The 57,038-nt window shown below is 63.3% G+C and carries 49 protein-coding genes and 3 pseudogenes (1 of these 52 only partly in view); 40 read left to right on the forward strand and 12 right to left on the reverse strand.

Annotated elements, in window-relative coordinates; translation table 11 throughout:
* From QMK17_RS19495 to aroB, 12 genes are all read left to right on the forward strand, one after another.
* Nucleotides 1–2,369, forward strand: the 3' portion of a protein-coding gene (locus tag QMK17_RS19495; protein ID WP_283510941.1) for a circularly permuted type 2 ATP-grasp protein. 373 nt of this gene lie to the left of the window's left edge; the window shows 2,369 of its 2,742 coding nt (coding positions 374–2,742); its start codon lies beyond the left edge, outside the window; its stop codon occupies nucleotides 2,367–2,369.
* Nucleotides 2,366–3,262 carry a transglutaminase family protein gene (locus tag QMK17_RS19500; RefSeq protein ID WP_283510942.1) on the forward strand — a complete coding sequence of 299 codons (897 nt, stop codon included), beginning with the start codon at nucleotides 2,366–2,368 and terminating at the stop codon, nucleotides 3,260–3,262. Before QMK17_RS19495 ends, QMK17_RS19500 begins: the two co-directional genes overlap by 4 nt.
* Nucleotides 3,263–3,437: 175 nt before the next feature.
* A complete protein-coding gene (locus QMK17_RS19505; RefSeq protein WP_283510943.1) occupies nucleotides 3,438–4,595 on the forward strand; it encodes a kinase in 1,158 nt (385 codons plus the stop codon).
* 35 nt (nucleotides 4,596–4,630) lie between these two features.
* Nucleotides 4,631–6,013, forward strand: coding sequence for a replication-associated recombination protein A (locus QMK17_RS19510; protein WP_283510944.1), 1,383 nt, complete (start codon nucleotides 4,631–4,633; stop codon nucleotides 6,011–6,013).
* Nucleotides 6,014–6,088: 75 nt separating this feature from the next.
* Nucleotides 6,089–8,758 carry an alanine--tRNA ligase gene (gene alaS, locus QMK17_RS19515; RefSeq protein WP_283510945.1) on the forward strand — a complete coding sequence of 890 codons (2,670 nt, stop codon included), beginning with the start codon at nucleotides 6,089–6,091 and terminating at the stop codon, nucleotides 8,756–8,758.
* A gap of 1 nt (nucleotide 8,759) precedes the next feature.
* Complete coding sequence (gene ruvX / locus QMK17_RS19520) at nucleotides 8,760–9,338, forward strand: Holliday junction resolvase RuvX (protein WP_283510946.1); 579 nt, start codon at nucleotides 8,760–8,762, stop codon at nucleotides 9,336–9,338.
* Nucleotides 9,335–10,675 carry an endolytic transglycosylase MltG gene (locus QMK17_RS19525; RefSeq protein ID WP_283510947.1) on the forward strand — a complete coding sequence of 447 codons (1,341 nt, stop codon included), beginning with the start codon at nucleotides 9,335–9,337 and terminating at the stop codon, nucleotides 10,673–10,675. The genes ruvX and QMK17_RS19525 overlap by 4 nt, the downstream gene beginning before the upstream one ends.
* Nucleotides 10,676–10,677: 2 nt before the next feature.
* Complete coding sequence (locus tag QMK17_RS19530) at nucleotides 10,678–11,481, forward strand: shikimate dehydrogenase (protein ID WP_283510948.1); 804 nt, start codon at nucleotides 10,678–10,680, stop codon at nucleotides 11,479–11,481.
* Between the two features lie 138 nt (nucleotides 11,482–11,619).
* Nucleotides 11,620–12,201 carry an A24 family peptidase gene (locus QMK17_RS19535; RefSeq protein WP_283510949.1) on the forward strand — a complete coding sequence of 194 codons (582 nt, stop codon included), beginning with the start codon at nucleotides 11,620–11,622 and terminating at the stop codon, nucleotides 12,199–12,201.
* A gap of 12 nt (nucleotides 12,202–12,213) precedes the next feature.
* Nucleotides 12,214–13,401 (forward strand): chorismate synthase, encoded by a 1,188-nt coding sequence (gene aroC, locus QMK17_RS19540; protein WP_283510950.1) that lies wholly within the window; start codon nucleotides 12,214–12,216, stop codon nucleotides 13,399–13,401.
* A complete protein-coding gene (locus tag QMK17_RS19545; protein ID WP_283510951.1) occupies nucleotides 13,398–13,985 on the forward strand; it encodes a shikimate kinase in 588 nt (195 codons plus the stop codon). Before aroC ends, QMK17_RS19545 begins: the two co-directional genes overlap by 4 nt.
* Nucleotides 13,986–13,994: 9 nt before the next feature.
* The gene (gene aroB / locus QMK17_RS19550; RefSeq protein WP_283510952.1) at nucleotides 13,995–15,107 is read left to right on the forward strand and encodes a 3-dehydroquinate synthase; all 1,113 of its coding nucleotides are present in this window, start codon (nucleotides 13,995–13,997) and stop codon (nucleotides 15,105–15,107) included.
* Nucleotides 15,108–15,204: 97 nt separating this feature from the next.
* Here the strand turns inward: aroB and QMK17_RS19555 are convergent, their stop codons facing one another.
* Complete coding sequence (locus QMK17_RS19555; RefSeq protein ID WP_283510953.1) at nucleotides 15,205–15,846, reverse strand: B-4DMT family transporter; 642 nt, start codon at nucleotides 15,844–15,846, stop codon at nucleotides 15,205–15,207.
* A gap of 105 nt (nucleotides 15,847–15,951) precedes the next feature.
* Between QMK17_RS19555 and QMK17_RS19560 the strand changes: the two genes are divergently transcribed.
* From QMK17_RS19560 to QMK17_RS19640, 17 genes are all read left to right on the forward strand, one after another.
* The gene (locus tag QMK17_RS19560; protein WP_283510954.1) at nucleotides 15,952–17,055 is read left to right on the forward strand and encodes a M24 family metallopeptidase; all 1,104 of its coding nucleotides are present in this window, start codon (nucleotides 15,952–15,954) and stop codon (nucleotides 17,053–17,055) included.
* A gap of 122 nt (nucleotides 17,056–17,177) precedes the next feature.
* Entirely contained in the window at nucleotides 17,178–17,741 is a 564-nt protein-coding gene (gene efp / locus QMK17_RS19565) for an elongation factor P (RefSeq protein WP_283510955.1), read from the forward strand.
* Between the two features lies 1 nt (nucleotide 17,742).
* Complete coding sequence (gene nusB / locus QMK17_RS19570) at nucleotides 17,743–18,303, forward strand: transcription antitermination factor NusB (RefSeq protein WP_283510956.1); 561 nt, start codon at nucleotides 17,743–17,745, stop codon at nucleotides 18,301–18,303.
* Nucleotides 18,304–18,419: 116 nt separating this feature from the next.
* Entirely contained in the window at nucleotides 18,420–19,043 is a 624-nt protein-coding gene (pyrR, locus tag QMK17_RS19575) for a bifunctional pyr operon transcriptional regulator/uracil phosphoribosyltransferase PyrR (protein ID WP_442972800.1), read from the forward strand.
* Nucleotides 19,040–19,987, forward strand: coding sequence for an aspartate carbamoyltransferase catalytic subunit (locus tag QMK17_RS19580; protein WP_283510957.1), 948 nt, complete (start codon nucleotides 19,040–19,042; stop codon nucleotides 19,985–19,987). The genes pyrR and QMK17_RS19580 overlap by 4 nt, the downstream gene beginning before the upstream one ends.
* Nucleotides 19,984–21,285, forward strand: coding sequence for a dihydroorotase (locus QMK17_RS19585; RefSeq protein WP_283510958.1), 1,302 nt, complete (start codon nucleotides 19,984–19,986; stop codon nucleotides 21,283–21,285). The genes QMK17_RS19580 and QMK17_RS19585 overlap by 4 nt, the downstream gene beginning before the upstream one ends.
* 4 nt (nucleotides 21,286–21,289) lie before the next feature.
* Nucleotides 21,290–21,802 carry a PH-like domain-containing protein gene (locus tag QMK17_RS19590; RefSeq protein ID WP_283510959.1) on the forward strand — a complete coding sequence of 171 codons (513 nt, stop codon included), beginning with the start codon at nucleotides 21,290–21,292 and terminating at the stop codon, nucleotides 21,800–21,802.
* Complete coding sequence (carA, locus tag QMK17_RS19595) at nucleotides 21,799–22,932, forward strand: glutamine-hydrolyzing carbamoyl-phosphate synthase small subunit (RefSeq protein ID WP_283510960.1); 1,134 nt, start codon at nucleotides 21,799–21,801, stop codon at nucleotides 22,930–22,932. The genes QMK17_RS19590 and carA overlap by 4 nt, the downstream gene beginning before the upstream one ends.
* Nucleotides 22,932–26,273 carry a carbamoyl-phosphate synthase large subunit gene (carB, locus tag QMK17_RS19600; RefSeq protein WP_283510961.1) on the forward strand — a complete coding sequence of 1,114 codons (3,342 nt, stop codon included), beginning with the start codon at nucleotides 22,932–22,934 and terminating at the stop codon, nucleotides 26,271–26,273. The genes carA and carB overlap by 1 nt, the downstream gene beginning before the upstream one ends.
* Nucleotides 26,270–27,112, forward strand: a complete 843-nt coding sequence (pyrF, locus tag QMK17_RS19605; RefSeq protein ID WP_283510962.1) for an orotidine-5'-phosphate decarboxylase — start codon at nucleotides 26,270–26,272, stop codon at nucleotides 27,110–27,112. Before carB ends, pyrF begins: the two co-directional genes overlap by 4 nt.
* Before the next feature lie 173 nt (nucleotides 27,113–27,285).
* Complete coding sequence (mihF, locus tag QMK17_RS19610; protein ID WP_283510963.1) at nucleotides 27,286–27,606, forward strand: integration host factor, actinobacterial type; 321 nt, start codon at nucleotides 27,286–27,288, stop codon at nucleotides 27,604–27,606.
* 30 nt (nucleotides 27,607–27,636) lie between these two features.
* Complete coding sequence (gmk, locus tag QMK17_RS19615; protein ID WP_283510964.1) at nucleotides 27,637–28,233, forward strand: guanylate kinase; 597 nt, start codon at nucleotides 27,637–27,639, stop codon at nucleotides 28,231–28,233.
* A 79-nt stretch (nucleotides 28,234–28,312) separates the two neighbouring features.
* Nucleotides 28,313–28,618 (forward strand): DNA-directed RNA polymerase subunit omega, encoded by a 306-nt coding sequence (gene rpoZ / locus QMK17_RS19620; protein WP_283510965.1) that lies wholly within the window; start codon nucleotides 28,313–28,315, stop codon nucleotides 28,616–28,618.
* Nucleotides 28,619–28,639: 21 nt separating this feature from the next.
* Complete coding sequence (gene coaBC / locus QMK17_RS19625) at nucleotides 28,640–29,875, forward strand: bifunctional phosphopantothenoylcysteine decarboxylase/phosphopantothenate--cysteine ligase CoaBC (protein ID WP_283510966.1); 1,236 nt, start codon at nucleotides 28,640–28,642, stop codon at nucleotides 29,873–29,875.
* 254 nt (nucleotides 29,876–30,129) lie between these two features.
* Nucleotides 30,130–31,344, forward strand: coding sequence for a methionine adenosyltransferase (gene metK / locus QMK17_RS19630; protein ID WP_283510967.1), 1,215 nt, complete (start codon nucleotides 30,130–30,132; stop codon nucleotides 31,342–31,344).
* Between the two features lie 45 nt (nucleotides 31,345–31,389).
* The gene (locus QMK17_RS19635; protein WP_283510993.1) at nucleotides 31,390–33,429 is read left to right on the forward strand and encodes a primosomal protein N'; all 2,040 of its coding nucleotides are present in this window, start codon (nucleotides 31,390–31,392) and stop codon (nucleotides 33,427–33,429) included.
* 82 nt (nucleotides 33,430–33,511) lie between these two features.
* The gene (locus tag QMK17_RS19640; protein ID WP_283510968.1) at nucleotides 33,512–34,363 is read left to right on the forward strand and encodes a cyclase family protein; all 852 of its coding nucleotides are present in this window, start codon (nucleotides 33,512–33,514) and stop codon (nucleotides 34,361–34,363) included.
* On the opposite strand, the gene QMK17_RS19645 is transcribed toward QMK17_RS19640, so the two are convergent.
* On the reverse strand, nucleotides 34,279–36,009 hold the full coding sequence (locus QMK17_RS19645) for a GGDEF domain-containing protein (protein ID WP_283510969.1): 1,731 nt from the start codon (nucleotides 36,007–36,009) through the stop codon (nucleotides 34,279–34,281). The genes QMK17_RS19640 and QMK17_RS19645 overlap by 85 nt on opposite strands.
* 369 nt (nucleotides 36,010–36,378) lie before the next feature.
* Between QMK17_RS19645 and QMK17_RS19650 the strand changes: the two genes are divergently transcribed.
* The 3 genes from QMK17_RS19650 (at nucleotide 36,379) to QMK17_RS19660 (ending at nucleotide 39,619) form a co-directional block, all read left to right on the forward strand.
* The gene (locus QMK17_RS19650) at nucleotides 36,379–37,110 is read left to right on the forward strand and encodes a PadR family transcriptional regulator (RefSeq protein WP_442972802.1); all 732 of its coding nucleotides are present in this window, start codon (nucleotides 36,379–36,381) and stop codon (nucleotides 37,108–37,110) included.
* Between the two features lie 89 nt (nucleotides 37,111–37,199).
* A complete protein-coding gene (gene fmt, locus QMK17_RS19655; RefSeq protein ID WP_283510971.1) occupies nucleotides 37,200–38,123 on the forward strand; it encodes a methionyl-tRNA formyltransferase in 924 nt (307 codons plus the stop codon).
* Nucleotides 38,120–39,619 carry an RsmB/NOP family class I SAM-dependent RNA methyltransferase gene (locus QMK17_RS19660; RefSeq protein WP_283510972.1) on the forward strand — a complete coding sequence of 500 codons (1,500 nt, stop codon included), beginning with the start codon at nucleotides 38,120–38,122 and terminating at the stop codon, nucleotides 39,617–39,619. The genes fmt and QMK17_RS19660 overlap by 4 nt, the downstream gene beginning before the upstream one ends.
* Nucleotides 39,620–39,631: 12 nt before the next feature.
* Here the strand turns inward: QMK17_RS19660 and QMK17_RS19665 are convergent, their stop codons facing one another.
* Both QMK17_RS19665 and QMK17_RS19670 read right to left on the reverse strand, forming a co-directional pair.
* A complete protein-coding gene (locus tag QMK17_RS19665; RefSeq protein ID WP_283510973.1) occupies nucleotides 39,632–40,081 on the reverse strand; it encodes a MarR family winged helix-turn-helix transcriptional regulator in 450 nt (149 codons plus the stop codon).
* Nucleotides 40,082–40,252: 171 nt separating this feature from the next.
* Nucleotides 40,253–41,317 carry an aldo/keto reductase gene (locus QMK17_RS19670; protein ID WP_283510974.1) on the reverse strand — a complete coding sequence of 355 codons (1,065 nt, stop codon included), beginning with the start codon at nucleotides 41,315–41,317 and terminating at the stop codon, nucleotides 40,253–40,255.
* A 128-nt stretch (nucleotides 41,318–41,445) separates the two neighbouring features.
* Here QMK17_RS19670 and QMK17_RS19675 point away from each other — a divergent pair, with 128 nt between their 5' ends.
* Together QMK17_RS19675 and QMK17_RS19680 are read left to right on the forward strand one after the other, a co-directional pair.
* On the forward strand, nucleotides 41,446–42,306 hold the full coding sequence (locus tag QMK17_RS19675; protein WP_283510975.1) for a helix-turn-helix transcriptional regulator: 861 nt from the start codon (nucleotides 41,446–41,448) through the stop codon (nucleotides 42,304–42,306).
* 55 nt (nucleotides 42,307–42,361) lie between these two features.
* Nucleotides 42,362–42,709: an MmcQ/YjbR family DNA-binding protein gene (locus tag QMK17_RS19680; protein WP_283510976.1), complete on the forward strand. Its 348-nt coding sequence runs from the start codon at nucleotides 42,362–42,364 to the stop codon at nucleotides 42,707–42,709.
* A gap of 5 nt (nucleotides 42,710–42,714) precedes the next feature.
* Here QMK17_RS19680 and QMK17_RS19685 read toward each other — a convergent pair.
* Both QMK17_RS19685 and QMK17_RS19690 read right to left on the reverse strand, forming a co-directional pair.
* A pseudogene (locus QMK17_RS19685) lies at nucleotides 42,715–43,722 on the reverse strand (IS1380 family transposase); the annotation flags it as partial.
* A 164-nt stretch (nucleotides 43,723–43,886) separates the two neighbouring features.
* Nucleotides 43,887–44,096, reverse strand: coding sequence for a hypothetical protein (locus tag QMK17_RS19690; protein WP_283510977.1), 210 nt, complete (start codon nucleotides 44,094–44,096; stop codon nucleotides 43,887–43,889).
* A 64-nt stretch (nucleotides 44,097–44,160) separates the two neighbouring features.
* Between QMK17_RS19690 and QMK17_RS19695 the strand changes: the two genes are divergently transcribed.
* The 4 genes from QMK17_RS19695 (at nucleotide 44,161) to QMK17_RS19710 (ending at nucleotide 48,201) form a co-directional block, all read left to right on the forward strand.
* The gene (locus QMK17_RS19695; protein WP_283510978.1) at nucleotides 44,161–45,642 is read left to right on the forward strand and encodes a molybdopterin-dependent oxidoreductase; all 1,482 of its coding nucleotides are present in this window, start codon (nucleotides 44,161–44,163) and stop codon (nucleotides 45,640–45,642) included.
* A gap of 1 nt (nucleotide 45,643) precedes the next feature.
* Nucleotides 45,644–46,219, forward strand: a complete 576-nt coding sequence (locus tag QMK17_RS19700) for a hypothetical protein (RefSeq protein ID WP_283510979.1) — start codon at nucleotides 45,644–45,646, stop codon at nucleotides 46,217–46,219.
* The gene (locus QMK17_RS19705) at nucleotides 46,216–46,968 is read left to right on the forward strand and encodes a methionine biosynthesis protein MetW (protein ID WP_336620170.1); all 753 of its coding nucleotides are present in this window, start codon (nucleotides 46,216–46,218) and stop codon (nucleotides 46,966–46,968) included. Before QMK17_RS19700 ends, QMK17_RS19705 begins: the two co-directional genes overlap by 4 nt.
* 276 nt (nucleotides 46,969–47,244) lie before the next feature.
* Nucleotides 47,245–48,201: a hypothetical protein gene (locus QMK17_RS19710; protein WP_283510980.1), complete on the forward strand. Its 957-nt coding sequence runs from the start codon at nucleotides 47,245–47,247 to the stop codon at nucleotides 48,199–48,201.
* A gap of 147 nt (nucleotides 48,202–48,348) precedes the next feature.
* On the opposite strand, the gene QMK17_RS19715 is transcribed toward QMK17_RS19710, so the two are convergent.
* Nucleotides 48,349–49,785 (reverse strand): IS1380 family transposase, encoded by a 1,437-nt coding sequence (locus tag QMK17_RS19715; protein ID WP_283510981.1) that lies wholly within the window; start codon nucleotides 49,783–49,785, stop codon nucleotides 48,349–48,351.
* Nucleotides 49,786–49,907: 122 nt separating this feature from the next.
* Nucleotides 49,908–50,516, reverse strand: a pseudogene (locus QMK17_RS19720) (acyl-CoA dehydrogenase family protein); the annotation flags it as partial.
* On the opposite strand from QMK17_RS19720, the gene QMK17_RS19725 reads away from it, so the two are divergent.
* Nucleotides 50,515–51,776 (forward strand): IS3 family transposase gene (locus QMK17_RS19725; protein ID WP_283510982.1). Its coding sequence is split into 2 segments (ribosomal slippage): nucleotides 50,515–50,788 and nucleotides 50,788–51,776, totalling 1,263 coding nucleotides; the frame shifts between segments, so codons are not numbered across the junction. The pseudogene QMK17_RS19720 and the gene QMK17_RS19725 sit on opposite strands and share 2 nt — an antisense overlap.
* Before the next feature lie 251 nt (nucleotides 51,777–52,027).
* Here QMK17_RS19725 and QMK17_RS19730 read toward each other — a convergent pair.
* On the reverse strand, nucleotides 52,028–53,386 hold the full coding sequence (locus tag QMK17_RS19730; RefSeq protein WP_283510983.1) for a cytochrome P450: 1,359 nt from the start codon (nucleotides 53,384–53,386) through the stop codon (nucleotides 52,028–52,030).
* A 93-nt stretch (nucleotides 53,387–53,479) separates the two neighbouring features.
* Here QMK17_RS19730 and QMK17_RS19735 point away from each other — a divergent pair, with 93 nt between their 5' ends.
* Nucleotides 53,480–54,100 carry a TetR/AcrR family transcriptional regulator gene (locus QMK17_RS19735; RefSeq protein ID WP_283510984.1) on the forward strand — a complete coding sequence of 207 codons (621 nt, stop codon included), beginning with the start codon at nucleotides 53,480–53,482 and terminating at the stop codon, nucleotides 54,098–54,100.
* A 445-nt stretch (nucleotides 54,101–54,545) separates the two neighbouring features.
* Here QMK17_RS19735 and QMK17_RS26520 read toward each other — a convergent pair.
* The 3 genes and pseudogenes from QMK17_RS26520 to QMK17_RS19750 form a co-directional block, all read right to left on the reverse strand.
* A pseudogene (locus QMK17_RS26520) lies at nucleotides 54,546–54,761 on the reverse strand (IS3 family transposase); the annotation flags it as partial.
* A 46-nt stretch (nucleotides 54,762–54,807) separates the two neighbouring features.
* The gene (locus tag QMK17_RS19745) at nucleotides 54,808–55,101 is read right to left on the reverse strand and encodes a hypothetical protein (RefSeq protein WP_283510985.1); all 294 of its coding nucleotides are present in this window, start codon (nucleotides 55,099–55,101) and stop codon (nucleotides 54,808–54,810) included.
* Nucleotides 55,098–57,011 carry a tyrosine-type recombinase/integrase gene (locus QMK17_RS19750; protein WP_283510996.1) on the reverse strand — a complete coding sequence of 638 codons (1,914 nt, stop codon included), beginning with the start codon at nucleotides 57,009–57,011 and terminating at the stop codon, nucleotides 55,098–55,100. Before QMK17_RS19750 ends, QMK17_RS19745 begins: the two co-directional genes overlap by 4 nt.
* Nucleotides 57,012–57,038: the final 27 nt, after the last annotated feature.

The raw sequence follows: 57,038 nt of genomic DNA on the forward strand, positions 1-57,038 counted from the left end.
ACGGGATTCCGTTGGTGCTCGCCGCCGACGACTGGGACCGACTCGAAGCCGGACTCGTTCAGCGCTCCGGTTTGCTCGACGCCCTTCTGACCGACATCTACGGTCCGATGCAGACCGTCAGGAAGGGTCTCGTCCCGCCTGAATTGATATTTGCCGACCCCGGCTACGTTCGAGCGGCGCACGGCATCACCATTCCCGGGCCGCGCCAACTCTTCATCCATGCGGCTGACGTCGGCCGCGGCTCCGACGGGCAATTCCGGGTAGTGGCCGATCGCACCCAAGCACCGTCGGGAATCGGCTATGCACTTGCTGATCGCCGCGTGATGTCGCGTGCAACTCCCGAACTGTTCCAGGACACGAATCCGAGACCCCTCTCGACCTTTGCGCGCGCTGTTCGGTTGGCCCTGATCGATGCCGCGCCTGCATCGGCGGAGGACCCGGTCGTCGTCGTGCTCAGTCCTGGAAGCCATTCCGAGACGGCATTCGATCAGGCATATCTGGCGACAGTGCTCGGATTCCCACTTGTCGAGAACGCCGATCTCGTCGTACGCGACGGTTGCCTTTGGATGCGTTCGCTCGGGAAGCTTCGCCGAGTCGATGTGGTACTTCGGCGGGTCGACGCAGGATTCATCGACCCACTCGATTTGCGCCCCGACACCAGGCTCGGTGTGGTCGGCCTCGTGGAGGTGCTCCGGCGCGGAGCGGTGACGGTGGTGAACACCATGGGAAGCGGAGTGCTGGAAAATCCCGCGCTGCATTCGCTGTTGCCTGCGCTGAGCCGTGCATTGCTCGACGAGGATCTCCTGCTCGAGTCGACTCCGTCGGTATGGGGAGGCGAGGCGAACGGACTGTCGCACTTGATCTCGCGCGTGCGTTCGCTGGTCTTTCGGTCGGTTTCCACTCGGGAGACCGTCGTCGGGCACGATCTCGACGATGCTGCTGCAGAACGGTTCGCCGCGCGATTGCAGTCGCAGCCGTGGGCGTGGGTGGGCCAGGACGTCCCCGAGTTCGGGGTCGCCCCGTCGGGCTCTGGTTTCGGGGGAGACGTCGGCGGCGCCGAAGTCGGCATCAGGTTGTTCACCGTGGCGCAGCGCGTCGGGTACACGCCAATGGCCGGCGGGCTCGGCCAGGTCTTGGTGACCTCGCCGGTTGCCGAGCCCTTGACCACCGTGGCATCCAAGGACGTCTGGGTCCGATCGGTCGAGAGAGTGACTCCCGCCGACTCGGCCCCGCACACACCGCCTGCTTCGGTGGAAGAGCTACCGCAGTACGCGGCGGCCACAGCGATCGACGATGTCAGCAGCCCGCGCGTGCTAGGCGACCTGTTCTGGTTCGGAAGGTACAGCGAACGCGCCGAGGACATGACGAGACTGCTGATCGCCGCGCGCGAGCGGCACCAGGACTACCGCTCGATGCCTTGGATCGACGGTAGCGACAGCCTCCCGATCCTGCTCGAAGCGGTGACGCGAGTGTCGGTTACCGGACCGGGATTTCTCGACGAGAGCATCCGAGACAGCGCTCTTGCGGAGTTCCGCTCGCTGACGTTGTCGGTGAATCGCCTCGGCTCCCTAGCTCAGTCGGTCGATCGACTGCAGCAGGCAGCACGAGGAGTTCGCGATCAGCTGTCCAACGACACGTGGGCGGTACTCAACCGAATAGACACCGCATTGGAGGAACTTGCCGATTCCAGTCCGGGAAACGGCGCTCAGCTCGCATCCTCGCAATCCGCCGTGCTCCGTGGTCTCCTCTCGCTGACCGGCTTGGCCTCGGAGTCCATGGTCCGCGATCCTGGGTGGTACCTCATGGATTCCGGCAAGCGCATCGAGCGCGGTCTCCAGCTGACAGCACTGCTGTCCGCGACCCTCAGTCATGCGTTGACGCCGTCGACCGAACAGGCTGTCATCGACTCGGTGCTCTCGGCCGCGGAGTCGTCGGTAATCTACCGTCGACGCAATCGGGGACGAGCCCGTATCGCAGCCGTGGCCGAGCTTCTCCTGTTCGACGAGGGCAATCCACGCTCTCTCGTCTACCAACTCGACCGGCTCAAAGACGACCTCGGTGCCCTACCCGATGCGTCGGGCACCTCGCGCGGCGAACAACTCGTCGAGCAAATCACGGCGCGGCTTCGTCGGGTCGACCCCGGTGACCTGGAATCGGTCGATCCGTCCGGACGTCGCGTGGAACTGGTGGAACTCGTCGACGGAATTCACGCGCAGTTGGAGGACTTGTCGAAGGTCATTCTTGCCACCCACATGGTCCTTCCTGGTGGAACGCAGCCGCTGTGGGGAACGGCTGGACGCCGAGCCAATCAGCGTGTGCAGGCATCCAACAAGAACGGCAGTGGATCGAAGAACGGTGATAGAGCATGAGCAGGCGTTATCGGATCAGGCATATCACGACCTACACGTACTCCGACCGTGTGTCGTCGTCGTACGGCAGGGGATTTCTAGCTCCGCGGGAGACCGACGTGCAACGGTGCCTGGAGAAAACTGTCGAGGTACAACCCTCTCCGACCGACCAGTCGTTCGGGGTCGATGTCTACGGAAACGAAGACGTCTACTTTCATGTGACCACCGACCACGAGACGCTCGTCGTCACTGCCGATTCGCTCGTCGAAGTGGATGCGCCCTCTGCTGCGGACAACGAGCTCGGCCGTGCGACTGCGTGGGAGAACGCTCGACCGCAACAGCCAGGTGAGTACACCGCGGCCGGCGACCGCGCCGCTGCAGTGGAATTCGTGCTCGACCTCGATCACCCGGAGATCACCGATGCAGTCCGCGGGTACGCCGATGTCAGTTTCGTACCAGGTCGGCCACTCCGCGACGTCATCGTCGATCTGACGCACCGCATCTTCACCGATTTCACGTATCAGTCCGGCTCGACGACGGTGTCGACCAAAGTTGCCGACGTTGTGGAGGCGCGATCGGGGGTGTGTCAGGACTTCGCACGCCTCGCCATCGCTGCATTGCGAGCCAACGGGCTGGCTGCGCGCTACGTGTCCGGTTACCTCGCGACCGAGCCGCCTCCCGGCAAGGAGCGCATGATCGGGGTCGACGCCACTCACGCCTGGGCCGCGGTGTGGACGCCGGAGAACACGTGGCTTGCGTTCGATCCCACCAACGACCAGCTCGTCGACGAGCGCTACACCACTGTGGCTTGGGGCCGTGATTACGCGGACGTGCCGCCGCTCCGCGGCGTGATCTATACCGAGGCGGAGGAAAGCACCATCTCGGTGTCCGTGGACGTCGCTCCCGTCGACTGAACACTCACTCTCGCCCGGCACCCGTGTTGCTGCAGGTGTCTGTGTTGCTGCAGGTATGTGTGTTGCTGCACAACGGTAACGATGCGAAATCGGTACCAGGCATTTACCTGTAGGAACTCACAAGGTCCGTTTCGGGCGCACCATCTGTCGTACCGACCAGGTACCTTGGTATCCGATGACCGCGACATTGGCAGACCCTGTATCCGAGGTAGTGGCGGCCGCTCAGCGGCTGCTCACCAGGCGTACCGGCGCACCGGTCACCCTTGTAGATCCAGTCGATCTCGGCGGCAGCGGGCAAGCGACGGTCCTTCGTGTGCGTGTATCGGAAAATCCTTTCCAACTCCCTCGAACCCTGGTGATCAAGCAGGTTCGTGACTCGGCTGGTTCGGACGCCGCCATCGATGAGGGAGGGCACGCGGCATTCCTTCGGGAGGCTGCGTCTTACCAGTTCGCCACTGCCCTGGCCACCGACAGTAGGCCCGGACCTGATCTTCTTGCCTACGACCTCGGTGCGAGATTGCTGATCCTGAGCGACCTCGGTGACGCGAGCCCCATCACGGCGCTTCTCAAGCACTCCGACGCCGCATCGGTTACCAACTCGTTGATGGCGATGGCCCAGGCGCTCGGACGCATGCACGCCGCCACCGTGGGAAGGGAAGCGGACTTCGCCGCACTGCTTCGCCGTGTCGGGCAACCCAACTCTGCCGATGGCATCTCTGCGCAGATTCCCGACGCACTGACCGCTGTCCCGCGCATGCTGAAATCCGATCTCGGAATCGAAAGCGTGCCCGCCTCGCTCATCGAACGAGTAGAGCGCAGTGGCAGACTCTTCGCCCACGGTGCGTTTCGCGCATTCAGCCCGTCCGACCTGTGCCCTGACAACATCATCGTCAATGAAGCGGGCGTTCGATTCCTCGACTACGAATGGGGCGGATTTCGCGACGCCACTCTCGACATCACCTATGCACTCGCGTCGTTCCCCGGCTGTCTCTGCCACTTCGACCTCTCCTCCGACCGCGCGCAGGCGATGATCGATGCCTGGCGGTCCGAAGTTGTCGGAATTTGGCCACACCTCGCCGACGACACGGTGCTCGCGTCGAAAATCCTCGATGCGCAACTGATCTGGGTTTGGCTGACGACTTTTTGGTTCCTCCCGAACGACCACACGCGAATTGCCGCAGCAAGGGCGCACCATCTGTCCGTTCCGCGCTCGGATGCACTCATCTCGCGGTGGAAGGTCCTCGTCGAGCAGGCAACCCGAACCGGGGATGCGGATGTCGCCGCTTTCGCGCTCCGCGTCGTGGGCGCTCTCGAAACCAAATGGGATCGCTGATCAGCCGAGCCGGCATCTCCGATAGCGTCTGAGCTGTGAGTACAGGGTTCGGATCAGGGTTCGACGACGACGCAGACGAGAGCGGTTTGTTCGATAGTCCAGTAGACCCCAACGAAGTCGAGGTAGTGCCCTCCAGGTCGTACGCGGCCCCGGAGGCACCGTTGGCCGTGCGGATGCGGCCGAGGACTCTGGACGAGGTCGTCGGGCAGAGTCACCTGCTGGCACCCGGTTCACCGCTCCGTCGTCTCGTGGACGGCTCGGGTGCGTCCTCGGTAATGCTCTATGGCCCGCCGGGGACCGGCAAGACCACGTTGGCGTCGCTGATCTCAGGGGCTACAGGGCGCAAGTTCGAATCGCTGTCTGCGTTGTCCGCAGGGGTGAAAGAGGTCCGCGGCGTCATCGATCTCGCTCGTCGGCGCCTCACTGCGGGCGAGCAGACAGTGCTGTTCATCGACGAGGTGCATCGCTTCTCCAAGACGCAACAGGATGCTCTTCTCGCAGCCGTCGAGAATCGAATCGTTTTACTCGTAGCCGCAACCACCGAGAATCCGTCGTTCTCGGTGGTGTCGCCGTTGCTGTCCAGATCGTTGGTACTGCAGCTTCAACCACTCGGCTCGGCAGACATCGAGCTTCTCCTCACCCGAGCCGCCGCCGACGCGCGCGGACTCGATGGTGCCGTGTCCATCGACGACGACGCTATGGCTCATCTGGTTCGGCTTGCCGCAGGTGATGCTCGTCGCGCGCTGACCGCACTCGAAGCGGCTGCTGGGGCAGCTGCCGGCCCGGTCCTGGATCTGGCGACAGTCGAGGCGAGCGTCGACAAGGCTGCCGTCCGATACGACCGTGACGGAGACCAGCACTACGACGTCATCAGCGCGTTCATCAAATCGATCCGAGGGTCCGACGTCGACTCGGCTCTGCATTACCTGGCCAGAATGATCACCGCAGGTGAAGATGCCCGGTTCATTGCCCGCAGACTCGTCGTTCATGCCAGCGAGGACATCGGGATGGCCGATCCGACCGCGCTGCAGACGGCTACCGCTGCTGCAACCGCCGTACAGCTCATCGGTATGCCGGAGGCCCGTTTGGCGTTGGCGCAGGCCACGATTCACCTGGCGACTGCCCCGAAATCCGGTGCGGTCATCGCCGCGCTGGGTGCTGCGATGGCCGATGTCGCTGCTGGAAAGTCCGGTTCGGTGCCACCGCATCTGCGCGATGGCCATTACAAAGGGGCCGAGGCTCTCGGTAATGCAGTCGGATACAAGTACCCACACGGTGATCCGTCCGGAGTCCTACGCCAGCAATACCCGCCGGACGAACTGGTGGGAGTTGATTACTACGAGCCGACCGATCACGGGGCCGAACGCGAGATCCGGACACGAGTCGGAAAGTTACGCCGCATTGTCAGGGGCGGATAGACCCGAGCAGGGTTGTCGATTGCGCAGGTCGAAGGGATTGCGCGGGCTGCTTCCCCGGGGCGTTAACCTGTACCAGTGCAGACCCATGACATTCGTAGGCGTTTCCTCGACCACTTCGTAAAAGCAGGGCACACCGAAGTGCCCAGTGCCTCGTTGGTGCTCGACGATCCGAACCTGCTGTTCGTCAACGCGGGCATGGTGCAGTTCGTGCCGTACTTCCTCGGTCAACAGACCCCGCCGTACGCCACGGCAACCAGTGTCCAGAAGTGCGTTCGCACACTGGATATCGAGAATGTCGGCATCACCACCAGGCACAACACCTTCTTCCAGATGGCTGGCAACTTCTCGTTCGGTGACTACTTCAAGCGCGACGCCATCAGGCACGCCTGGTCGTTGCTTACCTCGAGCGTCGACGACGGTGGTTATGGCTTCGATCCCGAACGTATTTGGGTCACTGCATATCTCGACGACGACGAGGCCATTGCGCTGTGGAAGGAACTCGCAGGCATGCCCGACGAACGCATCCAGCGTCGCGGCATGGCAGACAACTACTGGTCGATGGGGATCCCCGGCCCATGTGGTCCGTGTTCGGAGATCTACTACGACCGCGGACCCGAATACGGCATCGACGGTGGCCCCGAAGCCGACGAGGACCGCTACATCGAGATCTGGAATCTCGTTTTCATGCAGAACGAGCGCGGTCAGGGAATCAGCAAGGATGACTTCGAGATCCTCGGTCCACTGCCGAGGCAGAACATCGATACCGGCATGGGCGTCGAGCGGGTGGCATTTCTACTGCAGGGTGTCGACAACGTCTACGAGACGGACCTCGTGCGTCCCGTCATCGCCAAGGCCGAGGAACTGAGTGGGCGGGCATACGGGACGAATCACGACGATGACGTCCGTTTTCGCGTCATTGCTGACCACGCCCGCACCGCAGCGCTACTGATTTCCGACGGCGTCAATCCCGGTAACGACGGTCGCGGATACGTCCTGAGACGACTGCTGCGCCGAATAGTGCGCTCGGCGCGTCTGCTGGGGGCACCGGACCGGACGATGGCCCAGTTCATCACGGTCGTTCGCGACACGATGGCGCAGTCCTACCCGGAACTCGTCGGCGGGTTCGATCGCATCCTCAACGTGTCGGTCGGTGAAGAGACCGCGTTCCTCAAGACCCTGACGTCGGGTTCGAAGTTGTTCGACACGGCAGCCGAGACTGTCAAGTCATCCGGGAAGTCGACCATCGGGGGAGCAGAAGCCTTCGCGCTTCACGACACTTACGGGTTCCCGATCGACTTGACCCTCGAGATGGCGTCCGAAGCCGGACTGAAGGTGGACGAGGACGGCTTCCGAACTTTGATGGCCGAACAGCGCCAGCGCGCCAAGGACGACGCACGGGCGCGCAAGCACGCGCACACCGACCTGTCCGTATACAAGGACTTCGTCGACCGCGGCGCCACCGAGTTCACCGGATTCGACGAGCTGTCCTCCGAGGCGAACGTTCTCGCGCTGATCTCCGGCGGTGTCCGAGTCCCGACGGCCACTGCGGGCGAATCCGTAGAGGTGATCCTCGATCGAAGTCCGCTGTATGCGGAGTCGGGCGGTCAGATCGCCGATATCGGCTCGATCACTGCTCCAGGGCTTCGGGTGAAGGTCGACGACGTTCAGAAGATCGCCAAGAAGGTGTGGACCCACAAGGTCACCGTCGAGACCGGTCAGATCACCGAGGGCGACGTGGTCCGCGTGGATGTGGATCCCTCGTGGCGCAAGGGCGCAACGCAAGGCCACTCAGGAACACACATGGTGCACGCGGCGCTTCGTCAGGTGCTCGGCCCGAATGCGACCCAGGCAGGCTCGCTGAACAAGCCCGGCTACCTGCGGTTCGACTTCTCCTGGCAGGGCGGATTGTCGCAGTCACAGCGCGACGACATCGAGGCTGTGGCCAACGATGCGATCGGTGCCGACTTCGACGTCAACACCTCGGTCACCGACCTCGACAGCGCGAAGGCGATGGGCGCGATGGCGCTGTTCGGCGAGAACTACGGCGACGAGGTTCGTGTCGTGGAGATCGGCGGCCCGTTCTCGATGGAGCTCTGCGGCGGTACGCACGTGTCGCATTCGTCGCAGATCGGACCGGTTACTCTGCTCGGTGAGTCGTCCGTCGGTTCGGGTGTACGACGCGTCGAAGCGTTCGTCGGGCTCGATTCCTACCGGTACCTCGCCAAGGAACGTGCACTGCTCGCAGGCGTCGCGTCCTCCCTGAAGGTACCGACCGACGAGGTGCCTGCTCGAATCGAAACGCTCGTCGAGAAGCTTCGGATGGCGGAGAAAGAACTCGACGCGGCCAAGGCCGCAGCGGTGTTGTCGTCGGCTGGGGACCTTGCAGACAAGGCCGAACGCCTCGGTGCTGTTCGAGCGGTCATTGCTCGCGCACCCGATGGCGTCGGCGGAAACGATCTCCGTGGACTCGCTGCGGACGTACGCGGCCGACTCGGTAGTGACCCGGCAGTGGTCGTGCTGCTCGGATCCGTCGACGGCAAGGTGCCGTTCGTCGTCGTCGCCAACAAGGGTGCCCAGGATGTAGGGATCAAGGCAGGCGAACTCGTTGCCAGCTTCGGTCCTGCGATCGGCGGCCGCGGCGGGGGTAAAGCAGATTCCGCTCAGGGGTCCGGCTCGAACGCCGGCGGTATCGCTGAAGCTCTGACTGCTGTGCGCAACCAAATTTCCGAGTCGGCCTCCGCCTGACGTGACTGATTCAACAGAGCGGACGGCGCGCAGGCATCGCGAACCCGACCGTCCCGGTGTCGACGATCCAGGGCCGGGCCGCCGACTCGGCATCGACGTCGGGAGTGTGCGGATCGGAATCGCCTCCAGCGATCCTGGCTGTGTACTGGCGACACCGGTGGAGACTGTGGCTCGGTCGAAAGCCCGAGGCGCCGATCCGACCGACGTCGCACGTGTGGCAGCCCTGGTGGCCGAGTACGAAGCAGTGGAAATCATCGTTGGCCTTCCGCGTACCCTGCGCGGCGAGAGCGGTTCGGCGGTGAAAGCCGCGGAGGGCTTCGTGCGTGTTCTCGCGAAACATGTCCCCGGCGTGCCGATACGCATGGCGGACGAAAGATTGACTACCGTCAGCGCGACGCGGGCGCTTCGAGACAGCGGAGTTCGCGCCAGGTCGCAGCGGTCGGTGATCGATCAAGCCGCAGCGGTCGCGATACTTCAAGGCTGGCTCGATGAGCGCTCCACCCGTCTCGGCATCTGCGAACCACATCAGAGCATCACCCCGTCCGAGCAGCAAGGTCGAAATCCGGAGGTCGGCGAGTGAGTTACAGGCACTACGAGGACGAGGCGCACACCGACCCGATCGGGTATTCCGCCGGTGAGGGTAGCGAGTTCCACCGTGCCGTCCACGCAGCCGAGCGGGCCGACGCCGAGCCAGCGGTAGCCGTGCCGCAGGAAGTGGGCCGAAGCCGGGCAAAGACACGTCAAGCACGAGTTGCCAATACTCGTCGCAAGCGCGGACGGATCGTCGGTCTCGTGCTTGGCCTCGTTCTCCTGCTGGCGCTGGCGGGCGGAGGTTATTACGTCTTCGACAGGCTGACCGGCGGACCGGCCGCGCCCGAGGATTTCGCCGCGGGGAGCCAGGGCAATTCGGTCGTCGTCAGAGTCCATGCCGGCGATACTGCGGAGCAGATCGGCGCCGAGGCAGTCGAGAAGGGCGTAGTTGCCAGTAGCGGGGCATTCATGGGCGCGGCTGTGCAGAACACGTCGATCGCGTCGGTACAGCCCGGGTTCTACTTGCTGCCGAGCAGGGTTCCGGCCACACAGGCCGTCGGCGCACTGGTTGATCCGTCGGCGAGAGTCGGAAGCGTCGTCATCTCTGAGGGACGCCAACTGCACGATTCACGCGACGTCAACACCGGCGCGGTAAAGAAGGGCATCTACACCCTGCTCTCGGAAGCCAGTTGCATCGATACGACGGGCGGCGGATCGCCCACCTGCATTTCGTACGAGGATTTCGACTCGGCAGGAGGTGTCGATGATCCGTCGGCGCTCGGGGTTCCGGACTGGGCAATCAGCCAGGTTCGCGGAGTACCCGATCGGGACCGGCAGCTAGAGGGCTTGATCGCAGCCGGAAGCTGGGACTTCGATCCGACGGCATCGCCGAGCGACGTACTCGGCCAACTCGTTTCCGAGAGCGCGGCAACATACGAGAGCACAGGGATCTTGGATGCGGGCACCAAGTCGGGGCTCGATCCGTACCAGACGCTGGTTGCGGCGTCACTCGTCGAGCGTGAGTCCCTCCCCGCGGACTTCAGCAAGGTCGCACGGGTAATTGTGAACCGTCTGGCCGCACCCCAGAAACTCGAGTTCGATTCCACTGTCAACTACGCCCTGGACACAACGGAAGTCGCGACCACCGACGCGGACAGGGCCGCGGTGACGCCGTGGAACACCTACGCGATGGAGGGGCTTCCTGCCACACCCATCGCAGCGCCGAGCGTCGGAGCCGTCGAAGCGGTGGAGTCACCAGCCGAGGGCGATTGGCTGTACTTCGTGACGATCAACCAGGCCGGCAACACTCTGTTCACGCGCGACTACAACGAGCATCTTGCCAATATCGGCAAGGTGGAAGACGGTTTCCTCGAGAGCGGTCGCTGACGATGCGGGCAGCCGTGTTGGGGAGTCCGATCGAACACTCCAGATCCCCTCAGCTGCACCTCGCGGCATATGCGGCGTTGGGATTGAGTGATTGGACCTACGAGCGAATTCGGTGCACCGGTGAACAACTTCCGGATCTGGTGAGGTCACTTGGAGAGGAGTGGGTCGGCCTTTCGGTCACCATGCCGGGCAAAGTTGCTGCGTTGGAGTTCGCCGACGAAAGGACCGATCGGGCGGTGCTTGCCGGGTCCGCGAACACGCTCGTGCGAACTGCGGCCGGATGGCGGGCGGACTGCACGGACGTCGACGGCGTGACGGGCGCACTCCGCGGTGCGGGCGTCGTCGATCTGTCCGGAACGTCCGCGGTGGTGGTCGGCGCAGGCGGAACCTCGCGGCCTGCTTTGGTCGCGTTGGCCGAACTCGGTGCCAAGTCGGCAACCGTGGTGGCACGGTCGATCGATCGAGCCCGCAACACCATGAACTGCGGGACGGCTGCGGGTCTGGACATCGCGTTTCTCGACGTGGGCGATCCCGCCCTCGCGGCCGTTGCCGCCGACGCATCGGTCCTCGTCTCGACGGTTCCCTCCGCCGGGTCGGCATCCATCGCTTCGGCGCTCGCGTGTGCTCCCGTTGTTCTGGACGCGATCTACGACCCCTGGCCGACGCCGTTGGCTATCGCCGTAGTTTCTGCCGGTGGGACCATCGTGTCGGGTCTCGAGATGCTGCTGAATCAAGCCTTCGGTCAGGTCGAACAGTTCACCGGCAGGCCCGCGCCGCAGGACGTCATGCGTTTCGCGATCGCCTGACTCGAGTTCCCAGCACAATCCGCAGGCAGGCAGGCAGGCCGGGTAGTTGTGCACAGGGTGGGCACTTGTCCACAGGTCGAATCATGACCTGCAAGTCTGCAGTTCCACGTCGGTGTCGATAGCTCACGATCGGCAAGCATGGAGACATTTCAGATCGGAATTGCGTGCGGTGCCGGACTGGCGGCGGGACACATGATCACAGCGCTCGTCCGCCGATTCCGAGAGGGTCTGACGCCGCGTCTACTTCCGCCGATGGTGGCGTCGGCATGGACGGTCGCGGCATTCATGGGCGCCGGCGCTGTCATCTACCCGCTGACCTTGTGGTGTGCGGTGTCGGCAGGAGTCGACATGGGATCGAGAAGACTACCGAACGCACTCACTGCGTCGGGTGCGCTGGCGATGCTCGTCTACGCGATTGCCGTGCGGCACGTCGGCACGGCGCTGACGGGTGCGCTCGCCTTGTTCCTCTGCTATCTCGTGGTGCATCTGTGCGTGCCTGCGGCGTTTGGCGCCGGAGATGTGAAGTTGGCCTTCACCACCGGAGGTGTCACCGCTCTCGCAGGCGGGGACACCTGGGTATCGGCGGCCGTGCTCGCGCCACTGTTGACCGGTGTGCTCGGTCTCGCGTTGACGCTGTTCGCTCGTGCCCGACCGACGGTGCCACACGGGCCGTCGATGGCACTGGCGACCCTGCTCGCACTTGCGGCTGTCCCGGCGTGAAACGATGATCCGGTGCTGCGCTGGATAACTGCCGGAGAATCTCACGGCCCCGCCCTCGTGTCCATCCTCGAAGGCATGGTCGCGGGCGTAGAGGTGACCTCCGATGACATTGCTACTCAACTTGCCAGGCGACGACTCGGTTACGGCCGTGGCGCTCGCATGAAGTTCGAGGCCGACAAGGTCACCTTCGTCGGCGGACTTCGTCACGGGCGCACCCTCGGCGGTCCGATCGCTATCGAGGTCGGCAATACCGAGTGGCCCAAGTGGGAACAGGTCATGTCCGCGGACCCCGTCGACGAGAGCGTCTTGGCCGACCTGGCACGAAACTCTCCGTTGACGCGGCCACGACCGGGCCACGCCGACTACTCCGGCATGCTCAAATATGGGTTCGACGATGCTCGTCCCGTCCTCGAGCGTGCCAGCGCACGAGAAACCGCTGCACGTGTCGCCATCGGTACCGTTGCGCGCCACTTCCTGAGGCAGGCGTTCGGTGTTGAGGTGGTATCGCACGTCATCTCCATCGGTGCCTCGGATCCGTACGTCGGGCCCCCGCCCACCGGGTCCGATCTGGATGCGATCGATGCCAGCCCGGTCCGCGCGTACGACGAAGCCGGCGAGAAGTCGATGATCGCCGAGATCGAAGCTGCCAAGCGGGACGGCGACACCCTCGGCGGAGTCGTCGAGGTGGTTGTGCACGGTCTTCCGGTCGGTCTCGGATCGTTCGTCAGTGGTGAGAGGCGCCTGGATTCGCGTCTTGCCGCGGCGCTGATGGGAATTCAAGCGATCAAGGGGGTCGAGGTCGGCGACGGGTTCGAGACCGCACGCAGGCGCGGCAGCGCGGCGCACGACGAGATGACACCTGGACCGAACGGAGTCCTGCGCTCGACCAACCGTGCAGGCGGTATCGAAGGCGGCATGACCAACGGCGAAGCGCTTCGAGTTCGGGCGGCGATGAAGCCCATCTCCACCGTTCCGCGTGCACTGGCAACGGTCGACATGTCGACCGGTGAGGAAGCCGTGGCGATCCACCAGCGCTCCGACGTGTGCGCGGTACCCGCTGCGGGCGTCGTAGCCGAGACCATGGTTGCACTCGTCGTCGCACAAGCCGCTCTGGAGAAGTTCGGTGGCGACTCGCTCGCGGAGACAGTGAGCAACGTCGACCATTACGTGAAGGGCGCAGCTGCCCGACCGCGGCGATGACGCCGTACGCGGTGCTCATCGGTCCTCCCGGCGCAGGCAAGTCGACGATCGGTCGTCGAGTGGCGGCGGCGCTCGAGCTGGATCTGATGGACACCGACGTCGAAATCGAGCGCAGCACCGGGCGAACGATCCCGGACATCTTCACTCACGACGGCGAACCTGCGTTTCGGGCCATCGAGGAAGATGTCGTGGCAGGTGCATTGGCGTCGCACAGCGGTATCGTCTCGCTTGGCGGCGGATCGATCCTGTCCGAGCGGACGCGAGCCCTGTTGGCATCGCAGATCGTGGTGTACCTGGAAATCAGTGTGGCCGAAGGACTTCGGCGGACCGGAGCGAATACCGCAAGGCCTTTGCTTGCCGGCCCCGACCCAAGGGCGAAGTATCAGACACTGATGCGAACCAGGCGACCACTCTATCGGTCGACCGCGACCATCCGCGTTCGTACCGACGGCCGCAGTCCGGCACGAGTGGTCGGTCAGGTTGTTGCAAAGTTGAAGCAGTATTACCAGCAGGCCGATGGTGTTCCACCCGAAGCACACACAGGACACGAAGCACACACAGGACACAACGAATCGAGTGGATGAGGTGAATCGATGACCGAGCCAGTACGTGTCATGGTCGAGACGGCCGCGCCGTACCCGGTGATCATCGGCAGGGGACTGCTGACCGATCTGGTGGCCGAACTCGACGGGACGAGGACCGTCGCGATCTTCCATCAGCCGCCTCTCGCCGATACTGCGGAAGCGGTACGAGAAGCACTGGCAGCCAACGGAGTCGATGCCCACCGTATCGAAATTCCCGACGCCGAGGACGGCAAAGAACTTGCGGTCGCAGGGTTTTGCTGGGAGGTGCTCGGCCGTATCGGGCTGACTCGTAGCGACGCCGTCGTGAGTCTCGGTGGTGGAGCCGCAACAGACCTCGCCGGCTTCGTGGCCGCGACCTGGATGCGCGGAGTCAAGATCGTGCACGTCCCGACGACGCTGCTGGCGATGGTCGATGCCGCAGTCGGCGGCAAGACCGGAATCAACACCGAGGCAGGCAAGAACCTCGTCGGATCGTTTCACGAGCCATCAGCGGTCCTCATCGATCTCGCCACACTGGAAACGGTGCCGAAGAACGAGATCGTCGCCGGGTTGGCCGAGGTCATCAAGACCGGCTTCATCGCCGACCCGGTAATTCTCGACCTCATCGAGGCCGATCCCGAAGCCGCCCTGGATCCTGCAGGCACTGTGCTACCCGAACTGATCCGCCGCTCCGTCGAGGTCAAGGCGCGCGTCGTCGCGGCGGATCTGCGTGAGTCGGACTTACGCGAAATCCTGAATTACGGCCACACCCTCGCACACGCGATCGAGCGTCGTGAGCGTTACCGGTGGCGTCACGGAGCTGCGGTGGCAGTAGGCCTCGTGTATGCCGCCGAACTCGGCAGGCTTGCTGGACGCCTCGACGACGCCACGGCGGATCGCCACCGTTCGATTCTCGAACTCGTCGGCTTACCTGTCGGCTACGACGGCGATGCCTTCGGCGACTTGCTCAAGGGCATGCAGACGGACAAGAAGAACCGGGCTGGAATGCTCAGGTTCGTCGTTCTCGACGGTCTAGCGAAGCCGGGACGCCTCGAAGGGCCGGATCCGTCGCTGCTCATTGCCGCGTATTCGGCCATCGCGAAGGACGACACCGGGTCCTCGACTACGGGGATTTTGCTCTAGAAAGGCCGAGAAGTCGCGTTGGGAATACCGAAGCCGCATGTGATCGTCTGTCACATGCGGCTTCGGTGTTCTTTTCGACGAGCTCGGTTCAGCGAGGTCAGGAGTTGTCGCGGTGTTTCTTCGTGGTCTCGCGAGGATCTCTGTCGGCATCGACTGCCTGAAAGACCTCGGTATCGGAGTTGTCGCCCGACCATTCCGACTGGTTCGGGTTCGCGGCAGGCGTCGCCCGAGGTGAGTTCGCGCCGACGAGCGGGCCCTCGTGTCGGTCGTGCCGGTCCTTGTCGCGTGCTGCGTCGGTGACCGCGAGCTTTTTCTTCGCCTCGCGCCCGGCTAGCAATCTGCCGAGGAAGACGGCGACGGTCGCTGGGATGAAGATCACCAGGATCGTGAATGCCGCACCCGAGGTCAGCTCGAAGAACAACGAGTTCTGCCCGAGGCTGAAGTCGACCAACATCTGCACCAGCCACGTCGCCAGACCGGCGCCGAGTCCGCCGAGTACTGCGGCCTTGAGCCATACCATTGTGAGGTCTGTGCCGTACTCGGGATCGGGGTTCGCTCGGCGATCCCGTATTCCGTCCACGCCTGCCCAGACGATCACTGCAAGGAGCACTGCTGCCATGCCCAGCCATCGAAGCTGAGAGCCGTGCAGCGGCCACTGTGTGACCGCCACTCCCAAAAGGATCCGGACCCCCACGTTGATCAGTCCCATACCGATTCCGCGTACCACCCACCCTGTCATGGGGACAGCCTATCCGTACTCCGTAGTAGGTGTGGCCGACCCCACAGATTTGTGGTGCGCGCGCGTTGATCGGAGCGTGATTGTCGACAGCGGTACGTTGTAGAAATGCCCGTAGATTTCGGCGGCCGACGTGCCGCGCTTCGTCGCAGGATCGAAGGCGACGATCTCGCAGCCATCCTGGTCACCGACCTCCTCAATATCCGCTATCTGACCGGGTTCACCGGGTCCAACGCAGCGCTGATCGTGTCGGCGAACGATTCGCCCGGACGTGAGGACAACACCGTCGTCTGCACCGACGGTCGATACGTGACCCAGATTGCCGAACAGGTTCCCGATCTTCGCGCCGTGATCGACAGGTCCTCGGCGTCGTACCTGCTCCGCAGCAACGTGACACCGAGGTCGGGATCGGTCGGGTTCGAATCGCACGTGGTGACGGTCGATCAGCACCGTGCGTGGACTGCGCTCGACGACGGACCACACCTCGTTCGGGCACCCGGCCTGGTCGAGGATCTCCGAATGGTGAAGGACGAGCACGAAGTGGCGCTGCTTCGCGACGCCTGTCGCGCAGCGGACGACGCGTTCGCGGTCCTGATCGAACGTGGCGGTATTTCTTCGGGTCGCACCGAGCTCGAGGTCGCGCGCGAACTCGAAGCCCTCATGATCGAGAACGGAGCCGACGGAATCTCCTTCGAGACCATTGTCGCGGCAGGGGCGAACTCGGCCGTTCCGCATCACCGTCCGACGGCAGCGGTGCTCGCCGACGGCGATTTCGTCAAGTTCGACTTCGGTGCCCTTGTCGGCGGATACCACTCCGATATGACACGCACCGTGGTGATCGGTACACCGCAGGCCTGGCAGAGAGACCTGTACGCGCTGGTATTGCACGCGCAGACCGCGGGCCGTGGAGCGCTCGCGCCCGGTGTGAGCACCGCGGCTGTGGACGCTGCGTCACGCTCGGTCATCGAGGACGCAGGATACGGCGATTACTTCCTGCACGGGCTCGGCCACGGCGTCGGACTCGAAATCCATGAAGCGCCGGGAATCGCCAAGTCGAGCACCGGTACACTGCTGAGCGGTGCAGCCGTGACCGTCGAACCGGGCGTGTACTTCTCTGGCCGCGGAGGCGTCCGGATCGAAGACACACTCATCGTTCGTGATGGTGGTCCCGAGCTGCTGACCATGACTACCAAGGAACTTGTTCTCGTCTGACGTCCGCGCCGAGTGGGCCGCCACGACGAGATCCTGGTCGAGAAGGACCGAGCACACACGACCCGAGCAAGACTGTCATCGCGCACGAACGCGCACAAGAATACGAGGAGACGTAGGCACCAGTGGCTTCCACGAGTGATTTCAAGAACGGACTTGTCCTCAGCATCGATAACCAGCTGTGGTCGATCATCGAGTTCCAGCATGTCAAGCCGGGTAAGGGTCCCGCATTCGTGCGCACCAAGCTCAAGAACGTGCTGTCGGGCAAGGTCGTCGACAAGACGTTCAACGCCGGTGTGAAAGTCGAGACGGCCATTGTCGACCGGCGCGACATGACCTACCTCTACCACGACGGCTCCGACTATGTGTTCATGGACGGTGACACCTACGACCAGATCTCGATCAGTGAAGCGGTCGTCGGCGACAGTGCGCGCTTCATGCTTGAGAACATCCAGGTACAGGTCGCGACGCACGAGGACGCTCCGCTGTACGTCGAACTTCCTGTCACGGTCGAGCTGGTGGTCAGCCACACCGACCCGGGCCTGCAGGGTGATCGCTCAACCGGCGGCACCAAGCCTGCAACGCTCGAGACCGGCGCCGAGATCTCGGTTCCGCTGTTCATCAACACCGGCGACAAGCTCAAGGTCGATTCTCGCGACGGAAACTACCTCGGGCGTGTGAACTCCTAACGTGTCGTCGAAGAAGCCATCAGAGCGCTCGTCCTCCGGGCGTACCGACACGCCCAAAAAGCTCGGTGCACGGCACAAGGCCCGCAAGCGGGCCGTGGATTTCCTGTTCGAGGCAGAGGCACGCGACGCCGATCCAGTCGATCTGGCCAAGGAACGGATCGAGCTTGCACGCGGCGACGACTCCATCGCACCGGTCAGTGAGTACACCGAGACCCTGGTGGTCGGTGTCGCCGAGAACCTCGATCGTCTCGACAGTGTGATTTCCGATCACTTGAACGACTGGACGCTGCGGCGGCTGCCTGCCGTCGATCGCGCAATTCTGCGGGTTGCAGTGTGGGAGCTCTTCCACGCAATCGACGTCCCGCCTGTTGTTGCAGTCGACGAGGCTGTGGAGCTCGCCAAGCAGCTCTCGACCGACGATTCACCGTCGTTCGTCAACGGGGTGCTCGGCCAGATCGTGCTCGTTGCACCGCAGGTTCGCGCCGCCGCCGCAGCGGTGTCTTCCCGCACCGACGATATCGACGCAACCGGCTCACCGAACCCGGGCGAGCTGGGCGAGTAATCCGGCTCACGCGGCGCTCCCCGGATGACACGATCGGGGCGCGTCGTTGCTAGGCTGTTACACCGTCAGACATCCTTTAACGATCCGTCCAGAGAGGCGGAGAAGGAGGTCGTAGTTTGCCTGCGTCCGAAGTACCGCCCGAACCCGCCTCACCGTCGAAATCGACGACCTCGGTAGACCCGAGCTTGTCCCGCGAACTCCTCTCTGCAGCCGATGTCGGCCGGACCATTGCGCGCATGGCGCATCAGATCATCGAAAAGTCGGCACTCGACTCGGCCAATGCTCCCCGCGTCGTCCTTCTCGGCATCCCGACTCGCGGCACCATTCTCGCCGAGCGGCTGGCGGATCGGATCGAGGTGTTCTCCGGGGTCAGGCCCCCGGTGGGTTCCCTCGACATCACGCTCTACCGTGACGATCTTCGGGGCAAGCCGCATCGACCCCTCGAGCGCACCTCGGTACCGTCCGGCGGGGTCGACGGTGCTGTGGTCGTACTCGTCGACGACGTTCTCTTTTCGGGTCGCACCGTTCGGTCGGCTCTCGACGCTCTCCGCGATCTCGGGCGCCCCCGAGCGGTTCAACTCGCGGTATTGATCGATCGTGGTCACCGGGAACTTCCGCTTCGAGCCGACTACGTGGGCAAGAACGTCCCTACTGCGCGGACCGAGGACGTGTCGGTTCAATTGGTCGAACACGATGGTCACGATGGCGTCAGTCTCTCCGCGGGGGAGAGAGCGAAGTGAAGCATCTTCTCTCCGTCGCCGACCTGACTGCCGAATCGGCAATCGAACTACTCGACGAGGCAGACCGGTTCCAGCAGGCTCTGCTCGGCCGCGAAGTCAAAAAACTCCCCACGCTTCGCGGACGCACCATTATGACCGTCTTCTTCGAGAACTCGACCAGAACTCGCGTGTCTTTCGAGGTTGCCGGGAAATGGATGAGCGCGGACGTCATCAACGTGAGCGCCGGCAGTTCGTCGGTCTCGAAGGGCGAGTCGCTGCGCGATACCGCCATGACACTGCGTGCCGCAGGCGCCGACGCCCTGATCGTCCGACATCCCGCCTCGGGTGCCGCCCACCAGATCGCGGCGTGGACGGCCGGGCAGGGCGAAGGCTCCGGTCCAGCCGTCATCAATGCAGGCGACGGCACTCACGAGCATCCAACTCAGGCACTGCTCGACGCGCTCACGCTGCGTCAGCGTCTCGGGTCAATCGAGGGCAAGCGCGTCGGAATCGTCGGGGACATCCTGCACAGTCGAGTTGCTCGCTCCAACGCGATTCTGCTGGCAACGCTCGGTGCCGAAGTGGTGCTCATCGCGCCGCCGACCCTGCTTCCGATCGGAGCGTCCACCTGGCCGGTTCGGGTGTCGCACAACATCGACGCCGAACTGCCGACGCTCGACGCCGTGCTGATGCTTCGCGTGCAGGCCGAGCGTATGAACGGCGGCTTCTTTCCGTCGCCGAAGGAATATTCCATCACCTACGGCCTATCCCAGAAGCGGATGGATCTGCTTCCCGAACACGCCGTAGTACTGCATCCCGGGCCGATGCTGCGCGGTATGGAGATTGCATCCTCGGTCGCCGATTCCCCCAGAACTGCAGTACTGCAGCAGGTTACGAATGGAGTTCACGTGCGGATGGCGGTTCTGTTCCGGTTGCTCGTCGGTGTGGGCGGGGGAGCGGAATGAGCGTAATGATCCGAGGAGTCCTCCTCTACGGCGAGGAGCCCGCTACCGACGTCTTGATCGACGACGGCCAGATCGCAGCCATCGGAACCGATCTCGACGCAGGCGATGCAGAAATCGTGGAGGCGGCCGGCCAGATACTGCTTCCCGGATTGGTGGACCTGCACACGCATCTGCGTGAACCGGGGCGTGAGGACACCGAGACCATCGAAACCGGTTCCGCTGCAGCCGCACTCGGTGGATACACCGCGGTGTTCGCGATGGCCAACACTTCGCCGGTCGCCGATTCGGTGGTCATCACCGATCACGTGTGGCGCCGGGGTCAGGAAGTCGGCCTCGTGGACGTACACCCGGTCGGTGCCGTCACCGTCGGGCTCGGTGGCAAGCAGCTCGCCGAAATGGCGACGATGGCAGCAGGCGTCGGCAAGGTCCGGATGTTCTCCGACGACGGCAAGTGCGTGGACGATCCACTGATCATGCGCCGAGCACTCGAATACTCCAGTTCGCTCGGAGTCCTCATCGCGCAGCACGCCGAGGAGCCCAGGCTCACCGTCGGCGCTATCGCACACGAAGGACCTACTGCGGCGAGGCTCGGGCTCGCGGGCTGGCCGAGGGCCGCCGAAGAATCGATCGTCGCTCGCGATGCGTTGCTCGCCCGTGACGCAGGCGCCAGGGTGCACATCTGCCACGCATCGACGGCAGGAACCGTTGAGCTACTGAAATGGGCACGCGGACAGGGGATCTTGATCTCTGCCGAGGTAACTCCTCACCACCTGCTGCTCGACGATTCACGTCTCGAAACCTACGACCCGATCAACAAGGTCAATCCCCCGCTTCGAGAGGTCTCCGATGTGGCGGCGCTACGCCGCGGACTCGCAGATGGAACGGTCGACTGCGTAGCTACCGACCACGCGCCTCACGCCGAACAGGACAAGTGCTGCGAGTTCTCGCAGGCGCGTCCAGGGATGCTGGGACTGGAGACCGCGTTGGCCATCGTTGCCGAGACGATGGTCGAGCCCGGGCTACTGGACTGGCGCGGCGTTGCCCGAGTGATGAGCGAGCGTCCGGCCCAGATCGTCGGGTTGCCGGACCAGGGTCGACCGATCGAGGTCGGTGAGATCGCCAACCTCGTCGTCGTGGATCCCGATGCCGCATGGACAGTGAGCGGCAAGGGCCTGGCCAGCATTTCCGACAACACACCGTTCGAATCGATGACCTTCAAGGCCAAGGTGACGACAACGCTCCTGCGAGGTCGCATCACCGCACGTGACGGTGCCGTTCGGGTAGTGGGAGAGGCATAAGCACATGGACAGAGTTCTCATCGTCATCGGGTTCATCATCTTCTGGGTTGCAATGATCGCGTTGATCTTCCGGGGCTGGCGCGGTCGTCAGAAACGCCAAGCCGACTCCATCGGCACCTTCCCCGAAACGCCGGCAGACCTCGGTGCGACGCTGCTGGAGGCCTCGACCGGTTTGTATGTAGGCAGCACCATCGCGCCGAGCTGGCAGGACCGCATCGCAGTCGGCGACATCGGTCACCGTGCAACCGCCGAACTTTCTCGCCACGAGAAGGGCATCCTGCTCACGCGCACGGCAGAGTCCACCATCTGGATCCCGCAGGAATCGGTGCGTGCCATCCGAACGGAGCGCGCGCTGGCAGGGAAGGTCATGAGCCGGGACGGCCTCCTCGTCATCCGTTGGGTGCTCCCGACCGGCACCGAGATCGACACAGGCTTCCGCGCCGACGACAAGCAGATCTACCCCACGTGGGTCGAGCCAGACACAGACACGAACGATTCGAAGGAGACAACAGCGTGAGCAGCGCAGTTCTTGTTCTGGAGGACGGCCGAACGTTTCGCGGCACCACCTTCGGAGCGGAAGGCCGGACTCTCGGCGAGGCGGTCTTCTGCACCGGCATGACCGGGTACCAGGAGACACTGACCGACCCCAGCTACCACCGTCAGATCGTCGTCGCCACCGCGCCGCAGATCGGAAACACCGGATGGAACCAGGAAGACGGAGAAGCGGCGAGCGCCCAGGATCCGAACAAGATCTGGGTAGCCGGTTACGTGGTCCGCGATCCCGCACGCCGCACGTCGAGCTGGCGCGCCACCGGTACGTTGCAAGACCAGTTGGAAGCACAGGACGTCGTCGGGATTGCAGGAATCGACACCCGTGCTCTCGTCCGTCATCTGCGCACCCGCGGGTCGATGCGCGCAGGAGTGTTCTCGGGAGATGCGCTGGGGACACAGGACGAGATGCTGGAGCAGGTGCTCGGTCAGCCGTCGATGTTGGGTGCCGATCTCGCGAGCGAGGTCACGACCACAGCCGGTTACACGATCGAACCTGCTGGTGATCCCCGTTTCACCGTCGTCGCGGTTGATCTGGGAATCAAGACGAACACGCCGCGCATGTTCGCCGAGCGCGGGATCCGCGTGCACGTCGTGCCGTCCGCCACCAGTATCGAGCAGATTCTCGACCTGAAACCCGACGGAGTCTTCCTCTCGAACGGGCCAGGCGATCCTGCGACCGCTGATGCGAACGTCGCGCTCACCCGCGAGGTTCTGGGACGTGAGTTGCCGTTGTTCGGTATCTGCTTCGGAAATCAGATTCTGGGCCGCGCGCTCGGACGCAGCACGTACAAGATGAAGTTCGGTCATCGCGGCATGAATATCCCGGTCGTCGAACACACCACCGGACGCATCGCCATCACCGCCCAGAACCATGGGTTTGCACTCGAAGGTGAAGCAGGCGAGGAATTCGACACCGACTTCGGGCGCGCCCGCGTGAGCCACACGTGCGCCAACGACGGCACCGTCGAGGGCGTCGAACTGCTCGACGGCCGTGCGTTCTCGGTTCAGTACCACCCCGAGGCCGCGGCAGGCCCACACGACGCCGCGTATCTCTTCGATCGGTTCACATCAGTGCTCGAGGGAGTTGACAAGTAATGCCACGCCGCAGCGATCTTGGACATGTCCTGGTCATCGGATCGGGACCGATCGTCATCGGACAGGCCTGTGAGTTCGACTACTCGGGAACCCAGGCATGCCGGGTACTTCGTGAGGAGGGGCTGCGCGTGAGCCTCGTCAACTCGAACCCGGCGACGATCATGACCGACCCCGAGTTCGCCGACGCCACGTATGTCGAGCCGATCACCGCAGAATTCATCGAAAAGATCTTTGCCCGCGAGGCGCTACAAGGGCATCCGATCGACGCTGTGTTGGCCACGCTCGGCGGTCAGACTGCACTGAACGCCGCAGTCGCATTGCACGAGCAGGGAATTCTCGAGAAGTACGACGTGGAACTGATCGGCGCCGACTTCGACGCCATCCAACGTGGCGAAGATCGCCAGAAGTTCAAGGACATCGTCGCCAAGGTCGGCGGCGAATCCGCCAAGTCAGCAGTGTGTTACACGATGGACGAGGTCCGCGCGACGGTCGACGAACTTGGATTCCCCGTCGTCGTCCGTCCGTCGTTCACGATGGGCGGCCTCGGCTCGGGAATGGCGTACAACGACACCGACCTGACTCGTATCGCAGGCGGCGGACTCGCCGCATCACCGTCGGCGAACGTACTGATCGAGGAGTCCATTCTCGGTTGGAAGGAATATGAGCTCGAACTCATGCGCGACAGCCGCGACAATGTGGTCATCGTGTGCTCCATCGAGAATGTGGATCCGGTCGGCGTGCACACGGGCGACTCCGTGACGGTTGCGCCGGCAATGACTCTGACCGATCGCGAATACCAGGCCATGCGCGATCTATCCATCGACATCCTCCGTGAGGTCGGTGTCGATACCGGCGGCTGCAACATTCAGTTCGCGATGGATCCTGCCGACGGCCGACTCGTCGTCATCGAGATGAATCCACGGGTGTCGCGTTCCTCGGCGCTGGCGTCGAAGGCGACCGGCTACCCGATCGCAAAGATGGCGGCCAAGCTGGCCATCGGCTACACGCTCGACGAGATCGTCAACGACATCACCAAGGAAACTCCGGCGTGCTTCGAACCGACGCTCGACTACGTCGTGGTCAAGGCCCCGCGGTTCGCCTTCGAAAAGTTCCCCGGTGCCGACGGCACACTGACGACCACGATGAAGTCCGTCGGCGAGGCAATGTCGATCGGACGCAACTTCACCGAGGCATTCGGCAAGGTCATGCGTTCGCTCGAGACGAAGCGCGCTGGATACTGGACCGGTCCTGAGGTCGAGACCGAGAGCCTCGATGCGCTCCTACACGACCTGTCCGTTCCTCAAGACGGCCGCATGTACGGCATCGAGAAGGCATTCGCGCTCGGCGCCACCATCGAGCAGCTCTTCGAGTCCACGAAGATCGACCCGTGGTTCCTCGATCAGTTCCAGCAGATCCACGAACTCGGCAACGAGGTACGAGCGGCCGAGAAGTTCGACGAGGTTCTGCTTCGTCAGGCGAAGTACCACGGCTTGTCGGACCGTCAGATCGCCGCACTGCGGCCCGAACTCGGCGATGAAGACGGCGTGCGTGCGCTACGCGACGAGCTCGGGGTTCACCCGGTCTACAAGACCGTCGATACCTGCGCCGCGGAGTTCGAAGCGAAGACGCCTTACCACTACGGCACGTACGAGCTCGATCCCGAGGCCGAGTCCGAGGTCGCCGAGCAGCGAGTGCGTGAGAAGGTCCTTATTCTCGGATCGGGCCCGAACCGCATCGGTCAGGGCATCGAGTTCGACTACTCGTGTGTTCATGCGGCTCAGACGCTGTCGGAGGCGGGTTACGAGACCGTCATGGTCAACTGCAACCCCGAGACCGTCTCCACCGATTACGACACGGCCGACCGTCTCTACTTCGAACCGCTGACGTTCGAGGATGTCCTCGAGGTCTACCGCGCCGAGGCACAGTCCGGCACAGTCGCTGGTGTCATTGTGCAGCTCGGTGGTCAGACTCCTCTCGGCCTCGCGAAGCGTCTGAAGGCCGCAGGTGTGCCGATCGTCGGCACCAGCCCCGAAGCAATCGACCTTGCCGAGGATCGCGGTGAATTCGGCCGCGTCCTCACCGAAGCAGGGTTGCCCGCACCGAAATTCGGTACGGCGACCACGTTCGACGGTGCCCGCGAGATCGCGAATGGTATCGGCTATCCCGTACTGGTGCGCCCGTCCTACGTACTCGGGGGACGAGGCATGGAGATCGTCTACGACGAGTCTTCCCTCGCCGACTACATCTCTCGGGCGACCGAGATCTCGCACGACCGGCCCGTTCTCGTGGACCGGTTCCTCGAGGACGCGGTGGAGATCGACGTCGACGCATTGTGCGACGGGACCGAGGTCTACCTCGGCGGAGTGATGGAGCACATCGAGGAGGCCGGAATTCACTCCGGTGACTCCGCGTGCGCGCTCCCGCCGATCACGTTGGGCCGCGCCGACATCGACAACGTCCGACGGTCCACCGAACTGCTCGCCAAGGGCATCGGGGTCAAGGGACTGCTCAACGTCCAGTACGCCCTGAAGGACGACATCCTGTATGTCCTCGAGGCAAATCCGAGGGCCAGTCGAACGGTTCCGTTCGTTTCCAAGGCAACTGCGGTTCAGCTGGCCAAAGCGTGCGCTCGCGTCATGCTGGGTGAGTCGATCGCCGATCTTCGTGTCAGTGGCATGCTGCCCGCTCAGGGCGACGGCGGCACAACGCCGCACGACGCACCGATTGCGGTGAAGGAAGCCGTGCTTCCGTTCAACCGTTTCCGCCGCGCGGACGGGACCGGGGTGGACACGCTGCTGAGCCCGGAGATGAAGTCGACTGGTGAGGTGATGGGTATCGACGCAAACTTCGGTACCGCGTTCGCCAAGAGCCAGACTGCGGCTTACGGATCGTTGCCTGCGTCCGGTGCGGTGTTCGTGTCGGTGGCCAACAAAGACAAGCGTTCGCTGATCTTCCCGGTCAAGCGTCTGGCCGATCTCGGTTTCACGATCCTCGCCACCGAGGGCACCGCCGAGGTGCTCCGGCGCAACGGCATAGCCTGTGAGCAGGTCTACAAACAATCCGGTGAAGAAGTTCCAGAGGGCCGGAGCACCATCGTCGACCGCATTCTGGCCGGGGACATCGCGATGGTCATCAATACGCCGTACGGAAATTCCGGACCGCGCGTCGATGGTTACGAGATCAGAAGTGCGGCAGTGGCGCAGAACATCCCGTGCATCACTACCGTGCAGGGTGCCTCGGCGGCAGTTCAGGGCATCGAAGCAGGCATCGCAGGTGGCATCGGCGTCCGTTCATTGCAGGATCTACATGCGGCACTCACAGGCCGAAACGCTTCGGCATGAACCACCCCGACGGCTGGCTGGATCGCCTCCGCGCAGCTACGTCCTCTCGTGGACGTCTCTGTGTCGGAATCGATCCGCACCCCGGTCTGCTCGATGCGTGGGGGCTGACGCGTGACGCCGACGGCCTGGAGAAGTTCGCCGAGATCTGTGTCGAAGCGTTCGTTGGTGAGATAGCGGTGATCAAACCGCAGGTCGCTTTCTTCGAGGCGTACGGCAGCGCAGGGTATGCGGTCCTGGAACGAACCATTACCGTTCTACGTGATGCCGGCACGCTGGTGATTGCCGATGCCAAGCGCGGCGATATCGGTAGCACCATGGCTGCCTACGCACAGTCTTGGCTCGGCGCCGACACGCCGTTGTCCTCGGACGCGGTGACGGTGTCGCCATATCTCGGGTTCGACTCGTTGACCGAGACGTTCGGCCTCGCCGAGCACAACGGCAGGGGAGTATTCGTCCTTGCTCGCACGTCCAATCCCGAAGGTGCTTCGCTGCAAGGTGCTGGTTTGCGAGGTGATTCGGGGGACGGTCGTTCCGTCGCCCAGTCCGTCGTCGACGGCGCCGCTGCTGCCAACTCGAACGGACTTGCCACCGTCGGACTCGTCGTCGGCGCGACGCGTGATCACGGTCTCGACCTGTCCGGGTTCGCCGGCCCGATCTTGGCGCCCGGCCTCGGCGCGCAGGGAGCGAGCGTTGCGGATCTGGCACAGATTTTCGAGGGATCGACCGAGCTGTTGCTCCCCAATTCTTCGCGCGGAATCCTCGGCGTCGGTCCGTCGGTGGTGGCGCTGCAAGATGCTGCGAAGGCGTTGCGCGACGAGATCGAAGCCGGCCTCGCATAAACCATCGGTAACCGCCCTCGACGCCGGGGGTGGGTTAGCGATCGGGCCGTCCCGTCGGTAGCGTCGCTGACGTTGCTGGTTGAAGCTGTATTTCTCGCAGCGATGGCAACAACAGCGTGTGCGGGCAGCGATCCGCGCACTGTTCACCGACGACCGAAACGTACGGAGGAAACGTGGCGCTTCCCCAATTGACCCCGGAGCAGCGCACAGCCGCGCTGGAAAAGGCGGCTGTCGCTCGCAAGGTGAGGGCCGAGCTCAAAGAGCGCCTCAAGCGAGGCGGTACTGATCTCGCGCAGGTTCTCAAAGATGCCGAGACGGACGAAATTCTCGGCAAGATGAAAGTGTCGGCTTTGCTGGAGGCCCTACCCAAGGTCGGTAAGGTCAAGGCACAGGAACTCATGACCGAGTTGGAGATCGCGTCGTCACGCCGTCTTCGCGGTCTGGGTGATCGCCAGCGTAAAGCTCTGTTGACCAAGTTCGATTTCGAAGCCTGACGTACAACAGTGATCGCGGAGGTATTACACGTGTCCGACAGTGACGCGTCACCCCACCGGAGGGGCCGGCTGATCGTTTTGGCCGGTCCCTCCGGTGTCGGCAAGTCCAGTGTTGTTCGTCTCGTACGGCAGGTGTTGCCGGAATTGTGGTTCAGCGTGTCGGTCACCACGCGGGATCCGAGGCCTGGCGAAGTCGATGGCGAGGACTACCACTTCGTCACCGCCGACGAGTTCGATCGAATGGTCACCGATGGTGAGTTGCTCGAATGGGCGAGCGTGCACGGTGGTCTGCATCGTTCCGGCACGCCCGCCGAAGCGGTCGACGAGGCCCTCGATCACGGTAAGCCCGTGTTACTCGAACTCGATCTAGCAGGAGCACGGGCGGTGCGGGCATCCAAGCCGGAAGCCACGTTGGTGTTCATGGCTCCGCCTACCTGGGATGATCTGGTTCAACGCCTCACCTCGCGTGCGACGGAAGAATCAGCGGCAACCGAGCGTCGCCTGGAGACTGCGAAAGTCGAATTGGCGGCTCAAGAGGAGTTCGACACGGTGATTGTCAATACCGATGTCGCGCATTCGTGCGAAGAGTTGGTATCCTTGTTGGTCGGTAGGTCGTCGGTCGGTTGACCGTGGCCTTCTCAGTACAAAGATTGCCCGCCGAACAGCGGTTACGCAGCACAAACGATGCAATTTCAGGAGATCACCAGTGAGCAGCATTCCAGCGGCCGTTTCCGACGTCGACGGCCGCAGCGTTCTTCCGGCTTACGACACGCCTCTCGGTATCACCAATCCTCCGATCGACGAGCTGCTAGCTCGCACGTCGTCGAAGTACGCCCTCGTGATCTATGCGGCCAAGCGTGCGCGTCAGATCAACGACTACTACAACCAGCTCGGTGATGGCATTCTCGAATACGTCGGCCCCCTCGTCGAGCCGGGTCTCCAGGAGAAGCCGCTGTCGATCGCACTCCGCGAGATTCACGCGGACCTCCTCGAGCACACCGAAGGCGAATAAGAACCGATAAGGAATCAGCCGTTGCGCGTAGTCGTCGGAGTGGGCGGCGGTATTGCCGCTTACAAGAGTTGTTCGCTGATCCGTAGCTTCACCGAGAACGGTCATCATGTACGCGTGATCCCAACCGAGTCGGCGTTGGAGTTCGTTGGGCGCGCGACGTTCGAGGCGTTGTCGGGAAGCCCGGTCCACACCGATGTCTTCACGGACGTCCCAGAAGTTCCGCATGTCCGGCTCGGGCAAGAGGCGGACCTTGTTGTCGTGGCGCCTGCGACGGCAGACCTCATGGCGCGCATCGCAGGCGGTCGCGCAGACGATCTCCTGACTGCCACGCTCCTGACCGCGCGGTGTCCTGTCCTTCTCGCACCCGCCATGCACACCGAGATGTGGGAGCACCCGGCCACCGCTTCCAATGTCGCGACTCTGCGAAGCCGGGGCGTGACGGTTCTCGAACCCGCATCCGGGCGCCTCACCGGCCGCGACACCGGTGCGGGCAGGCTGCCCGAACCGGACGAGATCTTCGGCCTTGCGATGCTGTTGTCCGAGCGCACAGACGCTCTGCCGCGGGATCTGGAAGGCAGAAAGCTCGTCGTCACGGCGGGCGGGACGCGTGAGCCGCTCGATCCGGTGCGCTTCCTGGGCAATCGAAGCTCGGGGAAGCAGGGATACGCGCTTGCCAGGGTTGCTGCGCAGCGCGGCGCCGACGTTACGTTGATCGCAGGGTTCACCACCGAATTGCCCGATCCTGCGGCGGTCGAGGTGGTGCACGTCAAGACTGCCCAACAGATGCAGGTCGCGGTCCGTAAGTTCGCGCCGGAAGCCGATGCCATAGTAATGGCCGCCGCCGTGGCCGACTTCCGACCTACCACCGTGGCCGGTAGCAAGATCAAGAAGGGCGCCAACGAGCCCGATTCGATTCCGCTCGTGCGCAACGACGACATCCTGGCCGGTCTTGTCGAAGCTCGCCGAGCAGGCGAGATCGAATCCTCCACCGTGATAGTCGGTTTCGCGGCGGAGACCGGCGACGAACACGGCGATGTGCTCACTTACGCGCGGGCCAAGCTTGCTCGCAAGGGCTGCGATCTGTTGGTCGTCAATGCCGTCGGCGACGGCAAAGCGTTCGAGGTGGACCACAATGACGGTTGGTTGCTCGGCGCCGACGGCTCCGAGTCCGCGTTGGGCGAGGGATCGAAAGCTCTACTCGCAGGCCGTGTCCTCGACGCCGTGGTCGGCGTCTTGTCGCCGGCTTCGAATCAGTAGTGATCCCAAAGGGTGCACACCCACGGTCTGCTCGACTAGTGTCGATCTGCGCTTGGAGTCGGTGGGGCCAAGTGCGCTCGGGGTCAAGTGCTCGTGAGGTCGAAGTTTCGTAGGGCAGGGGCCCAGTGTTTGTAAGAGTCGATTTCCGAGCATCCCTGGGCATCGCCCTTGAAAGAACAGCTTGGCTGAATGCGATGAGTTCGTAGAGCATGGCCTTACATACCGGCCATTAGACACACGTCGAGAGGAAATTCGTGAGCAAGTCCGGCAGTCGGCTCTTCACCAGTGAGTCGGTAACAGAGGGCCACCCCGACAAAATCTGTGACGCGATCAGCGATTCGATTCTCGACGCGTTGCTCACCGAGGATCCACGCTCCCGCGTAGCCGTGGAGACACTCGTCACCACCGGCCAGGTTCATGTCGCAGGCGAGGTCAACACGACCGCGTGGGCAGATATCCCACGGATCGTGCGCGAGAAGGTCCTCGAAATCGGATACGACTCGTCGGCCAAGGGTTTCGACGGAAACTCCTGCGGCGTCAACGTCGCCATCGGAGCCCAGTCGCCCGAGATCGCCCAGGGCGTCGACCATTCGCACGAGGCACGCGTCGAAGGGCTGTCCGACGACGAGATCGATCGTCAGGGCGCGGGCGACCAGGGTCTGATGTTCGGCTATGCCAACACCGACACTCCTGAATTCATGCCACTCCCGATTGCGTTGGCGCACCGGCTTGCGCGTCGGCTGACCGAGGTACGCAAGTCCGGCGTGCTGCCGTACCTGCGTCCCGACGGCAAGACTCAGGTCACCATCGAATACGACGGCGACAACGCAGTACGTCTGGACACTGTCGTGATCTCGACGCAGCATGCCGCCGACATCGATCTCGACAACCTGCTGACACCCGACATCCGGGAGAAGGTGCTGGGATCGGTTCTCGCTGAGCTCGACGTTCCGACTCTCGACACTTCGGACGTGCGGCTGCTGGTCAACCCCACAGGCAAGTTCGTTCTCGGGGGGCCGATGGGTGACGCAGGCCTCACCGGTCGCAAGATCATCGTCGACACCTACGGCGGAATGGCGCGACACGGCGGCGGGGCGTTCTCGGGCAAGGACCCGTCGAAGGTCGACCGCAGTGCGGCGTACGCGATGCGGTGGGTTGCGAAGAACGCCGTGGCTGCAGGCCTCGCGGACCGCATCGAGGTCCAGGTCGCCTACGCGATCGGCAAGGCTGCTCCTGTCGGTTTGTTCGTCGAGACGTTCGGGACCGAGAAGACCGACCCGATACGTATTCAGGCCGCCATCTCCGAGGTGTTCGATTTACGCCCCGGTGCGATCATTCGCGACCTCGACCTACTTCGTCCGATCTACGCTCAGACCGCTGCATATGGCCATTTCGGTCGCACCGACATCGATCTGCCGTGGGAGTCGACCGACCGCGCCGACAAGCTGCGTGCTGCCGCGGGCCTCTGATTCAGTCGCCCACTCACTCAACAGCAGGCAGTTAACGGTGAAGACCTGAGCGGGGCGTCGAAAGCGGCGGCACCCGAGCTACCTGTAGCTCGGGTGCTGCCGCTTTTGCCGTTGCCTCATCTCGACCGAGAATTCGACTACCTTGTGCCCGTCGAGATGGATGATGACGCCAAAGTCGGTGTCCGCGTTCGGATCCGGTTCGCAGGTCGGCTCGTCGACGGATACATCGTCGAGCGAGTGGCATCGAGTGAGCACACCGGAAAACTCGGCTTTCTCGATCGAGTCGTGTCCGGAGAGCAGGTGCTGACCCCGGAGGTAAGCGCCCTCGTCACTGCAGTGGCACATCGCTATGCAGGCACAAGAGCAGATGTGTTGCGGCTGGCCATTCCACCTCGCCACGCGAAGGTGGAAGGCGAACCGGTGCCGGAGTCGCCCGTGATCGCAGCGCCCGACGTCGACGCATCAGCCTGGGATTCGTACGTTCACGGGCGGGCTTTCATCGACGCTATCCTCGCGGGCCGCACGCCACGAGCTGTGTGGCAGGCGCTACCGGGAGAGGATTGGCCGTCGCGGATAGCCGAACTCGCGGTGGCAACGGCGTCGTCGGGTCGAAGCGCGTTGATCGTCGTTCCGGACCAGCGCGACTTGGATCGAGTTCATGCAGCCTGCGAAGCGAAAGCCGGACCCGACACCGTGGTGGCTCTCGCCGCGGGTCTCGGACCTGCCAAGCGTTATCGTCGGTGGCTCGCTGCGCTCAGGCGCGAGGTGAGCATCGTTGTAGGGACTCGCAGCGCTGTGTTCGCTCCTGTTCGAAACTTGGGTCTCGTGGTGTTGTGGGATGACGGTGACGACGGCTACGCCGAACCACGATCGCCGTATCCACATGCGCGCGAGGTGGCCCTGCTCCGGTCCTACGGCACCGACTGCTCGGTCGTGCTCGCAGGTCATGCCAGAACAGCGGAGGCCGAGGCTCTCGTCGATTCCGGGTGGGCACACGACTTGATCGCATCGCGCGACGTCGTCCGCGCGCGTCAGCCACATGTCGTGGCGCTGGCGGACAGCGACCACGCTCTGGCGCGGGATCCGGGAGCCCGGGCGGCTCGCCTACCGGCGATCGCTTTCGATGCTGCGCGAGCGGCGTTGAAAGACGGACTCGGTGTCCTGGTCCAGGTTCCACGCGGCGGCTATGTTCCATCGTTGGCGTGCGGGAAGTGTCGTAATCCAGCACGATGTCGGCGATGCAACGGCCCGCTGTCGCTTCCGTCGGCTGCCGGTGCCGACGGAGCGGGAAGTCCGACCTGCCGGTGGTGTGGGATCGCGGACACCAATCATCGATGCACGGTCTGTGGTTCGCGGACGTTGCGAGCCGTCGTGATAGGCGCCCATCGCACAGCCGAGGAGCTGGGCCGGGCATTCCCCGGTGTGCCCGTTCATACGTCGGGGGGTGCAAGCGTTTTGAATTCTGTTCCGTCAGGCGCAAGTCTGGTGATCTCTACTGTGGGCGCCGAACCCTCGATCGAGGGTGGGTACGGTGCTGCGCTGCTTCTCGACGGGTGGGCTCTTCTGGGTAGAGCCGACCTACGGGCGGCGGAGGAGACACTGCGACGGTGGATGACGGCAGGGGCGCTGGTGCGTGCGGGTAGCGACGGTGGACGCGTGGTCGTGGTGGCCGAATCGGACATTCCGACCGTGCAGGCGCTGGTGCGTTGGGATCCAGTCGGGCACGCACGAAGTCAGCTGGACGAGCGGGTGGAGGTGCGGTTCCCGCCGGCAGTGCACGTTGCCGCGGTCGACGGGCCGACGGCTTCGGTGGTGGAACTGGTGGAGGCCGCGGAGTTGCCCGACGACGTGGAAATACTCGGGCCGGTCGAACTCCCCGAAGGGCAACGCCGCCCTGCCGGAGGGGGAGACGATCCGCTGCACAGTGAATTGCAGCGGGGTGATGTGCAACGGATGCTGCTCAGGGTTCCTCGCAGCGCCGGGGGAGCTCTCGCCCGTGCGTTGGCTGATGCCCAGGCCGTGCGGAGCGCCAAGAAGAACACCGTAGCGGTACGAGTGCAGATCGACCCGATTCGAATCGGGTAGGAGAAGTCGAAACCCACACGGCGATGGTCTGGGCCTAGAGTCTCGAAGAGGGTTCGCTCACAGCAAGCTAAGGGGTCGGGAAATGAAACGTAGGCAGTTGATTCGCCGTGTGGGAACGGCATTGGCGGTCGTGGCAGGCGCGCGGCTCGCCGGCCCAGCCGTGGCGCAGGCCGCCCCCGGTACAGGTTCTGCCGATCTGCCGGGGTTCGGCATCCCGCTCGACCGGTTGTTGAAGATCGTGTCGTTGTCTCACATCAACGATCCAGCGACGACACCAATTTTTCCCGGGGATCCCGAGTTCGTTCTCGAGACGGCGGCCACGGTGGCCGAAGACGGGTACTACCTTCAGAACGTGAAGGAAGGTGAGCATACGGGTTCGCATTGGGGTGCTCCGGCGCACTTTCAGGAAGGCGGTCTCACAGCCGACCAACTCGTTCCCGAGGACCTGTTCCTCCCTGCCGTCAAGATCGACATTCGTGAGCAGTCGGCGGCCGACGCAGACTATGCGGTCACGGTCGCAGACCTGCAGGCATGGGAATCGGCGAACGGCAGGATTCCGTCCGGAGCGGCAGTCGTCCTGTGGACCGGATGGGAATCACGCTGGGGCACAGATGCATACGTCAACGCCGATCCCGACGGCGTGACACACCAGCCCGGATTCTCTGCGGAAGCGGCGCAGTGGTTGATCGACAACGGCCGACTGGCGGCGCGAGGTGCGCTCGGAACCGACACGTTCGGACCCGATGTCGGCAACGACGAGACCTACCCGGTGTCGGTCAAGTTGTACGACCAGCACCGCATCAGTCTCGAGAACCTGCGCAATCTTGCAGCGTTGCCGACCACGGGAGCTTATGTTCTCGTCGGTGGCGCTATCAATCGAGCGGGATCAGGTTCGCCCGCAACGATATTCGGGGTGATTCCGCGCTTGCCGTGACGTTCGCGCCTGGTGCGCTCTTCGCCCCACCACGCGAAGGGCGCACTGCGCTCGCCGAGGTTGTAGACCATTCGCAGACTGCCGTCGGAGTCGTAGGCGAAGACTCCGGCCTTGCCGTTCTTCTTTGCCTCGTACATTGCCCGGTCTGCGTTACGAAGAAGCGTGTCGGCGGTGACTGCCTTTTCGAAGGTATCCAGTTCGACGACCCCGACGCTGGCTCCGATCGATACCGTGTGGCCCTCGATCTCCTGCGGGAGCCGAAGCGTGTCGACGATCGATTTGGCCGTCCTGCAGCCGGCATCGATCCCAGCAGGGATCAGCACGGTGAACTCGTCGCCGCCGAAACGCGCGACGATTCCTCCGTTGCCTGCTCCGTTCACCGATTCCGTCAACCTGCGGGAGAGAGTCTTCAGCGATCGGTCGCCCGCGCCGTGGCCGAGACGGTCGTTGATCGCCTTGAAATCGTCCAGATCGATCAACAGCAGCACGCCCACCTCGCCGAGCCGGTTGTGTCGATCGATTGCGCTGGCGAGGTGATCGTCGAAAGCGGAGCGGTTCAGCAACCCGGTCAGGCCGTCGTGATGTGCGCGGTAACTGAGTTCGGTCTGGGCGGCTGAAAGCTCGCGCAGCAGCGCGTCGTTCTGCAGCAAGGTGAGGACCTGGCGCACCAGGGAGAGCACCACGACGGTGAAGAAAAGCACGAGCACCACCGGGTCCACCGAACCCGTCGCGATCCACTGAGCGGCGACAGCGACAGCGATGACGACCATCAACGCGTACGGGACCAGGAGCTGAGTGCGGTCGCTTGCGCTCCACCCCCGCAGTCGTCGTTCGGCGGTGCGAGCGGCGAATGTACCGCTCGATCGTTGTTCGAGGCTTGGTGCCGACGCAGCCAACGCGATGAGGATCGGGCCCGCGATGAATCCGGCATCCGCGACCAGGGGCATCTCCTCGGCACCCGTTGCCACCAGGTATGCGTAGAGGCTGTCGGAGACGGAGAGCGAGACGAGTCCTGCGCCGAGCAGGACCAGTTGGGTGCGGTAGCGCCGCAGAATCCGAGGGACCACGGCGAGTAGTCCCACCATGGCCACAAGCACCAGATCGGTTACGGGGTACATCAGCGCCAGCATGAACTGCAGTGAATCGGTCTCCCCGGACCGTGCGACCTGGCCGAGGACGGTTGCCCACGACAGCACGAAGAGAGATCCGACAACCACCATCCCGTCGAGAAGGGAGGTGATCCAGGCGTGGGCGCTGCTGAACTTGGATCGACGCGACGTACTGGTGACCAGCGACCGCAGTGCGGGCACTGCGAATACCGGAAAGAGGAAGAACCCGACGTCTGCGAAGGAGGGTGACGGCAGCGGTATGTGGAGTACCGACCGATACAACCCCCAGAACAGAACTCCCCCCGACCAACACGCCATTCCTGCTGCCATGAGCACTCGCCAGCGTCGTTCGGGTCCTGATCTCCGTCGCCCGGTGTACCAGCAGGTCAACGTGGCGACGAGCCCCCCGGCCAGTTGAGCGGCATCGTCGAGAGCCACGGCGAAGGCGTTCGGGACTATGCCTAGCGTTATGACCGCGACCACGACGACCACAGCACTGAGCGAGGCGATGGTGCGCCTGCTCAGTTGCGTAGCCATACGGGCCCCCTCGTCCGGCGGGTGGGTGGGTGCGTCGATCCGCAGGCTCGCGAATCGGGCAGCGGTAACACTGCGTTCAGACCGGATTCTCGGCTTCGGCGCCGTCGATCGGAATCGGCACCCGCACGGTGAACCGAGAAACGTGGGTCCGAACAGGCTATCCGGTCCTGGCTCCCTGTACTGCTTCCCGGAATCAAGACTTCGAACTCGACCTTGTCAAAGATACATTGTCGATATATCGTCAATACGTCCAACAAACACAGAAGGAGCAAGTACATGGAAAACCATTACGAAAAGCAGCGTTGGCCCTGGTTGGGCTTTTATGAACATGCGCTCGGTCAACGGGCACGACGGCGGCAGTCGTTCGAGATGTGGACCCCACAAGATGTGGCCGGTCCCGGAGACGAATCGCATCGCCCTCACAGCCGCCGCGGGGCAGGAGAAGGCCACGTACGGGGCGGCCGTGGCGAACCTCACACACGTGGTGGAGCGGGCCCGGCCGGGGGATTCGGGCCCGGGGGATTCGGGCCCGGGGGATTCGGGCCCGGGGGTTTCGGACGGGGCGGATTCGGTCCGGGTGGTGAACTGGGTCGCGGAAGAGGGCGCGGCGGTCGTGGACGGCGAGGGGACGTCAGGGCGGCTGTTCTGCTGCTGCTCGCCGACTCGCCCATGCACGGATACGAATTGATCCAACAGATCGTTGCCAAGAGTGATGGCGCGTGGAAGCCGAGCCCCGGTTCGATCTACCCGGCACTCTCGCAACTCGAAGACGAGGGTCTCGTCATGATCGAAAAGGTCGAGGGCCGAAAGACAGCCCAACTCACCGACCAGGGCAAAGCCTTCGTCGACGAGCACCGAGCAGATCTGGGTGCCCCGTGGGACGACGTCAGAAGCAGCGTCGGCGGCGGCGCGATGGACCTTCGAGGTCTGATCGCGCAACTCATGGGCGCTGCGGGCCAGGTTGCCGCCGTCGGAACGCCTGTACAGGTGAAAGCCGCCGGCGACGTTCTGACCGATGCGCGCAGAAGGTTGTATCGCATTCTCGGGGAAGAGGACGACGCCCAAGGGTCTGCGCCTGAGGCTGCTCAGGACGACGCATGATCGATGGGTGTCTTCGGACACCAGACCCGATCCCTAGAATAGGTATTTCGTCGTAAGTATCCGAAATACCTATTCGTGGGAGCTCACTGGTGCGAGTTGTGTTCGCAGGAACGCCTGATCCGGCCGTTCCGTCGTTGGAGCGGCTGATCGAGTCGACCAAGCACGACGTGATTGCGGTGGTGACTCGTCCTGATGCAGCCGCAGGCCGCGGGCGAAAGGTCAGTCGATCGCCGGTAGGCGAGCTTGCCGACGCCCACGGAATTCCGGTCCTGACGCCGCGGCGGCCCTCGGAGCCCGAGTTTCTCGACGCTCTCGCAGCGCTGCAGCCCGACGTGTGCCCCGTCGTGGCCTACGGAGCGCTGTTGCCGAGGCCAGTGCTGAACATCCCGCGCTTCGGTTGGATCAACCTCCACTTCTCGTTGCTGCCGGCATGGCGCGGAGCTGCGCCGGTGCAAGCTGCGATCGCGGCAGGCGACGACATCACCGGCGCAACAACATTCCTTCTCGAGGAAGGAATGGACACCGGCCCAGTTCTCGGTGTTGTCACCGAGACCATCCGGTCGACCGATACTGCAGGCGACCTGCTCGAAAGGCTCGCCATCAGTGGCGCAGCACTTCTCGAGGCCACGCTCGACGCCATCGAGTCAGGTGAGGCATCGGCGGTTGCACAGTCGTCGGAAGGAATTTCGCACGCGGCCAAGGTGACAGTGGATGCTGCTCGCATCGACTGGTCGAGGTCGTCCGCAGCGGTGGGCAGGCACATCCGATCGGTGACTCCTGCCCCTGGAGCCTGGACGAGAATCGGCGACGTGCGATTGAAGGTCGCTCCGATCGATACCTCGGAGGAGATCCTCGACTCAGGACACATTGTCGTTCGCAAGGACGGCGTCTTCGTCGGAACCGCAGATCGGGCGGTCCGGCTCGGTGACGTACAACCTCAAGGTAAGAAGTTGATGAAAGCTTTGGACTGGGCGCGTGGCGCCCGCCTCACAGATGCGGCGGTAGCGCAATGAACTCGGAGCACAACGATTCGCCACGGCGCCGTACCGGCGGTGGACCTGGAAAAGGCAAGAGCGCGCAGGGCAAGCGTCCGCAGCGCAGTCCAGGGCCTCGAAGTGGTCAGGGTTCACGCCCGCCGCGAGGCGGTGGGCCTGCGTCCACCCCGCCGATCGACCCGGCCAGGCTCGCAGCCCGAGACGTTCTGAAGGCTGTTCGAGAACGTGATGCGTACGCGAACCTGGTGCTGCCGGGCCTCCTTCGTGAGCGCAAGCTCGACACCCGCGATGCGGCGCTGGCAACAGAGCTCGCGTACGGTGCGTCGCGAGCCAGGGGTTTGCTCGACGCAGTGATCGAAAGTGGTTCGGGCAGAGCGATCTCCGATATCGACGGCGGACTTCTGGACATTCTTCGACTCGGTGCATACCAGTTACTCCGGACCCGGGTTGCGCCACATGCGGCCGTTGCCACTTCCGTGGACTTGACGCGTGCCGAATTCGGAAGTGGTAAAGCAGGTTTCGTGAACGCCGTGTTGCGGCGAGTATCGGAGAAGACGGCTGCGCAGTGGGTCGAGGAACTGGCCCCTGCAGCGGCCGAAGATCCGGTGGGCAGACTGGCATTCGAACATGCACATCCCAAATGGATCGCGCAGGCATTCGCTGACGCGCTCGGCGCGGACGCTGGGGAACTCGCTGCTGTCCTCGAAGCCGACGACACGCGTCCCGCGGTACACCTCGTGGCACGCCCCGGCGAAATTTCAGCGGAGGAGCTTGCGCTGGTCACGGGAGGTGACGAGGGCAACTACTCGCCCTACGCAGTGTATCTCGACGGTGGGGATCCCGGCAAGCTCGACGCAGTGCGCGACGGCCTCGCGGGCGTTCAGGACGAGGGCAGTCAACTCGTAGCGCGGGCATTGACGCTGGCTCCCCTTCAAGGACCCGACGCGGGACGCTGGCTCGACCTGTGCGCCGGGCCGGGCGGCAAGGCCGCATTGCTCGGTGCGCTGGCCGAAATCGACGGCGCACACCTCGACGCTGTCGAACCCACGCCACACCGAGCCGACTTGGTGCGCAAGACAACGAAGGCGCTGCCGGTGACGGTGCACATCGTCGACGGCCGCGATACAGGGCTCGACGGCGGCTACGACAGAGTTCTTGTCGACGCACCCTGCACTGGTCTCGGCGCGCTCCGCAGGCGCCCCGAAGCACGTTGGCGTCGCTCGCCGAAGGACCTCGCCGAGTTGGTGACGCTACAGAAGGAACTGTTGGCGTCCGCATTGAACCTCGTTCGTCCGGGCGGCGTTGTGGTGTATTCGACGTGCTCGCCGCATCTGTCCGAGACGATGGCGGTGGTTGCCGACGCTGTTCGCCGGTACGGCGCAGTGCAGCTGGACGCCAGGACCCTGGTGCCGGACGTCCCACAGATCGGGGACGGCCCGTCGGTGCAGCTGTGGCCGCATCGTCATGGAACGGACGCGATGTTCTTCGCGGCACTGCAGCGGCCCGTCGACTAGATTCTGGCTACCTCACCAATGCCAAGCGCTGCCGCCGACATTGGCGGTTGTCCGCTGGAGAACGCGAATCGTGGTGACATAGTCGTCAGCGCTGATGCCCTGCATGCGTTCAGCTTGGAGTTCTTGCTGTAGGTCGAAGGCTCGACGGAACTGCTTTTCGCCCAGTTCCGTGTACGTCAGGCGTTCTTCTTCGTCGTCGATCCATCTTTTGTCGACGGCCGAATCGATTGCTGTGTTGATAATCGCGGGTGTGTCGTTCGGGCCGATCGTGTCGACGACGGTCGATCGTTCGACGCCGGTTGGATGGAGTGAGAGTTGGTGTAGCACCCACCATTCGGGCTGACTGACACCGATCCGGTGGAGGGCTCCTCGTGTGCGTGTACGGATAGCTTCACCCGCTCGGACTGTCCAGAAGCCGATGGGTTGGGTCGCTGGCGACTGCATTGGCTTCTTGGTTGTCATGTTGTCGACCGTAGAACCTGAAGTGAACTCGAGGTCAAACCTCAGCTCACCTTACGATCCGGATCGCGGGTTTCGGAGTCGCAGCGTGGACCCACTGGATTCGATGTACATGCGGCCCGGAGAGATGGAGCCAGGCAACAGTTCCGTTCGCGTCCGCGACAGGGCGCAAATTCACCACCGAACCGGATTACGCGGACGGCTTCGGGTGGCGCCGTGCATCACCCCGCGCACCATCGGTCGCGTGAGGAATTCGTGTGGAAATCCCGGATCGGTGGAACTCACGTCGTCCAGCCGGCGTAGGTGTTCGTCTTCGAGATGGACGTCCAGCGCGCCGAGATTGTGCTGCAGTTGTTCCGGCGTTCGCGCACCCACCAGTGGGCTCACCACCGCGGGATTGTGGAGTGTCCACGCGAGGGCTACTTGGGCAGCCGTCGCACCGATGTCCCGGGCGACATCGGCCGCGACGTCAGCGATCGTCAACCCGCGGGTGTTAAGTGTTCGGTGTGCCACCGCGTGGTCCCGTCGGCTCCCGGCAGATGCCTGAATTTCCAGACTGGCCGCGCTGTATTTGCCGGTGAGCACTCCACCGCCCAGCGGAGACCACGGGATCACACCGAGTCCCAGTTCGGTGGCCATCGGAATCAAGTCGCGCTCGGTTGTCCGCTCGATCAGGCTGTACTCCACCTGTAGTGCTGCGAACGCAGGCCAACCTCGCAGTTCGGCGATTGTTTGCATTCGGGATATCTCCCATGCCGGAGTGTCCGAAATACCGAGATAGAGCACTTTTCCGGTCCGGACCAGCTCGCCCAACGCGGCGATGATCTCGTCCGCAGGCGTGAGGCCGTCCCATACGTGAAGATAGAACAGATCGATGTAGTCCGTTCCAAGGGCGCGCAGACTGGCCTCGACCGATGCGATCAAACTTTTCCGGTTACCTCCGCCCGCATTCGGATCGAGAGGATTTCGCGTTCCCGCGTATTTGGTGGCGATGACGACGGACTCTCGCCGCCCCCGAACGAACTCGCCGATGTACTGCTCCGACTGACCGTCGGTATAGATGTTGGCGGTATCGACACAGTTTCCGCCCGCCTCGAGATATGCGTCGAAGATGCGCCGAGACGTCGCCTTGTCGGCGCCCCAACCCCACGCGTCGCCGAACGTCATAGCGCCGAGTGAGAACGGAGACACACGTAGTCCGGATCGCCCCAGAAGTCGGTATTCGTCCAATGTTGTCATTGCACTTGCCCTTTCGTCGTGTCGGTGCAACCGACTGTGCCACTGCCGCCGAGCGAGGTGAAGGTACAGAACATCCTGGGAAGAGCGTTACCAGGCTGTTTCGGCGCGGCTCACTTAGCCTGGAGCATGTGAATTCGACGCCTTCACCGATTGCCAGCCAGGAGCTGGCTGTGTTTCTGCGTGCTCGACGCGAAACGCTGAAACCTGCAGACGTCGGGCTTCCGCCACGGATCGGATCGTCCCGAACTCCCGGACTACGACGCGAAGAGGTCGCAGCACTCGCGGGAGTGAGCGTCGACTACCTCATCAGGCTCGAGCAGGCTCGCGATGTGCGTCCGTCTGCACAGGTCGTGCGATCACTGTCCGGTGCGTTGAAACTGTCCAACGATCAGACCGTTTACCTGTACACCCTGGCCGGTCATCGTTGCCCGGAGCGGAACAGTCGCTCGGAGGTTCCCGAGGGCTTGGCGCAGCTGATCATCGACGTCAGCCCGCTTCCCGCGATGGTGCTCAACCACAGGCTCGACATTCTGGCCTGGAACGGCAGCATGTCTGCGTTGCTCCTCGGCCTCGACGGTCGGCCCGCCCGCATGCTCAACGTCCTTCGAATGTGCTTTCTGGACAGCCGTTTCGAGGGGTTCTACGGAGATCGAGACGAAGTAGTACGTGGCGCTGTCGCAGATCTGCGCGCGGCATGGGCCGATCACGCGCACGACGTCGAGTTGGCGGATCTGATTCGCGAACTCGAAGCCGGGAGCGACGAGTTCACGCGATACTGGCAATCGCGGGAGGTGTCGGTGCGGGCTCGCGGCGACAAGCCGATGAAGCATCCCATCGTAGGAAGTTTGACCGTAACGTTCGACGTGCTCAACCCTCTCGGAGATCCGGACTTACGTCTCATCGTCTATCGGGCCGCGGACGAACAATCTCAGCAAGCTCTCGATGAGCTTGCTCGCCACGGTGCACAGAGGCGACTGCGCACGGTCTGACACCTGAAGCGCATTTTTACAAGCCACACGACCAGGACTGCGCGACACTGGGTGAATGGCACTGAGCTGGGAAGACGTCGTCGCACTCGCAATCGAACTTCCGAAGGTCGAGGTATCGACGTCCTACAACACACCCGCACTGAAGGCGTCCGGTAAGTTGATCGCTCGATTGCGCACGGAGGCGGAGGGGTCTCTCGTCGTCATGTGCAGTATGGACGAGAAAGCCGCACTGCTCGGCTCGGGGGAGCAGGCGTTCTTCACCACCCCGCACTACGACGGCTACGGTTCGATTCTCGTCGACCTCGATCTCGTTGATCCCGGTGAATTGAAAGAACTCCTGATCGAGGCGTGGCGTGGCAAGGCGACGAAGACCGTCAGGGAGCAGTACGACAAGACCCACTAACCTTGGTCTTTCTTCGGTCGCAGGTCGGGGATGCGGCGTACGACGAGTCGGCCGGGAATGTGGTGCGCTTTCTTCTGGGAGGCGAACGCGGTGAACTCGATCTCGGCGACTTCTGCCGTCGAGACCCACTGCCCGGTGTCGTCGTCGAAGATTGCGTTTGTGTAGCGGATCGGTGTCCATGCATCGGCCGGGATCGAGCTGATCGCGGTGCGGATCAGCGAGTTCAGTCCGGTGGTGATCGAGACATCTGCGCCGCCGCGCATCGCGGCACCGATCGTCGGATAGCCGAAGAACGCCGAATCGGCACGCACCAATGGGGCCGACATCTGCTGCGGTGCAGCAGACTCGGTCACTGTCGAGGTGGCTGCCGTGCGGACTCGGCGTACCGTGCGCAAGGGGTCGGCGATCATCCGTGCTGCACCGCGCGCGGAGCCACACGAGCCTTTCCGCAGTCGTTGCCCGGTGATCACCGGTGCCGCACTGTCGGTGGTGACTGTGGTGATCAACGAGTTGAGGCCTCGGATGCCGGAGTAGCCGTAGCCAGATCCTTGTTTGCTGTGGCCATGGACTTCGATGATCGAATCGTCGATGTCGACCATCACCCGGCCGGTGTCGATGCCGGCCAGCAGTGGGGTGTGTTCGGCGAGCCCCGATAGCAGGCGGGAGGCGACGGCGTCGAGTTGGCGTACGTGCCCGAATCGAAACTGGCGTAGAAACGAACCCAACGTCGATGGTGAGTACGGGTGATCAAAGAGGGTGTTCATCGCGCCGTGTCGAAGGATCGCCATGTCGGCGATACTGTCCGCTCCCGCGACCATACCGGCGACCAACGATCCGACCTTCCGCCCGGCGTTGGCACCTTTGTCCGTCGACACGCTCAGGTGCTCATCGGCCAGGGCGAGCAGCCCAGATCGCTGCGCCAACGCCATCACCGGAACCAGCCCCGCGGTGGACACGAGATTCGGATCGTCGAACCTCGCGGTGGTGACAGGTCGGGTATGGGATAGTTGCATCTGCGAGATGCCCTTCGTTGTGGCCGAATCTTTCCTTAGATAAGTTCGATTCTTTCACCACGGCAGGGCATTTCGCGTCTAACACTCGCGTTGATCAATCACATCATCGGTGCATCCAGGCTTATCGACCAACGGGATCGTCAACCCTGCGACCGCTTGCAGAGTCATGGTGGTGATATGTAGTTCAGGAAGAACGGGACGACTCCGTCGGGGATGCCGGTCAGCAAGGAGACGACGAGGTCGGCGTGCGGTTTTGTTGATCCGGCGAGGTTGTTCAAAACGTTCGAGTACAGGCTGGGGAGGAGTTTGGCGATGTTCGGGAACTCGACGCGGTAATCTCCGATACGAAAGTGCACTGCAGGTGGCGCGCACATGTTGGGGTTGCGTGCGCTGCCCTGTACGCGCGCACCATTTCGAGTTTTGTGAGCGGAGCACCTCATGGCCGGGCCCACCCCACCCCACCCCACCCCACCCCACGATGATCACGGCGCAGTCAGCCCGGTCCCACCTGACTCCGCTCCCACCGAGGCGGCCTCCACACCGTCCGATCAGGCGGATGGGGCCGGACTGCCAGCTCGCCCTGACACCGCCCGCGGTGAGGTCCTCGAGGGTGACGAGCAGGTGTACGGCTTCCCCGCCGCCCTGTGGCGCACGCTCGAACGCCGACGGCCCCCCGGTGCTGACCTGAGCCGCAGGTTCCGCAGCCCGCTGCGCGGGCGGTGGCTGACCTCGATCTTCGGATCAGTACTGCTGGTGGGACTGCCGGTCGTCATCATTACCGGACTGCTCTCCTACATCGCGTATGGGCCGCAGTTCGGGCAGGCCCTACCCGCCGACGTCGGGTTCCTGCGGTTACCGAACTTCGACTGGCCCACCCGCCCGTCCTGGCTGTATCGGCTCACCCAGGGATTGCATGTCGGTCTCGGCTTGATCCTGATCCCGGTGGTGCTCGCGAAGCTGTGGTCGGTGGTGCCGAAACTGTTCACCTGGCCGCCGGCGCGCTCGATCGCCCAGGTCCTCGAACGTATCTCCCTGCTCATGCTCGTCGGGGGCATCTTGTTCGAAATCGCGACCGGCGTGCTCAACATCCAGTACGACTACATCTTCGGGTTCGACTTCTACACCGCCCATTACTACGGCGGCTGGGTGTTCATCGCTGGATTCGTCGCACACGTCATCTTGAAGCTGCCCTTGATGATCAAAAGCCTGCGCTCACGCTCACTGCGTCAGGTTTTGCGTATTTCCCGGGCCGATACCGAGCCGGAAGCACCCGACGACTCAGGCCTGGTGGCAGCCGATCCCGCCCCGGCGACGCTGAGCCGGCGCGGCGCATTGGCGCTTGTGGGCGGCGGCGCTCTACTGGTGACCGTGCTGACGGTGGGGCAAACGCTCGGCGGGGTTACCCGCCGGGCCGCGCTGCTGTTACCCCGCGGCCGCGCAGAAGGCTCCGATCCCAACGACTTTCAAATCAACCGCACCGCAGCAGCCGCGCAGATAGACCCCGCTCTCACCGGGCCCGAGTGGACACTGTCGCTACTAGGTGGGCCGCAGCCGGTCACACTCGACCGCGCCGCACTCGAGGCGATGACCCAGCACACCGCCGTACTCCCGATCGCGTGTGTCGAAGGATGGTCCACCACCCAGACCTGGACGGGTGTGCGGCTGAGTGATCTCGCCGCTCTGGCCGGGGTTGCGAGTATCGAATCCGCGGCCGTGTCCTCTCTGGAAAAGGCGGGAGCCTTCAACCGGGCCACCCTGCAGGCCAACCAGATTTTTTCCCCCGATTCGTTGCTCGCTTTGAAGGTCAACGGCGCAGAGCTCTCCCTCGACCACGGATATCCGGCCCGCATCATCGTCCCCGCGTTGCCCGGGGTGCACAACACCAAATGGGTGCAGTCCATCGAATTCAGGAGTATGTGAGATGAATACGATCGGAACCCGTTTCCGCCAGTTCTACGGCTCACACCCGCTACACCTGCTCGTTGTCCTGTTCTCGTTCGCTCTGGCGATCTACACCGTCGGCGTCGTCGGGCCGGCGGCGCTGTGGAACAGCGCCGCCTGGTGGCAGTCAATCCTCGTCTGGTTCCTCGGAGCCGTGATCGCCCACGACCTTCTGCTCTTTCCGCTGTACGCTCTCGCCGACCGCACCTTGACCGCCGGGTCCGCCGCTGTCAATAGCCGGAGGAAGACATCACCGCCGCATATCTCACCACTGAACTATGTTCGGATTCCCGCACTCGCCACCGCTGTGCTGTTGCTGCTGTTCTTTCCCGGGATCATCGAGCAAGGCAGCGAGACCTTCGTCGAGGCAACCGGCTTCACCCAGGAGCCATACCTGCGCCGGTTCCTGGTGTTGACGGCCGTGATCTTCGCCGTCAGCGCACTCGCGTACGCGGTACGGCTCGCTTTGCACGACCACCGCCGCCCCGCCCAGGCTGGGCCGGAGCCGGTGGTTCGAGCCGGTGACCGGCCGTCGGACGCGGGGCCCCGAGGGTGACGCAGCTACCGGACGCAGAACAGACCACACAGCATGAAGGCCCGACACTGCATTCGATCCATGATGCGGCGGATAACGAATTCGACGGGGCCGTAGAGTCTTTCGACGCACTCACCGCCGACGACCTGTTCAAACGGGCGGAGGCAGGTTTGCCGTGCTGGATCCGCGATACCAGCGGCGTCCGTCGCCCACTACCGGTCGAACGTTGGATGGGTTGGACGGCAAGCGCAGCGGACCGGTTCGCCGATCATGCCCTGCTTGCGCCGTGTACCGGTCCGACCCTCGACCTCGGCTGCGGGCCGGGCCGGCTCACCGCTGCCCTGACCGCCAGAGGAGTGTCCTCACTGGGAGTCGACAGATCCGCCACCGCGGTGGCGATGACCATCCGCCGCGGTGGGAAAGCTATCCGACAGGACATTTTCGACACCCTTCCCGACGCCGGGCGCTGGGCGCACGTCCTGCTCGCCGACGGCAACATCGGCATCGGCGGAGACCCCCTCCGCCTACTCTGTAAGGCCCGCGATCTTATCGCGGCCGGCGGCACTGTCATCACCGAAATCGACCCGCCCACAACGGCGCTCCGATACGAGCTCGTGCGGTGGGAAACCGACACTGCCGTCAGCGGCTGGTTCCCCTGGGCCAGCGTCGGAACCGGGGCGATCACCGAACTCGCTGCCGCCGCAGGCCTGCACATGGAATCCATCGACGACATCGAGGGGCGATTCGTCGCCAGACTGCGCAAATACTAAGTGGCTAGGGAGAATTCCGAGCGGCCCTCAGAAATATTGTTCGACTGTTTCGCCCGTGCCGACATGGCGCGATATCGAGCCAACGCGATGGTGTGGACCGCCACTACACCGTACTGCAGTGACCGCTGTCTTGTCGGAACATACGCACAGGTAAGTGAGCGATGACGAATCCGCAGCGAGCGCACCGTCCAGAGGAATCCGGCATGTCTGATCCAATTCGAGATCCCTACAGATCCCGGGTCGCGGTGTCGCCGCCGCCGAACCGGGGTACGACAAATGTATGGAAGCTCAGGGACACTCCGCGGTGACGACCACCGCGCAGGTCCGGACGATCGCCGCACGGTGACCGTTGGGTTGGTGGCGGACTCCGGTTTCGCTACGGCGATCGCATCAGCGATAGAGAATGCGCTATCGCTGACAATCATCATCGACGGGGAGGAGGTCGACCTCGAAGTCGACCGCGCAGCAGTGACTTTGCCGCCGACAGCTACTGGTTCCACACCTCCGGGCCAATGGCTCGAATCCGTCCAAGCAACCAACACATACGACATCGTGCTCTGCATTTCCGAGGTGCCGCGGCGCCTCGGAGCTCATCCTGTCGTCGCCGAGCTTCATGCTGGAACGACCGCCGTGCTGTACGTCCCCTCGTTCGGAACCATCGCAGTGCGGCGCCGCGCGGTGGCCACCGCGGTCGCCATTGTTCACGACCTGCTCGACACCGACACCGATTCACGTCCGCGACTTCGGCGCACCATGTCGACGTGGGCACCTGGCCCCGACGCCGACAACGGCGGAGAGCGCGTGCTACTCACCCCCGGCATGCTCGGACGACTACGTCTGGTGATGGGCATGATTCGATGCAATCGGCCCTGGCGTCTGGTCCCCACCTTGTCCACTGCGCTCGCTGCCGCAAGCGCTGCGTCGGCGTTCGGTGTCTTCTATGCCAACATCTGGCAGATGGCGGCTTCGATGACCGGCACACGTCTGGTCCTGGTGGGGGTCGCTGCAATGGTCGCCATCACCGCGTGGTTGATCCTTCCCCACGGACTGTGGGAACGCCGGTCCTTTCGGCCCTCGGCTACCGACCGACGGATGTACAACGCGGCCACCCTCGGCACCGTCGTAACCGGAGCGCTGTGCATGTTCACCGTGCTGTTCGCGGTCGTTCTGGTCTCCGCCGCGATCGTCATCTCGCCCCGGTTTCTCACCGAACAACTCGGCCGGCGTCACTAAGCCTGAATTCACCGATGGGCTGAGTGCGTGACCTTGAATCATGTTGCGCAGTGTGGGCTTGGCTATGGGCGTGGCGGAGTGCCCGATCTCGGGTGTCGGGTTGTTCCACTGGATCTTTCGCGTTGTGGGCGGGCTGGATCTGTTCGGTTAGGCGAGGATGTAAGCGTTGCGGCCGAACATGCTGTCGAACAACGCAGTCCAGCTTGCTTCCCAGGGCCACTTCTCCGGTAGGTGCAGGGTGATTTTCCGGGCCGAAGAGGCGATCCGTGCGGGCACCGAGATCAGCGTGCGCCGGATGGTCCCGGTCGTAGCTTTCGCGAGCTTGTCTTCGCCGGTCAATGTCGCGGCGGCGCGGGTGAGATTGAACGCCATCACCGCGCAGACCAGCCAAGCGGCGTTGGCGTTGAAGTGACCTGAGGGCATGTGGGCGAGGGCGGAGTTCTTCAGGTCGGCGTGGACCTGTTCGATGACCGCGTGCCGGCGATGGGTTTGGTCGGCGGCGACGGTATCGAGGTCGGCAGGGTCGGTGGTGGTGAAGAAAGCGTGGAAGCGCCACACGTCGAACAACTCGCCTTGGCCCTGGTCTTTCTTCGGGCGTAGATCGGGGATGCGGCGCACGACGAGCCGGCCGGGAACGTGATGAGCTTTCTTCTGGGAGGCGAACGTAGTGAACGGTATCTCGGCGACTTCCGCGACGGAGATCCACTGCGCGGTGGTGTCGTCGTAGAGGGCGTTGGTGTATCGGATCGGTGTCCAGGCGCCGTCGTCGATCGAGCTGATTGCGGTCTTGATCACCGAGTTCAGTCCGGTGGTGATCGAAACGTCCACCCCGCCTCGGATCGCTGCGCCGATGCTCGGGTATCCGAAATACGCCGAATCGGCCCGCAGCAACGGCTTCGGTGGTGCCCCGGGGTTGCCGGTGTCGCCGGCCGCTGCATTCGTGCGGAGTCGGTCGAGGGTGGTGAGGGTATCGGCGATCATGCGTGCTGCTCCGCGGGCGGACCCGCAGGCACCTTTGCGGAGCCGTTGGGCGGTGATGACCGGTGCCGCGGTCTCGGTGGTGACGGTGGCGATCAGGGAGTTGAGGCCGCGGACGCCGGAGTAGCCGTAGCCGGAGCCTTGTTTGCCGTGTCCGTGGACTTCGATGATGGAGTCGTCGATGTCGATCATCACCCGTTCGGTATCGATACCTGCCAGCAGCGGGGTGCGCTCAGTGAGAGCCTGCAGTAGCCGGGAGGCGACGGCGTCGAGCTGTCGGACGTGCCCGAACCGGAACTGGCGAAGAAACGATCCCAACGTCGAGGGTGCGTAGGGCCGCTCGAACAGGATGTGCATCGCCCCGTGCCGCAGGATCGCCATGTCGGAGATGCTGTCCGCACCCGCGACCATGCCCGCGACGAGGGCTCCGATCTTGCGGCCGGCGTTCGCGCCTTTGTCCGTCGGCACGCTCAGATGCTCATCGACCAGGGCGTGCAGCCCTGACCTGTGAGCCAGCGCCATCACTGGAACCAACCCGACCGCGGACACCAGATTGGGGTCGTCGAAGGATGCGGCAGCGACAGGTCGGGTGTGAGATAGTTGCATCTGCGAGATGCCCTTCGTAGTGGTCAGAATTTGTTCTGTGAGAAGTCTTATTCTTCACCACTACAGGGCATTTCATGTCTACGGCACGCGACCATCCGTCACCGGATCGGTGCATTCAGGTTTAACCCGATCTTGTCGAGGTTGCGCCCGCGTTCGAAGCCTGGCATTCCGCGCTCGACTACAAAGAGGCTGAAGCCTTGCGCCCCGATGTCGGGATCAGTGCACGCAACGACGATGACGATATCGGCGTTGATGCCGTTGGTGATGAACGTCTTGGACCCGTTGAGAATCCAGTCATCACCGTCACGGACAGCCCTGGTCTTGATTCCCTGGATGTCGCTGCCGGTTCCGGGTTCGGTCATTGCGATCGCTGAGATCAGTTCTCCCGAGGCGAATCCCGGCAGCCAACGCTGCTTCTGCTCGTCGTTACACAGATCGACCAGATACGGCGCCACGACGTCGTTGTGGAGCATGAAACCGATACCGCTGTAACCACCCTTGGTGGCTTCCTCCGTGATGACGACGTTGTATCGAAAGTCTTTGACACCTCCGCCACCGAATTCCTCGGGAACGGCCATTCCCAGAAAACCTTGCTTGCCGGCTTCCACCCAGACGTCGCGATCGACGATGTTCTGCTCTTCCCACTTGTCGTGGAAGGGCGCCACGTGCTGTGCCAAGTGATCCGTCCCGGGTTTGATGCCGCTTCGTTCTTTGTGAAGGATGAAGCACATGTCGAAGCGTTACCCGGCCGAGCAACGTGAGCGTGCGGTGAGGATGGTCCTCGACCATCTCCACGAGTACAACTCCGTGTACGGCGCGTGCAAGGCGATCGAACCGAAATTGGGTGTCGGCGCGGAGTCACTCCGGCTCTGGACACGCCAAGCTCAGATCGATGCCAACCAAGCTCCCGGTGCAACGACCGAGGAGCAACAGCGCATCAAGGAACTCGAGCGTGAGAACCGAGATCTCAAGGAAGCCAACGAAATTCTGAAGTCGGCATCGATTTTCTTCGCGAGGGAGCTCGACCCTCGCCGCCGCAGATAGTCCAGTTCATCGATCAGATGCATGCACAGAACTACCGGGTCGAGTCGATCTGCCGCGTGCTCACCGAGCACGGCGTGCAGGTCGCCCCACGCACGTACCGCAACTGGAAGAGCGCACCACCATCGGCCCGCACGATCTCCGACGCGTACCTCACCGCCGCGCTCCGCGACACGGTCGGCGAACCTGAAGAGCTCTACGGCCGCCGCAAGATGTATCGCCACCTGCGCAGGAAGGGCCATAGCGCGGCTGCCTGCACAGTCGACCGACTGATGGGCGACGAGGGTATGTCCGGCGTTGTCCGAGGCAGGCGGCACCGCACCACGATTCAGGGCGGTAAGAATTCCACACGGGCCCCTGACCTGCTCGACCGTGATTTCACTTCCGAGGCCCCGAATCGGAAGTGGGTCACCGACTTCACGTACACCAGGACGTGGGCGGGGTTCGTCTACGTCGCGTTCGTCATCGACTGCTTCTCCCGAGCGATCGTCGGTTGGCACGCCTCGACGGTCAAAGACACCACTATGGTCACCACCGCGTTGAAGATGGCGCTGTGGCGACGAGATCACGGTGGACACCGCGTCGGACCCGGCCTCATTCATCACAGCGACGCCGGCAGCCAAGGTCAATACACCTCGATCGCGTTCGCGGAAACGCTTGTGCTCGAGGGCATTGCGGCATCGATCGGAAGTGTCGGGGATGCCTACGACAATGCGTTGGCGGAGAGCACAATTGGGTTATTCAAGACCGAGGCGGTATCGAAGCGGAGCCCGTTCCTGAACGGGCCGATGAAGACCATCGACGATGTCGAGTTTGCCACGATGGGGTGGGTCGACTGGTTCAACCAACGCCGACTCCACAGCACCCTCGACTACCTCACACCAGAAGAGTTCGAGGAGGTCTACTACAGTCAAGAATCGCCACTCCGCCCGGAGATGTTGCAAGCGTAGGAGCGGCAAGAAACCTGGGACGGTTCAAAGAACTTCTGGATGGACTCCCGGAAAAGATCATGCTCCGGTTCGAACAGGGAACGTTCCACGCCAACTCCTACTACGTCGATGTTTTGTGGACAAACTGAATTTCGTTGCGTCCGTTCGTACTGTCGTAGGACAGTACGAACTCGTCAGAGCATTCGTCGATGATGTGAGCGATCAGGATCGGTGACTGCATCCGCCTGCAGAACAAACTTTCTGGCGTATCCTCACTGCTCGAGAAAATGTAGATCGACCGGTTGTCCGTCGGAGGGGAACGGCAGGGACGTGAAGTTGAGCGGGGCGACGTAGTCGGCGTCGACGCGCCAGTCGAAGCGCAGAAGGAGATGATGCATGATCGCTTTGATCTCGGCGCCGGCGAAGTGCATGCCGAGGCATTTGTGCACACCACCACCGAACGGCTCCCACGCGTATCGGTGCACCTTGTCTTCGCGTCGGTGCTCCGCGAAGCGCTCGGGATCGAAGCGTTCTGGTTCGGGCCAGTACTGCGACATGTGATGGGTGAAATGCGGCACCACCGCCGCGTACGTTCCCGCAGGCACGAAATGTCCCTGCACTTCGGTGTCGCGGACCGCCCGGCGCGCCATCACCGGTACCGGAGAGACGATCCGGAGGCATTCCTTCATGACCAGATCGAGGCTGACGAGTCCGTCGAGATCGGCATAACTCGGTGACGCTGTTCCCAACGCGAGGGACTCCGCCCGGCACCTGTCCTGCCATTGTGGGTGCTGGCCCAGGTACTGCATCATCGTGGAGATGGTGATGGTGGAGGTGTCGTGCGCGGCCATTAGGAGGAAGATCATGTGGTCGACGACTTCGTCGTCGCTGAAGCGTTGTCCTGCTTCGGATTCGATGTGGCAGAGCACGGAGAACAGGTCATCGGTTTCGTGTGACCGACGTGCCGGTAGGTACTGCCGGAAGAAGTCTTCCAGGACTCGGCGTCCGTCGAGTCCTCGCTTCCACCTGGTTCCCGGGACGCTGTAGCGGACCACTGAGGTGGCTGCCTGTACACAATCGACGAAAGCTTTTTTCACCGAGTCGATTTCGCTCTCGGTGGATCCTTCCGCGCCTCCCATGAAGATGTCGGTGGCGAGATCGAGGGTGAGTGATTTGAGTGCGGTGTAGGCGCGGAATCCGTCGGTGGGAGTCCAGGCGTCGAGCGCCGAGGTTATCGCCGGGTTAAGAACGTCAACTGTTTTTTCCAGGCGCGATCGTGTGAACGCCTGTTGCATGATCCGGCGGTGCCGTAGATGTTCTTCCGAGTCGAGAAGCATGAGACCACCGTGGAAGAAGGGGCCGATCAGCACCGACCAACCGTCGCCGTTGACGAAAGCCCGATCCTTGTTCTGCAGCACTTCTTGGCACGCATCGGGTCCGAGGACCGCGACCCAACGTCGCCCGATCATCGAAAACCAGGAGACCTCACCGTAACGGTCCCAGTGCTTTTGCATCAATGCCAGTGGATCTCGGACGTATTCGAGTGCGTGCCCGACGCCGGGGAGCCCCGATCGACCCGAAATTGGGAGTAACTGTGACTGTGCTGGTGGATCGGCCAGAATCTTGGACATGGATGAACCTCGCCTTCCTTTTCGATCTGACTGTGTACTCTGTCAGATATGGGTAGTCTGCGTCACAGTGATCGGATCTGTCAATATCAACCTATGACTTCTCCTACGCCGCGTCGATACGCGGGCCTGAGCGGCGACGAGCGCGCAGCACTGCGGCGTGAGAGCTTGCTTGAGGCCGCACTGGAAGTCTTTGCTGCCACAGGCAAGAGCGGCGCCACCATGACCGCTATCTGCGCGCACGCCAAGTTGACGGAGCGATATTTCTACGAAAGCTTCACCAGCAGAGACGAAGTCCTGCAGAAGGTCCTGGACGGAATCGCCGACGAAGTCCGCGAGGCCGGTCTGGACGCACTTCGAGCGAGCGGCGAAACGCTCGAGCGGCGCGTACGAAATGCCATCGCGTCATTCGTCACCATTTTGACCGACGATCCACGCAAGGGACGTGTTGCGATGATCGAATCCGCCGCGTTCGAACCTTTGCGCACCCACCGACGTACAGCACTGCGGGGCTTCGCTCAGATGGTGGCCGACGAAGCCACCCGCATGTACGGCGACCAGGCATGGCCACCACATCAGGGAGAAATCAACGGATTGCTGTTTGTGGGCGGCCTGGCCGAGTTGGTCACCGCATGGTTGAACGACGAGATCGCCATCACCCCTGACGAGATCGTCGATGCGGCAACATATCAATTCACCTCCACCGCCCACCGATAGGAGTCGCATGCCGGACGGCTCACGATCGAGCGGGTAGCGAGGGCTTCAATCCGCACCACTGCAGTGCAGATCCGCTGAAAAATGACTTGGCCGCTGCCCCGACGATGCAGGCGTGTAAAGCATTTCCTTCGCGTGACTGTTGGTGAAAAGTTCCCAGTACGACTCGGCAATCAGATCCACATCAAGAAAGTTCCCGACTGGACTACGCCGCCGATGGTGACTGCACCTCCATTTGATGATGCTGCGGTTGGCCAGTTCCTCGGCCAGGATGAACTTACAGGTTTCGCAATCCGGCTTCGCTGATCGAGGTAGACACCTCTCGATTATCGGCGCTGCTAATCACGCCGACAGACATGTACTCGAACCTGCCTCTACTGGCGTCACAGCCTTGCCGGTGACCGTTCGGGACTGCCCCCACTTCAGTTGACTCGTGGGGTTGAGTGATTCAGGCCGCGTGTGCGGCCCGGTTGATTGTCTCAAACTCGATCGGCGTGAGTTTGCCGAGGCGTCGTTGGCGGCGCTTGCGGTGGTAGGTCCGCTCGATCCAGGTCACGATCGCCAGCCGCAGTTGCGCCCGCGTGGACCAGCGCTGGCGGTCGAGAACGTTCATCTGCAGCAGGGCGAAAAACGACTCCATTGCAGCATTGTCTACGCATTGACCGGCTAATAATGGGTGCGGCTCCGCCGTGGGCGGGCTGAATGGTTCATCAGTGTCGCGGGGTGAGGCGACGGAGTCGTTCTTCGTGGGCGGTGACGGCGGTGGCGAGCGTTTCGACGATGGTGCGTAGGTGAGCGACTTCAGTAGCGAGGCCGGTGAGAGTGCGGGCATTGGTTTGGCGGGCCCTGTGCTCGTCGATGACAGCGCGTAGTTGCTTGTTCCGGTAGAGCGATGCTCGTGCGATCTGCGTAGCCTCTGCGACTGCGGTGAACGTGACCGGTGATCCGGCGGTGGTGAGGTCGATGCAGACTTGTTCGACGCGGAGCAGTGGGGTGTTGTTCATGCGGTCTCCGATCGGGAAATGAGCGTGTCCAGTCGTGCGACGAGGGCGTGGTGCCGGGTCGCTTCCTCGATCCATCCTCGCTTCTCTGCATCGGCTGCGAGGTCGGCGGCATCGATTCGTTGAGCAGAAAGAACTGCGAGATGTGTTGCGTCGGTGTGGAAGCTGGGACAGTTCTCGCAGATGTTGGCGTAGGGGCATGATCCCTGCGCGGGGGCTCGAAGACAGTAGCCGCCGGACAGTCTCGACTTGATTGCCGGAGTGTCTTTCCATGCGCCGCCGCTGACGTCGGTGATCGGAAGGTGCAGCTTGTCGGTGGGTATGGGGCCGATGTGGCTTTTCGCCAGGCCGAGGGCTCGTTCGTATTCGGTGCGGACTGTGCTGTCGAAGAGGTGCGCGTAGCGCAGACTCATCTGGGTCGAGACGTGACCGAGCAGCGCCATCAATGCTTGCAAGGACACGCCTGCGTTGATGAGGGCGGTGGCGTAGGTGTGCCGGAGTTGGTGCGGGGTGACGTGGCCGAGGCCGGCGGTATCGGCAGCACGGTTCAGCTCTGCTCGTACCGCGTTCTGCGACAGCCGTTTTCCATGGTGGGTGAACAGGAAATCGGTGGGTGCTCCGGTGCGGGGATGGGTCATCGGACGGCCCGGCGAGCGGATGGCGGTGATGCGGTCGACGAGGGTGAGAACTTCCTCATCGAGGGAAACCATGCGTTCGGAGTCGAGTTTGCCGAGCGGCACTTTCAGCCAGGACCCGTGTCCCGGTATTTCGTGAACGCAATCGAGCTCGAGGTCGAGTAGTTCACCGATTCGTAGTCCGCAGGCTCGCTGCACCAGTAGTGCGTCAGCGGCGAGTCGATAGGTCGAATTCGACAGTGCAGCAGAGAGTTTGCGGTCAGAATCAACAGGCAGGTAGCGCGGCAGGAACCGTTGCTGCCGGGGGAGGTCGTCTCGGAAGATCAGCCGACGCGGCGGCACGTCGTCCCATCCCCATTCGGTGATCTCGGCGAGGAAGTTACCGACAGCGTGTACTCGTCTGATCCGGTCGGCGACGGTGATGGGTGCGCCGGTGACGGAGTTGACGGTGGTGGTCAGTGAGGTGATGAACGGTTCGATGTGTCGACGTCGGTCCAATGAGTTCAGCGATGCGATGTCGGGGTCGACGGCGGAGAGGTATCGTCCGAAGTGCGCGAGCCTGGTCGCGAGACTGCTGACGGTCTTGACGGTGCAGGTGGCGTGTTTGCGCTTGAGGTAGGCCACGAACGCCGGTCGCAGCGTCGCCGGAACGTCGGCCATGCGTTGCTCCAGGGTCACCGCAACCACCGATGGTGGCGCCGGCGAATCGACGACACCGAGGTGGAAGAGGATCTGGCGGGCACTGCGGCTGGTGTTTCGGTAGTGCTTGGCACCTCGACCCGTCTCCTCCTCACGAGTGTCGCAGGCCCGCAGCAGATCTTGTAGGTCTCGTTCGCTCAGATCCAGCAGTGGTCGACTGGTTTGGATGAGGACGCGGGTGATGATCTGGGATCCGATCGCGGAGGCGACGCGCTCGGAGAATCCTAGTTCTGTTGCAGCGGTGATGAACTGATCGAGGTCCGGTTGTAGGCAGCTGTCGGTCAGCTCGTGCCACAGGCTGGAGAGTTTGCGGTGCACGAGATAGTCGTAACCGGGTTGTAGTCGGCGGCTGATCATGAGGAAGGTGATGAACGGCCTGGTAGAACCGTTCGCGGATAACTTCTCTGCGAGCGAGATCGTGGTCCAGTCTGCGACATTGGGCCATCGGCGCAGGAAGGATCGGGCAGCTTGGGTGTAGGCGGGGTTGCCTCGATGCCGTCGCTGCAGATGCACCAGATAGGCATCGTAGATCTCTACCGGTGATTCAGGGGCGGGTGCGTAGTCGGGTGCGAGCTGCATCGAATTCTGCCTTGACGTGTGTCGGAG

Source organism: Rhodococcus sp. G-MC3 (assembly GCF_030063335.1).
Taxonomy (GTDB): domain Bacteria; phylum Actinomycetota; class Actinomycetes; order Mycobacteriales; family Mycobacteriaceae; genus Rhodococcoides.

Bases quoted from the DNA above. Each gene is read 5' to 3' on its own strand.
- QMK17_RS19680 (WP_283510976.1), top strand. From the start codon at position 42,362: ATGGCACTGAGCTGGGAAGACGTCGTCGCACTCGCAATCGAACTTCCG.
- QMK17_RS19585 (WP_283510958.1), top strand. From the start codon at position 19,984: ATGAGCGTAATGATCCGAGGAGTCCTCCTCTACGGCGAGGAGCCCGCT.
- QMK17_RS19700 (WP_283510979.1), top strand. From the start codon at position 45,644: ATGAATACGATCGGAACCCGTTTCCGCCAGTTCTACGGCTCACACCCG.
- QMK17_RS19670 (WP_283510974.1), bottom strand. From the start codon at position 41,317: ATGACAACATTGGACGAATACCGACTTCTGGGGCGATCCGGACTACGT.
- carB (WP_283510961.1), top strand. From the start codon at position 22,932: ATGCCACGCCGCAGCGATCTTGGACATGTCCTGGTCATCGGATCGGGA.
- QMK17_RS19710 (WP_283510980.1), top strand. From the start codon at position 47,245: ATGTATGGAAGCTCAGGGACACTCCGCGGTGACGACCACCGCGCAGGT.
- pyrF (WP_283510962.1), top strand. From the start codon at position 26,270: ATGAACCACCCCGACGGCTGGCTGGATCGCCTCCGCGCAGCTACGTCC.
- QMK17_RS19505 (WP_283510943.1), top strand. From the start codon at position 3,438: ATGACCGCGACATTGGCAGACCCTGTATCCGAGGTAGTGGCGGCCGCT.
- QMK17_RS19645 (WP_283510969.1), bottom strand. From the start codon at position 36,009: ATGGCTACGCAACTGAGCAGGCGCACCATCGCCTCGCTCAGTGCTGTG.
- QMK17_RS19650 (WP_442972802.1), top strand. From the start codon at position 36,379: ATGTGGACCCCACAAGATGTGGCCGGTCCCGGAGACGAATCGCATCGC.
- QMK17_RS19640 (WP_283510968.1), top strand. From the start codon at position 33,512: ATGAAACGTAGGCAGTTGATTCGCCGTGTGGGAACGGCATTGGCGGTC.
- QMK17_RS19535 (WP_283510949.1), top strand. From the start codon at position 11,620: ATGGAGACATTTCAGATCGGAATTGCGTGCGGTGCCGGACTGGCGGCG.
- QMK17_RS19590 (WP_283510959.1), top strand. From the start codon at position 21,290: ATGGACAGAGTTCTCATCGTCATCGGGTTCATCATCTTCTGGGTTGCA.
- QMK17_RS19695 (WP_283510978.1), top strand. From the start codon at position 44,161: ATGGCCGGGCCCACCCCACCCCACCCCACCCCACCCCACGATGATCAC.
- QMK17_RS19660 (WP_283510972.1), top strand. From the start codon at position 38,120: ATGAACTCGGAGCACAACGATTCGCCACGGCGCCGTACCGGCGGTGGA.
- QMK17_RS19750 (WP_283510996.1), bottom strand. From the start codon at position 57,011: ATGCAGCTCGCACCCGACTACGCACCCGCCCCTGAATCACCGGTAGAG.
- QMK17_RS19745 (WP_283510985.1), bottom strand. From the start codon at position 55,101: ATGAACAACACCCCACTGCTCCGCGTCGAACAAGTCTGCATCGACCTC.
- QMK17_RS19665 (WP_283510973.1), bottom strand. From the start codon at position 40,081: ATGACAACCAAGAAGCCAATGCAGTCGCCAGCGACCCAACCCATCGGC.
- QMK17_RS19530 (WP_283510948.1), top strand. From the start codon at position 10,678: ATGCGGGCAGCCGTGTTGGGGAGTCCGATCGAACACTCCAGATCCCCT.
- QMK17_RS19560 (WP_283510954.1), top strand. From the start codon at position 15,952: ATGCCCGTAGATTTCGGCGGCCGACGTGCCGCGCTTCGTCGCAGGATC.
- QMK17_RS19555 (WP_283510953.1), bottom strand. From the start codon at position 15,846: ATGACAGGGTGGGTGGTACGCGGAATCGGTATGGGACTGATCAACGTG.
- QMK17_RS19715 (WP_283510981.1), bottom strand. From the start codon at position 49,785: ATGCAACTATCTCACACCCGACCTGTCGCTGCCGCATCCTTCGACGAC.
- QMK17_RS19690 (WP_283510977.1), bottom strand. From the start codon at position 44,096: ATGTGCGCGCCACCTGCAGTGCACTTTCGTATCGGAGATTACCGCGTC.
- QMK17_RS19735 (WP_283510984.1), top strand. From the start codon at position 53,480: ATGACTTCTCCTACGCCGCGTCGATACGCGGGCCTGAGCGGCGACGAG.
- QMK17_RS19730 (WP_283510983.1), bottom strand. From the start codon at position 53,386: ATGTCCAAGATTCTGGCCGATCCACCAGCACAGTCACAGTTACTCCCA.
- QMK17_RS19545 (WP_283510951.1), top strand. From the start codon at position 13,398: ATGACGCCGTACGCGGTGCTCATCGGTCCTCCCGGCGCAGGCAAGTCG.
- QMK17_RS19500 (WP_283510942.1), top strand. From the start codon at position 2,366: ATGAGCAGGCGTTATCGGATCAGGCATATCACGACCTACACGTACTCC.
- aroB (WP_283510952.1), top strand. From the start codon at position 13,995: ATGACCGAGCCAGTACGTGTCATGGTCGAGACGGCCGCGCCGTACCCG.